This is a genomic window from Ruegeria sp. BF6 (assembly GCF_056538665.1).
In genome coordinates this window covers 1-57,671 of record NZ_JBQFTN010000018.1, presented here as the reverse complement: position 1 = coordinate 57,671, position 57,671 = coordinate 1, and the positions used below count along the sequence as shown (strand labels likewise).

50 protein-coding genes and 2 pseudogenes are annotated in these 57,671 nt (G+C 54.4%); 28 read left to right on the top strand and 24 right to left on the bottom strand.

Annotated elements, in window-relative coordinates; translation table 11 throughout:
• Positions 1 to 147: 147 nt before the first annotated feature.
• On the top strand, positions 148 to 777 hold the full coding sequence (locus ACR0IM_RS21755) for a response regulator transcription factor (RefSeq protein ID WP_480643171.1): 630 nt from the start codon (positions 148 to 150) through the stop codon (positions 775 to 777).
• Between the two features lie 15 nt (positions 778 to 792).
• Here ACR0IM_RS21755 and ACR0IM_RS21750 read toward each other — a convergent pair whose 3' ends face one another.
• Positions 793 to 3,327 (bottom strand): VWA domain-containing protein, encoded by a 2,535-nt coding sequence (locus ACR0IM_RS21750; protein ID WP_480683214.1) that lies wholly within the window; start codon positions 3,325 to 3,327, stop codon positions 793 to 795.
• 225 nt (positions 3,328 to 3,552) lie between these two features.
• On the opposite strand from ACR0IM_RS21750, the gene ACR0IM_RS21745 reads away from it, so the two are divergent.
• Positions 3,553 to 3,681 (top strand): hypothetical protein, encoded by a 129-nt coding sequence (locus tag ACR0IM_RS21745; RefSeq protein WP_480595788.1) that lies wholly within the window; start codon positions 3,553 to 3,555, stop codon positions 3,679 to 3,681.
• Positions 3,678 to 4,937 (top strand): aminotransferase class V-fold PLP-dependent enzyme, encoded by a 1,260-nt coding sequence (locus ACR0IM_RS21740; RefSeq protein ID WP_480683213.1) that lies wholly within the window; start codon positions 3,678 to 3,680, stop codon positions 4,935 to 4,937. The genes ACR0IM_RS21745 and ACR0IM_RS21740 overlap by 4 nt, the downstream gene beginning before the upstream one ends.
• 433 nt (positions 4,938 to 5,370) lie before the next feature.
• On the opposite strand, the gene ACR0IM_RS21735 is transcribed toward ACR0IM_RS21740, so the two are convergent.
• Positions 5,371 to 5,988, bottom strand: a complete 618-nt coding sequence (locus tag ACR0IM_RS21735) for a TetR/AcrR family transcriptional regulator (RefSeq protein ID WP_480683212.1) — start codon at positions 5,986 to 5,988, stop codon at positions 5,371 to 5,373.
• Positions 5,989 to 6,090: 102 nt separating this feature from the next.
• Here ACR0IM_RS21735 and ACR0IM_RS21730 point away from each other — a divergent pair, with 102 nt between their 5' ends.
• Genes ACR0IM_RS21730 through ACR0IM_RS21715 form a run of 4 tightly spaced genes read left to right on the top strand, consistent with a single transcriptional unit; the run spans position 6,091 to position 11,642 of the window.
• Entirely contained in the window at positions 6,091 to 7,239 is a 1,149-nt protein-coding gene (locus ACR0IM_RS21730; RefSeq protein WP_480683211.1) for an efflux RND transporter periplasmic adaptor subunit, read from the top strand.
• Between the two features lie 3 nt (positions 7,240 to 7,242).
• Positions 7,243 to 10,371, top strand: coding sequence for an efflux RND transporter permease subunit (locus ACR0IM_RS21725; protein WP_480683210.1), 3,129 nt, complete (start codon positions 7,243 to 7,245; stop codon positions 10,369 to 10,371).
• Positions 10,368 to 10,787, top strand: a complete 420-nt coding sequence (locus ACR0IM_RS21720; protein WP_480595778.1) for a DUF2141 domain-containing protein — start codon at positions 10,368 to 10,370, stop codon at positions 10,785 to 10,787. The genes ACR0IM_RS21725 and ACR0IM_RS21720 overlap by 4 nt, the downstream gene beginning before the upstream one ends.
• Before the next feature lie 6 nt (positions 10,788 to 10,793).
• The gene (locus ACR0IM_RS21715) at positions 10,794 to 11,642 is read left to right on the top strand and encodes an ABC transporter six-transmembrane domain-containing protein (protein ID WP_480683209.1); all 849 of its coding nucleotides are present in this window, start codon (positions 10,794 to 10,796) and stop codon (positions 11,640 to 11,642) included.
• A gap of 527 nt (positions 11,643 to 12,169) precedes the next feature.
• Here the strand turns inward: ACR0IM_RS21715 and ACR0IM_RS21710 are convergent.
• The 6 genes from ACR0IM_RS21710 to ACR0IM_RS21685 all read right to left on the bottom strand — a co-directional run bounded on the left by ACR0IM_RS21710 (position 12,170) and on the right by ACR0IM_RS21685 (position 18,482).
• Positions 12,170 to 13,606, bottom strand: a complete 1,437-nt coding sequence (locus ACR0IM_RS21710) for an MmgE/PrpD family protein (RefSeq protein ID WP_480683208.1) — start codon at positions 13,604 to 13,606, stop codon at positions 12,170 to 12,172.
• Positions 13,607 to 13,611: 5 nt separating this feature from the next.
• Positions 13,612 to 14,676, bottom strand: coding sequence for an AbrB family transcriptional regulator (locus ACR0IM_RS21705; protein WP_480683207.1), 1,065 nt, complete (start codon positions 14,674 to 14,676; stop codon positions 13,612 to 13,614).
• Entirely contained in the window at positions 14,673 to 16,181 is a 1,509-nt protein-coding gene (locus ACR0IM_RS21700; protein WP_480683206.1) for a tripartite tricarboxylate transporter permease, read from the bottom strand. Before ACR0IM_RS21700 ends, ACR0IM_RS21705 begins: the two co-directional genes overlap by 4 nt.
• Before the next feature lie 12 nt (positions 16,182 to 16,193).
• Positions 16,194 to 16,655 carry a tripartite tricarboxylate transporter TctB family protein gene (locus ACR0IM_RS21695; protein ID WP_480643160.1) on the bottom strand — a complete coding sequence of 154 codons (462 nt, stop codon included), beginning with the start codon at positions 16,653 to 16,655 and terminating at the stop codon, positions 16,194 to 16,196.
• Between the two features lie 63 nt (positions 16,656 to 16,718).
• Entirely contained in the window at positions 16,719 to 17,675 is a 957-nt protein-coding gene (locus ACR0IM_RS21690; RefSeq protein WP_480643158.1) for a Bug family tripartite tricarboxylate transporter substrate binding protein, read from the bottom strand.
• Between the two features lie 123 nt (positions 17,676 to 17,798).
• Complete coding sequence (locus ACR0IM_RS21685) at positions 17,799 to 18,482, bottom strand: FCD domain-containing protein (RefSeq protein WP_480643157.1); 684 nt, start codon at positions 18,480 to 18,482, stop codon at positions 17,799 to 17,801.
• 434 nt (positions 18,483 to 18,916) lie between these two features.
• On the opposite strand from ACR0IM_RS21685, the pseudogene ACR0IM_RS21680 reads away from it, so the two are divergent.
• Positions 18,917 to 19,657: pseudogene (locus ACR0IM_RS21680) on the top strand (IS5 family transposase); the annotation flags it as partial.
• 24 nt (positions 19,658 to 19,681) lie between these two features.
• Here the strand turns inward: ACR0IM_RS21680 and ACR0IM_RS21675 are convergent.
• Positions 19,682 to 20,578, bottom strand: a complete 897-nt coding sequence (locus tag ACR0IM_RS21675) for a LysR family transcriptional regulator (protein WP_480595756.1) — start codon at positions 20,576 to 20,578, stop codon at positions 19,682 to 19,684.
• Positions 20,579 to 20,671: 93 nt separating this feature from the next.
• Here ACR0IM_RS21675 and ACR0IM_RS21670 point away from each other — a divergent pair, with 93 nt between their 5' ends.
• Positions 20,672 to 21,409, top strand: a complete 738-nt coding sequence (locus tag ACR0IM_RS21670) for an SDR family oxidoreductase (RefSeq protein ID WP_480683205.1) — start codon at positions 20,672 to 20,674, stop codon at positions 21,407 to 21,409.
• 23 nt (positions 21,410 to 21,432) lie between these two features.
• On the top strand, positions 21,433 to 21,645 hold the full coding sequence (locus tag ACR0IM_RS21665) for a tautomerase family protein (protein WP_480683204.1): 213 nt from the start codon (positions 21,433 to 21,435) through the stop codon (positions 21,643 to 21,645).
• A gap of 67 nt (positions 21,646 to 21,712) precedes the next feature.
• Here the strand turns inward: ACR0IM_RS21665 and ACR0IM_RS21660 are convergent, their stop codons facing one another.
• Complete coding sequence (locus ACR0IM_RS21660; RefSeq protein WP_480683203.1) at positions 21,713 to 22,615, bottom strand: AraC family transcriptional regulator; 903 nt, start codon at positions 22,613 to 22,615, stop codon at positions 21,713 to 21,715.
• Between the two features lie 95 nt (positions 22,616 to 22,710).
• Between ACR0IM_RS21660 and ACR0IM_RS21655 the strand changes: the two genes are divergently transcribed.
• Complete coding sequence (locus ACR0IM_RS21655) at positions 22,711 to 23,460, top strand: SDR family oxidoreductase (protein ID WP_480643152.1); 750 nt, start codon at positions 22,711 to 22,713, stop codon at positions 23,458 to 23,460.
• 109 nt (positions 23,461 to 23,569) lie between these two features.
• Here the strand turns inward: ACR0IM_RS21655 and ACR0IM_RS21650 are convergent, their stop codons facing one another.
• Entirely contained in the window at positions 23,570 to 23,959 is a 390-nt protein-coding gene (locus tag ACR0IM_RS21650; protein WP_480683202.1) for a DUF983 domain-containing protein, read from the bottom strand.
• A 159-nt stretch (positions 23,960 to 24,118) separates the two neighbouring features.
• Between ACR0IM_RS21650 and ACR0IM_RS21645 the strand changes: the two genes are divergently transcribed.
• Positions 24,119 to 25,489: an aminotransferase-like domain-containing protein gene (locus ACR0IM_RS21645; protein ID WP_480683201.1), complete on the top strand. Its 1,371-nt coding sequence runs from the start codon at positions 24,119 to 24,121 to the stop codon at positions 25,487 to 25,489.
• 54 nt (positions 25,490 to 25,543) lie between these two features.
• Here the strand turns inward: ACR0IM_RS21645 and ACR0IM_RS21640 are convergent, their stop codons facing one another.
• On the bottom strand, positions 25,544 to 26,161 hold the full coding sequence (locus ACR0IM_RS21640; protein ID WP_480643150.1) for a TetR/AcrR family transcriptional regulator: 618 nt from the start codon (positions 26,159 to 26,161) through the stop codon (positions 25,544 to 25,546).
• A 106-nt stretch (positions 26,162 to 26,267) separates the two neighbouring features.
• Here ACR0IM_RS21640 and ACR0IM_RS21635 point away from each other — a divergent pair, with 106 nt between their 5' ends.
• From ACR0IM_RS21635 to ACR0IM_RS21620, 4 genes are all read left to right on the top strand, one after another.
• Positions 26,268 to 26,729, top strand: coding sequence for a DMT family transporter (locus tag ACR0IM_RS21635; RefSeq protein WP_480643149.1), 462 nt, complete (start codon positions 26,268 to 26,270; stop codon positions 26,727 to 26,729).
• Positions 26,730 to 26,792: 63 nt separating this feature from the next.
• Positions 26,793 to 27,248, top strand: coding sequence for a nuclear transport factor 2 family protein (locus ACR0IM_RS21630; RefSeq protein ID WP_480643148.1), 456 nt, complete (start codon positions 26,793 to 26,795; stop codon positions 27,246 to 27,248).
• On the top strand, positions 27,241 to 28,077 hold the full coding sequence (locus ACR0IM_RS21625) for an ergot alkaloid biosynthesis protein (RefSeq protein ID WP_480683200.1): 837 nt from the start codon (positions 27,241 to 27,243) through the stop codon (positions 28,075 to 28,077). Before ACR0IM_RS21630 ends, ACR0IM_RS21625 begins: the two co-directional genes overlap by 8 nt.
• 333 nt (positions 28,078 to 28,410) lie before the next feature.
• On the top strand, positions 28,411 to 29,607 hold the full coding sequence (locus tag ACR0IM_RS21620; RefSeq protein ID WP_480683199.1) for an ABC transporter permease subunit: 1,197 nt from the start codon (positions 28,411 to 28,413) through the stop codon (positions 29,605 to 29,607).
• Between the two features lie 142 nt (positions 29,608 to 29,749).
• Here ACR0IM_RS21620 and ACR0IM_RS21615 read toward each other — a convergent pair whose 3' ends face one another.
• Both ACR0IM_RS21615 and ACR0IM_RS21610 read right to left on the bottom strand, forming a co-directional pair.
• Positions 29,750 to 30,025: a hypothetical protein gene (locus ACR0IM_RS21615; protein ID WP_480643145.1), complete on the bottom strand. Its 276-nt coding sequence runs from the start codon at positions 30,023 to 30,025 to the stop codon at positions 29,750 to 29,752.
• A gap of 346 nt (positions 30,026 to 30,371) precedes the next feature.
• Positions 30,372 to 31,259, bottom strand: a complete 888-nt coding sequence (locus ACR0IM_RS21610) for a LysR family transcriptional regulator (protein ID WP_480683198.1) — start codon at positions 31,257 to 31,259, stop codon at positions 30,372 to 30,374.
• Between the two features lie 98 nt (positions 31,260 to 31,357).
• Here ACR0IM_RS21610 and ACR0IM_RS21605 point away from each other — a divergent pair, with 98 nt between their 5' ends.
• Together ACR0IM_RS21605 and ACR0IM_RS21600 are read left to right on the top strand one after the other, a co-directional pair.
• The gene (locus ACR0IM_RS21605; protein ID WP_480595723.1) at positions 31,358 to 31,717 is read left to right on the top strand and encodes a VOC family protein; all 360 of its coding nucleotides are present in this window, start codon (positions 31,358 to 31,360) and stop codon (positions 31,715 to 31,717) included.
• A gap of 184 nt (positions 31,718 to 31,901) precedes the next feature.
• Positions 31,902 to 32,426, top strand: a complete 525-nt coding sequence (locus ACR0IM_RS21600; RefSeq protein WP_480683197.1) for a S8 family serine peptidase — start codon at positions 31,902 to 31,904, stop codon at positions 32,424 to 32,426.
• Positions 32,427 to 32,906: 480 nt separating this feature from the next.
• Here the strand turns inward: ACR0IM_RS21600 and ACR0IM_RS21595 are convergent, their stop codons facing one another.
• From ACR0IM_RS21595 to ACR0IM_RS21580, 4 genes are read right to left on the bottom strand one after another with little or no spacing between them, the layout of a single operon-like run.
• Positions 32,907 to 33,593 carry a peptidoglycan recognition protein family protein gene (locus ACR0IM_RS21595; protein WP_480683196.1) on the bottom strand — a complete coding sequence of 229 codons (687 nt, stop codon included), beginning with the start codon at positions 33,591 to 33,593 and terminating at the stop codon, positions 32,907 to 32,909.
• A 38-nt stretch (positions 33,594 to 33,631) separates the two neighbouring features.
• Positions 33,632 to 34,723, bottom strand: a complete 1,092-nt coding sequence (locus ACR0IM_RS21590; protein WP_480643139.1) for a S1 family peptidase — start codon at positions 34,721 to 34,723, stop codon at positions 33,632 to 33,634.
• On the bottom strand, positions 34,671 to 35,774 hold the full coding sequence (locus ACR0IM_RS21585; protein ID WP_480683195.1) for a hypothetical protein: 1,104 nt from the start codon (positions 35,772 to 35,774) through the stop codon (positions 34,671 to 34,673). Before ACR0IM_RS21585 ends, ACR0IM_RS21590 begins: the two co-directional genes overlap by 53 nt.
• Positions 35,771 to 36,538, bottom strand: a complete 768-nt coding sequence (locus ACR0IM_RS21580) for a hypothetical protein (protein ID WP_480595712.1) — start codon at positions 36,536 to 36,538, stop codon at positions 35,771 to 35,773. The genes ACR0IM_RS21585 and ACR0IM_RS21580 overlap by 4 nt, the downstream gene beginning before the upstream one ends.
• 200 nt (positions 36,539 to 36,738) lie before the next feature.
• Between ACR0IM_RS21580 and ACR0IM_RS21575 the strand changes: the two are divergent.
• The 4 genes and pseudogenes from ACR0IM_RS21575 to ACR0IM_RS21560 all read left to right on the top strand — a co-directional run.
• Positions 36,739 to 37,033 (top strand): annotated as a pseudogene (locus ACR0IM_RS21575) (transposase); the annotation flags it as partial.
• Between the two features lie 831 nt (positions 37,034 to 37,864).
• Positions 37,865 to 38,884: a putative 2-aminoethylphosphonate ABC transporter substrate-binding protein gene (locus tag ACR0IM_RS21570; protein WP_480595710.1), complete on the top strand. Its 1,020-nt coding sequence runs from the start codon at positions 37,865 to 37,867 to the stop codon at positions 38,882 to 38,884.
• A 117-nt stretch (positions 38,885 to 39,001) separates the two neighbouring features.
• The gene (locus ACR0IM_RS21565; RefSeq protein WP_480643134.1) at positions 39,002 to 40,132 is read left to right on the top strand and encodes a putative 2-aminoethylphosphonate ABC transporter ATP-binding protein; all 1,131 of its coding nucleotides are present in this window, start codon (positions 39,002 to 39,004) and stop codon (positions 40,130 to 40,132) included.
• Entirely contained in the window at positions 40,129 to 42,150 is a 2,022-nt protein-coding gene (locus tag ACR0IM_RS21560) for a putative 2-aminoethylphosphonate ABC transporter permease subunit (protein WP_480683194.1), read from the top strand. The genes ACR0IM_RS21565 and ACR0IM_RS21560 overlap by 4 nt, the downstream gene beginning before the upstream one ends.
• Positions 42,151 to 42,179: 29 nt before the next feature.
• Here the strand turns inward: ACR0IM_RS21560 and ACR0IM_RS21555 are convergent, their stop codons facing one another.
• A complete protein-coding gene (locus ACR0IM_RS21555; protein WP_480643131.1) occupies positions 42,180 to 43,064 on the bottom strand; it encodes a LysR substrate-binding domain-containing protein in 885 nt (294 codons plus the stop codon).
• Between the two features lie 119 nt (positions 43,065 to 43,183).
• On the opposite strand from ACR0IM_RS21555, the gene ACR0IM_RS21550 reads away from it, so the two are divergent.
• From ACR0IM_RS21550 to ACR0IM_RS21530, 5 genes are all read left to right on the top strand, one after another.
• Complete coding sequence (locus tag ACR0IM_RS21550; RefSeq protein WP_480643130.1) at positions 43,184 to 44,371, top strand: 2-aminoethylphosphonate--pyruvate transaminase; 1,188 nt, start codon at positions 43,184 to 43,186, stop codon at positions 44,369 to 44,371.
• A 20-nt stretch (positions 44,372 to 44,391) separates the two neighbouring features.
• The gene (gene phnA, locus ACR0IM_RS21545; protein WP_480643129.1) at positions 44,392 to 45,636 is read left to right on the top strand and encodes a phosphonoacetate hydrolase; all 1,245 of its coding nucleotides are present in this window, start codon (positions 44,392 to 44,394) and stop codon (positions 45,634 to 45,636) included.
• Between the two features lie 3 nt (positions 45,637 to 45,639).
• Complete coding sequence (gene phnY / locus ACR0IM_RS21540; protein WP_480643127.1) at positions 45,640 to 47,103, top strand: phosphonoacetaldehyde dehydrogenase; 1,464 nt, start codon at positions 45,640 to 45,642, stop codon at positions 47,101 to 47,103.
• Between the two features lie 105 nt (positions 47,104 to 47,208).
• On the top strand, positions 47,209 to 48,561 hold the full coding sequence (pbfA, locus tag ACR0IM_RS21535) for a (R)-1-hydroxy-2-aminoethylphosphonate ammonia-lyase (RefSeq protein ID WP_480683193.1): 1,353 nt from the start codon (positions 47,209 to 47,211) through the stop codon (positions 48,559 to 48,561).
• Positions 48,562 to 48,759: 198 nt separating this feature from the next.
• Positions 48,760 to 50,424, top strand: coding sequence for a Na/Pi cotransporter family protein (locus ACR0IM_RS21530; protein WP_480597120.1), 1,665 nt, complete (start codon positions 48,760 to 48,762; stop codon positions 50,422 to 50,424).
• Positions 50,425 to 50,945: 521 nt separating this feature from the next.
• Here the strand turns inward: ACR0IM_RS21530 and ACR0IM_RS21525 are convergent.
• The 5 genes from ACR0IM_RS21525 to ACR0IM_RS21505 all read right to left on the bottom strand — a co-directional run bounded on the left by ACR0IM_RS21525 (position 50,946) and on the right by ACR0IM_RS21505 (position 57,167).
• Positions 50,946 to 52,832 carry a DEAD/DEAH box helicase gene (locus ACR0IM_RS21525; RefSeq protein WP_480683192.1) on the bottom strand — a complete coding sequence of 629 codons (1,887 nt, stop codon included), beginning with the start codon at positions 52,830 to 52,832 and terminating at the stop codon, positions 50,946 to 50,948.
• A 233-nt stretch (positions 52,833 to 53,065) separates the two neighbouring features.
• Entirely contained in the window at positions 53,066 to 54,016 is a 951-nt protein-coding gene (locus ACR0IM_RS21520; RefSeq protein ID WP_480683191.1) for a GlxA family transcriptional regulator, read from the bottom strand.
• A 73-nt stretch (positions 54,017 to 54,089) separates the two neighbouring features.
• The gene (gene proX, locus ACR0IM_RS21515; RefSeq protein WP_480683190.1) at positions 54,090 to 55,082 is read right to left on the bottom strand and encodes a glycine betaine/L-proline ABC transporter substrate-binding protein ProX; all 993 of its coding nucleotides are present in this window, start codon (positions 55,080 to 55,082) and stop codon (positions 54,090 to 54,092) included.
• 21 nt (positions 55,083 to 55,103) lie between these two features.
• Positions 55,104 to 56,075 (bottom strand): ABC transporter permease, encoded by a 972-nt coding sequence (locus ACR0IM_RS21510; RefSeq protein WP_480597129.1) that lies wholly within the window; start codon positions 56,073 to 56,075, stop codon positions 55,104 to 55,106.
• Positions 56,076 to 56,084: 9 nt separating this feature from the next.
• The gene (locus ACR0IM_RS21505; RefSeq protein WP_480597131.1) at positions 56,085 to 57,167 is read right to left on the bottom strand and encodes a quaternary amine ABC transporter ATP-binding protein; all 1,083 of its coding nucleotides are present in this window, start codon (positions 57,165 to 57,167) and stop codon (positions 56,085 to 56,087) included.
• A gap of 159 nt (positions 57,168 to 57,326) precedes the next feature.
• Between ACR0IM_RS21505 and ACR0IM_RS21500 the strand changes: the two genes are divergently transcribed.
• Positions 57,327 to 57,671 (top strand): GntR family transcriptional regulator (locus ACR0IM_RS21500; protein WP_480597133.1); only part of this gene is annotated, 345 nt, incomplete at its 3' end.

Here is a 57,671-nt window from a genome sequence, read left to right as displayed (position 1 = left end):
CTTGCCCTGTAACGCAACGTAACTTACTACTGCTTTAGGATGGCTAAAAGTATGGGGTAAAACCTATCCATCTAGGTAAAAATACAAAAGTATACCGTTTTATTACCTACCCAAATGGGTGGTTTTCGGCAAAACAGGGTGAATCAGATGGCTGCTACCGCTAACGCTCCGATCGATGTCATGCTGGCGGACAGCAATCCATTGGTCCTGTCTGCCATGTCCGAAATCTTTGAACGGGACCCGCGATTCTCGCTGGTCGCGACCTCGGCCACAGCCGAAGGGTTTTTGGGAACTGTGATGCGGGTGCCTGTTCAGGTCGGCGTTTTGGACTGGAACCTTCCGGTTCTGGGGGCTGCGAAACTGATCGAAGTATTGCGCGAACAGGCTCATGCCCCACGGTTTGTCGTCTATGGGGAAACGACTGGCGAAACCCCGCGATTGGCGATGCAGGCCGGTGCAGCAGGCTTTGCCGCGCGATCCGGCGAGGTAGAGGGCCTGCTGGATACTTGCGCTGAAGTGGCAGCGGGAAAAATGGTGTTCCCGTTCATTGACGTCCGCAAAATGCAGCAGGACCCGATCCAAAGTCTGTCCCGTAAAGAACGCTCCATTCTCGAGGCGCTGGCAAAGGGCATGTCGAACCGGGACCTGTCGAAAGAACTGCAAATCTCGACCAACACGGTCAAGTTTCACCTGTCCAATATCTACGAGAAACTGTCGGTGAAGAACCGGACCCAGGCGATTGCTTATTATTACTCGTCGCAATTGAGCGGTGGCTAGGCAACGTGCCTGACGTCATTCTGCCTTGATCACCTTTCGGGACAGCACCGCCTTGTTTGAAAGGTCCAGCAACCGAATTTCATAAACACCGGGCTCCTTCGGCAAGGTGATCTCGATTGGGGGATCGCCGTTGATCTTTTGAGCCGAGATCCAAGTGAAAATAGCCTGTTCGCTGCGCGCCAGCGTTATGCGCTGGTCGGCGCTTTGACTGTCAGTATGCCAACCGACCGAAATGCTGCTGCCCGCGGGGGCAATGTCGGGCGCCTCAAGCGATGCGCCGGTATCAAGCGCCGCGTCCGCAACCAAAACCTCAACCGCCTGCCGGGCCAGCACCCGATTGCCTTCGCGCAGTTGATAGCGAACCTCGTACAGACCGGTTTCGGCCGGTGCTTTCAGATCTAGTTCGGACTGCGCGCGTACCTGCGCATACACGCCATACTCACCATCCGGCGTGCCCATCGGCACCAGATTGATGTAGTCATTCGTGCTGACCGTCTCGGTCCAGGATACCCGCAATTTATCGCCCGCGCGCACCTCGTTCACCGTCTGGATGGTCACCGCGGGCTCGGTCACCTCAACCTTGACCGTTGCGATGGTTTTGGAGCCTTCACGCAATACATAGCGGATTTCATACAACCCCGGTTCCGCCGGGGCCTGAATGTCGCCGCTGTTGTTGTCACGGATTACGATGTAGTTGCCGTAATTACCCTCTTCAGTGCCTGCCGGAACGATGTTGATATAGTCTTGGGTATTTGCGGTGCCCGTCCAGGCGACTTTGAATTTCGATCCCGCGATAACCGTCTCCGGCGCGTCGATTGTAACTTGCGGAGAAATGACCTCGATCGTAGCGGTCGCAAGCGTTTTCGAGCCCTCGCGCAAGATATAGCGAAGCTCATACAGGCCCGGTTCGGCCGGAGCGGTCAGCACAGCGGTATCGCCGTCCCGCACAACGGCGTAATTACCGAAGACCCCGTCATCCGACCCTGCAGGGACAATGGCAGCGTAATCCTGAGCGTTGACCCGGCCGGTCCAGGACACCTCGAACTTTGATCCAGTCACAACCTGACCAGGACCCGAAACCGAGACCTCTGGGGCGGTAATTTCCATCGCTTCGCGTGCAAGCGTTTTGCTGCTTTCGCGCAAAACGTAACGCACTTCGTAAATGCCGGGTTCCGCTGGCGCCTTCAACTTGCCTTTCGAGGCATCCCCAACGGTGATGTAATTGCCGAACTTGCCTTCGTCCGTCCCGTGCGGAACGATGTTGATATAGTCCTGCGCGCTGACCGTGCCATCCCAGGCAACCTCGAACACGGACCCGGTCAAAGCGGTCTCGGGGATCTGCAAAACAACTTTGGGATCGGTTACTTCGATCTGCTGCGACGCCACCGTGCGCTTGTCGACGTTCAGGATATAGCGCAGCTCGTAGAGGCCCGGATCGGCCGGGGCATTCAGGGACTTTTCGGTCGCGCCGCCGACCGACTGATAATTGCCGAACGTACCGGGGTCGGACCCCACTGGCACTATCGCCACATAGTCCCGCCGGTTGATTGCCGGTGACCACGCAACCTTGAATTTCGCACCTGTCAGCACCGTCCCAGCCGCAGTCAACTCAACCTCGGGCTTGGTCACCTCAAGCGTGGCCTGTCCTAATACCTCTTTGGTTTGGTTGTGCAAATACCGGACCTCGTACAAACCCTCACCCCCGGGGACAGTGATTTTAACTTCTTTGGCGTCACCAATTCGCACGTAGCTGCCAAAAACACCGGGGTCGGAGCCAACGGGGACAACGTTGATATAATCGCTCTCTTCAACCGTCGGCGTCCAACTGACCTGCAGATCCGACCCGCCCACAGCGGTCTCTGATGTTTTTACAACGACATCCTGCAGCGCAGGCTCGGGTTCGGGCTCGGGGTCTGCCTGTGCCACGGCGGTCCCAACGGCGCTAAGAGCAGCGCTCAGCTCTTGGGAGTTTTTGGCGGTGATATACTGACCGCCGGTGTTTTCTGCGATACAGGCCAACGAGCTTGCGTCCTCATCCGCGCCCAGACCAAACCCCACGACATGCGCAGTGAACCCTACGCCCCCTTGTTCCAGCGCCTGCGCCAGCGCGCAAGGATCGCGCTCACAGCTTTCCAATCCGTCGGAAATCAACACCACGGTTGCCGGCTTATCGGTGTAGGACAGCGCCTTAGCTGCGATCTCGACCGCGTCGGTCAGAGGGGTTTTGCCAATCGGTGAAATTGCATTGATCTGGTCCAGAATAACACTGCGCGCCTGCTGGCCGGGCTCGACAAGAACCTCGATATCGCCGCAATCACCCCGGCGGCGGTGACCATAAGCCATCAGCCCGACATTGCGGTTTTCGACCCATTCCCCCAGCAGGTTTTCCATGACGTCCCGCGCAATTTCGATTTTCGCCGTGCCGTCGATCTGGCCCCACATGGAATTCGAGCCATCAAACACGACCATCACATTTTCGTCCGCCTCTGCTACGGAACCGGTCAGCAACACGGTTGTTAATACGGTTGCCTGACAGAAATCTTTAAACATAGAACACTCCTGAGGCGTATGAGCCACCCGGGCAGGGCCGTTCTTCTAAGCTCATTGCGCGAAACCTCTGCCACTTGATCTAAAGACTCATGAAACGCGCAGTTGCGGCTAAAGAAGTGCCGACTGCTTCGGTTCACCCTCAATTCTTCCACTGATTATATCAAAACAAGAACGCCAATGGTGCATTGGTTGCCCTAGCGGCACCCTTTTGCCGACGGGCGACCAATGAGCGAGATGACGGTGGCAGACTATCCGATGTCGGCAATGCACAAGATTGCAACCCGCCTGCCAGTGACGATGATCGTCGAAGACCCTGCGCCGCGAGCCATGCAACCTCACAGGACCGACCCATGATCCAGAACAATCCCGCCCTGATCGACGCCATCCGCGACCGGTTTGCCCATGTTGAAAGCTGCCCGTTTCAGGGCGAGCGCATCTTCTTCGAAAACGCCGGCGGCGCGCTGACGCTGAAATCAGTGGCCGAGACCTCGGCATTCTACGCTGCGATCCCAGACAACCCGGGCCGCATCAATCCGGCGGGGCAGGGCACCCAGCAAGTGATCAACAAGGCCAAAGACGATCTGGCAGTGTTTATGAATGCCTCAACCGGTCAGTTCTTTGCAGGTGAAAGCGGCACTGAATTGCTGTTTCGCCTGATCCGCACCGCCTGTCTGGCCGCACCAAAAGGGACCAAGGTGATCGGGTCGTCTATCGAGCACCCTGCCACCCGCAGCGCCGCGCGCCGCTGGGCTGGGATTGCCGGATTGGACTATGTGAACGTACCCCATGACGCCGAAACCGGCCTGGTCACGGCCGAGGACTACACTGCCCTGCTGGCCCCGGATGTGGCGGTGGCAACGATCCTGCACGCCTCGCCTGTGACCGGGATGGGTATGGATGTTGCGGCAATTTCGCACGCAATCCGGGCGGTGGCGCCGGATTGCATGATCATCGTCGACGGCATCCAGCACGCGGCGCACGGGCAGGTGGATTTGGACACTTATGACGTCGACGGCTACGTGATCTCACCCTATAAGGTGTTTTCGCGCCACGGTTATGGTATCGCGTGGATCTCGGACCGGCTCAGCTCTGCGCCACATGACATGCTGATCGATGCCCACGCTACCGGATGGGAGTTTGGCACCCGCGACACCGGGTCCTATGCAACTGTTTCGGACGTGGTATCCTATTTTGACTGGTTGGGGGGTGAGGTCTCGGACGAGACCGACACCCGTAAACGGGTCGAAGCCGCAAGCCGTGCCATCCACGCCTATGAGACCTATCTAACCAACACTGCCATCAACGGCACCGGCAACCTGCCGGGCCTACGCGACATGGACCACGTCACCATTCTGGGTGGGGCCGACAATCCCGCGCGCGAGGGGCTTGTGTCTATCGTGGTTGAGGGTACGCCTTCCGAAGACGTGGTTGAATCTCTGAACCAACAAGGTATTCGCACCCACACGCGTAAGGCCGACCATTACTCTGGTAACGTTCTTGCGCCACTCGGCCTGGCAGATTGTATCCGTATCTCGTTCTGCCACTACAACACCGAACAGGAGATTTCCCGTCTTCTGGCTGCGATCAAGATGATCGGCCAAGACGGTTGAAAAAGCTGTGCGAAAGGCATTGCTGGATGTGAGAGCCATGTTGGCAAACAAAACTCCAAACCTGTGGTTTAGTTACGGCTTGTATTTAACATAATCATGATTACCCGTATTGGAGGTTTTGTTGGGTTATTTGTACAAAACCATTAAAGATGAGACTCCTATTTTGCGACTTGATCTTATGTGCTTTTGCGATGGGAAGATAAGTCGCTAAAATGATGTCCAAGAAAGAAAAAGAAACAGAAAGAAACGCTAATTCTTCATCACCGATCCAAACTTCGGAACCGGGATTCACTTTTTCTGATATACTCAGCATGAGAAAATCTGGTGAGCCATATTAAACAAATGCCTCACTAGGCGGTCGTGTTTCTCCGTGCTCAATGCTTCTCGTGTGCGTAGGCCGGAACAACCAAATTCATTGAAATGCAAAGATGCATCATCTGCGCGCCAGCAATGCATTTTGAATAAAATCTTCCACGCCTTCTATTATCTCAGACATGGGTGCCCCCGACAGAGCGCTTCGGTAAGCACTACCTTCCAAGAGCTCGATCACCAACTGCGAAGCCTGAAGAGGATCTGAAACGGCTCGCAAGTCAGCTTCGCCAATCCCACGGCGAATAACTGCCTCGAGCGCCTTGGTCAGCGTTGCCCGGTTTTCCAAAAACAATTTTGCAATGTCTGGCTGGCGAATGGCTTCAATCGCAATTTCGAGCGTCAGTATGACATTCTCTGGTGCGGCCAGATATTTTGCGTAAGCCCTGACAAATTTCTTCAATACCTTCGGTGCAGGTAATCCCAAGGCCAGAACGTCGAGGAATTGTTCCAAATCACTTCGTTCCAACATTGCGATTTCTACAAGCACATCGTGTTTGCTGCGAAAGTGATTGTACAAGTTTCCGAGGCTCACCCCTGCGCGTTCCGCGATATCTCGTACACCAGTCTGATGATATCCGTGTTCGAGAAAGCACATTACTGCGGCTTCCAGTATTTGATTGCGTCGTTGGGCCGTAGCCCTTTCACGTGAAGTGCGCGGATGTTTGTCAGTTTCTGCCATCTTCAATTTTCTGTATTGAACGAACGTACGTTCATATTATATGGCATTCAGGTAAATATCGCAAGTTGATGCGGATTCGATTGTTCAGGAAATCTCGGAGTCATGAATAACTATTCAAACGAAAATCGAAGAAAACCAGCTTACCGTTGGCTTTGGATTGGAGTTTCGCTGGCGCTTCTTGTTGCGGTTGTTGTCCTGCTTTTCGGCACTGAGGACACAATCGACGTTCACGTGTCCAAGTCTCCTCCGCCTCCACCAGTGGTCTCTGTCATCACGGCGAAACAACAAGAAGTAGAGGCCCAAATTTCAGCCTTTGCTGAAGTTCGGCCAAGATGGGATGCCGAGTTGCGGTCAGCCGTGTCCGGACGCATTGTCAAAGTTCACGACGCAGCGTTGGCTGGTTCAGAGGTCAAGCGCGGGGAACTGTTGTTTTCAATCGAAGACGCACCCTATCAGAGCGCTGTTGCAGCCTCCAAAATGGAACTTGAAGAAGCAGAACTAGCCCTGCTTCGCGCGCAGAATAATGTTACTGTTGCGCGGCGCCAGTTTGAACGAGATGGCGCGAGTCCTCCCAATGACTTGGCGCTCAACTTGCCTCAGCTACGTATTGCAGAGAGATCTGTTGCGACAGCCAAGGCTCGATTGAATGCTGCACAATCTGAATTGGCAGAAACTAATGTCATTGCTCCGTTTTCAGGTTTTGTCACCCTTCGCTTGGCCAGCCTTGGACAGACGGTCTCTCCAGGTGAGGCACTCCTTCACCTTTCTGACAACCGGCATTTCGAGTTGGTTGCTGAGTATAGCCAGTCTGACTGGGTTCTTCTGGATCATCCGATTTCTGGCACAACGGCTGATTTGTTTGATCGTTCCGGGGGGCACCTAGGCCAAGCTTTGGTACGCCACGGCGGCGGGTTCTTAGACAAAAACACGCGACAAGTACGCGTGTTTTTAGATGTCACCGCACCTGATGAACGGATCCTTGCTGGTGACTTTCTGAAGGTTCGACTGCCGGGGCGCACGATTGAGAATGCGCTAACCTTACCTGAAAGCACCGTGACCAGAACAGGGCACATCTGGCTGGTGGGTGAGGATGATCACCTACAACGGATTAGCCCCAATATTATATTCCGCGACGAAGGCCTCGTCACAATCTCCGCTCCGGAAGAACCGGGACTTTGGCGGATTGCCAAGACACCGTTGGCTTCGTTCTTGCCGGGTCAGCGGGTAACACCGCTGCCGGATGAGGGCTGACAAATGTATGCCCTAACCTCTTGGTTCATTCGCAACCCCGTCGCCGCCAATCTAATGATGGCGCTAATTCTGTTCCTCGGTGTTCAGACCCTGCTGGGCATACGCATCGAAGGGTTCCCTCGTATTCCGCCCGAAAGCGTTACAATCTCGATTGAATTCCCGGACGCTACGGCCGAACAAGTGGATGAGCTTGTAACGCAGAAAGTAGAACAAGCCCTTGAAGGATTGGACGGAGTGCGCAGTGTCACTTCGCAATCCGAAAACGACCTCAGCTTCGTATCAGTGCGCCGAGCCGGTGGTGAGGATCTGCAAGACATTCTTGATCGGGTGCGTATTCGTATTGATGGGCTGACTGATCTCCCCGACACTGCGCGCCGACCCGTAATCGAAGCTTCGGAATTTGATTTCCCAGCGCTCTACCTCAACCTGTACGGTGAAACCGACGCAGCCACGCTGCAGAGCCTGGCGCAACGTCTGAAGGAAGAGTTGCTGGCGCAACCGGAATTGTCGCGGTTGCAGATCTGGGGACTGATCCCGCGAGAGTTACGCATCGAAATCGATCCGGCGGAACTGCGCCACTACGGACTGACGGTTTCAGATGTGACACGCGCCATTAGGGAAAACTCACTGACCTTCCAGGCCGGTCGTTTGCGAACTGAAGGCGGGACAATACTCCTGCGGGCTGATGACAGGGCAAGGTACGCGCCGGAATATGGTGATCTTCCCACAATTCAACGCGACGATGGCTCTTTTGTGCCGCTACGCGATATCTCAAATATCGAGGACGCTTTTGAAGACGGCGAGTATCTGTTTCGCCTGAACGGCAAGCCGACCGTCGGAATGGAGGTTTTGGTTGGGCAGAAAGAAAACCTTCTGAAGATCAGTGAAGTTGTGCGTAGCACCGTGGATGAGTTCAGCCGTCAGCTACCTTCGCAAGTCCACATAGAAGTCTGGGGCGACAGCGCAGGTTATATCTCGGACAGGCTTGCCTTGTTGCGATCAAACGGTGTGCAGGGCTTGATCCTTGTGACCCTAATGCTGTCAGTGTTCCTGAACGTGCGCCTTGCTTTCTGGGTGGCGATGGGCATTCCGATCTCGGTCATGGGGGCGATCGCGGTCTCAGGATCAAAATGGGTGGATTATTCGCTTAACGATGTCACTACATTCGGTCTGATCATTGCATTGGGTATCCTCGTTGACGACGCTGTCGTAGTGGGTGAGAGCGTGTTCGAAGAGCGCCGCAAAGGGAAAGATCCGATCACGGATACTGAGCGCGGTGTGCACCGCGTAGCGGTTGCCACCGTATTCGGTGTTTTGACCACAATCGCCGCTTTTTTCCCGATGCTGTTGATCGACAATCCACTGGGCAAAGTGCTGGCTGGCTTTTCGGGCATCGTGATTCTGGCACTCGTTTTTTCGCTCATTGAAAGCAAGTTTATTCTGCCTGCGCATTTGGCTTACATTCCGATGGGGCAGAAACGGCGCTACCTGATAACTCGCCTTTGGGGCCGCGTGCAGGACGGCGCGCAAGGCGGTTTGAACTGGGTTCGAGATCACCTTTATCAACCCGTGCTTTTGGTCGCATTGCGCCATCGCTACGCCGTGCTGATCCTGTTCATTTCCGCCGCAATGCTGGGTCTTGGCTTGATGTACAAGGGCAAGATCAGAACTGTGTTTTTCCCTGAAGTCCCCGGTCAGATCATTACCGTAAACCTCGAGATGGATGCCCGCGCACCATTCGCGTTGACCCGCGCCAATGTGGATCGAATGGAAAGAATCCTGAACGATCTAAATACCGAACTTGCCGACAGCGCAGATATGACAACGCCACCTGTTCAAACCGTATTCACCATAATCAACAGTGCAGGCAGTGCGCAGTTATATGCCGAGATGATCCCAGTTATCGATCGCCCGAATGTTCCGATCCTGAGCGTGGTGCGAGAATGGCGCGACCGTGTGGGCGCGGTAGAAGGCGCGACCGAACTAGAATTTACCGGTTCGGAGAGCCTTGCCGGAGGGTTCAGCATCCGGTTGGCCTCGAAAGACGAAGACCTTTTGCGGCAAGCGAGCGACGAGATGAAAGACTTTCTGTCAAACATCGAAGGCGTTGCAAACGTCCGCGACGGTCTTGTTGGAGGGCAACCGGAACTCAGGCTGCGCTTGCGTTCTGATGCTCGGCATCTTGGCTTCAACGCCGAAAGCCTCGCCCGTCAGATTGGATTTGGATTCGGTGGGGCAGAGGTAACTAAGGTCAGGCGCGATGGGTCTGAAGTTCGGGTCGTTGTGCAGAACGCGCAGGAAAACCGCGATACATTGACGGACTTGATGCAAACTCGATTGCGCAGCACATCAGGTGCCTGGGTGCCGTTGGAGACAGTCGCCGAAATCGAAGGCACTTACACATCGGGCATCATCAACCGCCGCGATGGCAAGCGCATGAACCTTGTCGCCGCCTCCATCGACCGCGATCTCGTCGCGCCGGAGGAAATCGGGCAGGCGGTCTTTTATCAGCTGGTTCCGGAACTCCGCGCAAAATACCCTAGCGTAGCGGTCCTGCCGGCAGGAGAACTGGAGGAAATGTCGGACATCAGCGACGGGTTGAGGCGCGCGCTGCTGCTTGCAGCGGTTCTGATCTATGTGTTGATGGCTGTGCCGCTCAAAAGCTACTGGCAACCCTTTGTCATTCTGGCGATCGTCCCGTTTGGTTTTATTGCTGCCGCCATCGGACATCTGATTATGGGTGTTTCGTTGTCGCTGTTTTCATTCTTTGGGATGTTGGCCCTGACCGGTGTGATCGTGAATGACAGCCTCGTCATGATCACTCGCTACAATCAGGCAAGGGATGAGGGCCAACCTATAGATCCGGCATTGCAAACTGCGGGAGTGGGCCGTTTCAAGGCCATCTTTCTGACAACCGCGACAACCGTAATAGGCCTGCTGCCTCTGCTCACTGAAACCTCGGAACAGGCGCAGTATCTGATCCCCGCTGCGATCTCGCTGGCTTTCGGCGAACTCTTTGGCACAGCTTTGATGCTGCTGCTGGTGCCGGTGTTGATCGCGATTACTGAAGATGCCTTGGCAGTCTTCAAGCCCATTCCACGGCATCCGAAACTGGAAAGGACGAACTCATGAGTGGAAAAATCATTCACACTTTGGTTGCAACTATTGCAATGGCGCTGCCGGCCGCGGCCGAGAGCCTGAATGTAACTGTTGAAGGCGTCCGAAACGCCAATGGGAACATCGTAATTCTAGTGTTTGACAAGGCTCGTACGTTTGAGACGTTGGATGTCTGGGGCGCTGTTGACTATGCACAGATTCCTTCGCGCAAAGGCAGCGTAAGCCACAGTTTTGCTGATCTGAATGCGGGTCCTTATGCTGTTTTGTTGTTTCATGACGAAAACAGGGACGAAGACCTGAACATGACTGAAACGCAGTTTCTCGAAGGTGTCGGATCGACCGGGGCGCCGAACCCCGACGACGAACCTGATTTCAAAGCCGCATCTGTCTGGCCGGGCGACGTTCGCGTTCGTATTCATTACGACCAATAGCATCAGATGCTGAAAGACCAAAAACTGACGATTGGCACGTTACTAAGGGTTTTTCGTTGGCGTGTCGCGGTTACATGGTGTCTGATTCTTTCCGAGACCGTGTTTACTGTTTTGATCCCGCTATACATTGGTTTCGCAATCGATGGGCTGCTGGAAGGCAGAACTGAACCCTTAATACATCTTGGGGTGTTACTAGTTTTTCTAACTATGATCGGTGTAATCCGTCGTATCTATGACACGCGGGTTTATGGAACAATCCGCGTTGAATTAGGCAAGGCGCTGGCATCCCGGTTTTCGACCCTTCCTGTTTCGTCGCTCAATGCCCGAATTGGAATGGGACGCGAGCTGGCGGATTTTCTCGAGGATGTCCTGCCCTCTGCGATCGCAGGCACCGTTCAATTTGCTGTTTCTGCAGTCCTGCTCTTCTATTTTTCGCCGGTACTGGCCTTGTCCGCATGTGGCGTGCTCGTTGGCATGATAAGCGTATACGCAATATTCCATACTACGTTCTGGGAGTGGAACCGGGCCCTTAACCATCAAATGGAACGGCAAGTCAGCATCTTGGAAGAACGCAGTCACCGTTCGATGCTGGTTCACCTCAAACGACTACGCAAGTTCGAAGTAAAGCTTTCGGATACGGAGGCCGTTTTGTATGGAACGATCTTCATCCAGTTGATTGCTCTGGTCCTGTTCAATCTTTGGTTCGCAACCCAATATCTGGAGTCCTCACCGGGTAAGATCTTTTCGATTGTCAGCTACACTTGGGAATTCGCGGAAGCGGCGCTTGCACTTCCGATAGCACTCCAATCGTGGTCGCGACTTTCCGAAATCACGACCAGATTGGAGTCTAATTGAACTACGATCTAGTTCTCTAGTGCACCCCACAAATGAAATCTGTGAAGTTATTTCCAAGCGCCTTCTAGTGACTATCAATAAAAAACGCTGGTCAAATTCCTCATTTCGCGTTCCTACCTACTTTCGACGCTGAAGGAGGGACCGGCAAATCAAATTCAGGTCCTCAGTCTGAAAAGGTGTATTCCCCAATAGAACATAGGTCCAAGTTGTAGTCTTCAGATGCAGACTGATCTGAAAAGATACCCCGAATGTCATAAACACATGTGGTTAGGCCGTCTTCAATGAAGACATCCACTTCGTAGCCGGGTGCGAGGTATCCTCCTCTTAGTAGATTTCCTTCCCAGCTATTCGAAGAGGCGGGCGATACATTGAATTCCACAAGATCCTCGCTGCTGTCATTAAAGAGCTTAAATCGAAGATCTTCAGCATATGCTGAACTTGAGAACAAGATGATGAATGCGGTCGCTGTGGATAAGATACTTTTCATTTTCTTTGCCGTCCAAAACAGAAGAGTTGTTTGTGCTTGATCAAGTGTTAGGTGTCATCGCCGCTGCGAGGGCCTCTCCGGGCCGATCAAGTTCAAGAACGCCCCAGGCCGCGCGCAGCAGACGATCTTGTTCATCTTTGGTGAGGACACCCGCGCAGCACGACCGCGCCTTTGCTTCGACTTCAGTGTCGGTCAACGGGTTCTCCGGTCCGCCGCGATAGCGTTCGTCGGCCCAACCTGCTATTTCACGACCGTCCTTCAAGCGGATCGTGATACGAGACCGCATCTTGTCGAACCCTTGCGCCTCGATCTCGGAATCTAGTTCGGTCCGCACCCGGCGTTGCATTATTTGCATCGGTTCTGATCCGACAAATGCGTCCGAGAACTCGACTTTGCCGGCTTTGCGGGCCAGCGCGATCATCGACAGTGCCGCAGGCAGAGAAAATTTCGCCTGCAGGTGATTTGACGCAATGGGATAGCGGATGGGCTTGAGAATATTGGTGCCTGCGCAGACCGTCACCGTGTCGATATCCCCGGATTTGATGTCTGCGTCGGTGACAAGTCGCAACATCAAATCAATCGTTGGGTGAGTAAGCACGCCACACGGATAGGGTTTGATCGAAACGCCGGGCTCGACGATGGTCCAGGTTCTGCCAAATCCTTGCGAGATTTTCTCCGGGCTGGCACCGCCACCCTGAACAGCCATGAACCCCCATGGGCCATCCAGCGCTTGTGGATCGGCTGTGTAGCCACGCGCAGCCAAGAGCGCTGCGGTGATCCCGTTCTCGGCGGCGCGACCCACATGCAAGGGTTTGGTCATGGTTCCGAAGTTGCAACGAATGCCAGCAGCGAAGCTGGCAGCTATTCCGAAACCGTGGCGGAGAGCATCTCCTTCCAGACCCAAGAGCTTCGCAGCTGCCGCGTATGCTCCGAAATGCCCGACTGTGCCGCTGGAATGCATACCCTGCATATAGTGTTGGGGCAGCATCCATTCCGAGATTTTACACTCCACCTCAAAGCCGGTCAGAAACGCCAACATGAAGTCCTTGCCCGACACGTTGCCCTGTTTTTGCGACATAACAATAGCGGCTGTCAGCGGCGGAATGGTTGGATGCGTCAGCAGCCCATAAATATGGGCTGGATCAATGCTAACCTGAGTGTCGTCCCAGTCATGGGCGTGGCCCGCCGTTCCCAACACACGCGCCGCCATCGGTGCAGGGACCTTGGCGTTGCGTCCGAGCAGCAGTGCATCTTCACGCCCACCATAATCCAGTGCCTCGTCTACAAGTATGTCGATCGTGTGTTCTTCAGACCCGGCAACATAAAGGCCAATGCCGTCGACAATACAGCGTGTTCCGATACGCAATGCCTCGTCGGGGATGTCTTCAAAACGGACTGTTTCCACGAATTCTGCGGCTTCGGCCGTGATGTTGGTATCCTGGGGCATTTCGGCGAATGCATTCTGAACAGCTGACATGGTTGTTATCCTTTCGGGGTATGGGGAGAATCTGATTTCGAGAGTAAAATGCGCCAGACAACTCCGGCGCTGGCGTTGACCAAGACAGCACGAACCGCCTGAAACGCCGCGACGAGGGCAACATTCTGACCTAGAACCTTCGAGGTCAGAACCATTTCTGCCATCCCGCCAATCGAGAAACAGAGGACGAGAGTTGGCAGGCTAAGGGGTGTAATCAAACTCGCAAATACGGCGGCAATTGCCATTCCCACCATGATCACAAGAAGAACGGGCACACCCGCGGCAAGCGCCCTCGGGATGGAAGAGAGTCGATCCCGCCGAAATCTCGCGCCCAGCGAAATGCCGACAAGAACCTGCACGACGGCCATAAGGGGTGCAGGCATCCGCCCGCTTGACAAGCCGAAGGACGACAGCAACCCGACCGCAATCAGTGCGCCAAGCAACCACGCCGCGGGCAGCCCCAGTTGGGTGGCGGTCCATCCACCCGCCACCCCGACAAGCAGGACAAGAGCCAGAGGAGGCAAGCTCAGTGCCGCTGCGTCTGTTGATATCTCTTCTGACGTCGGGAAAACCGCGTACAACGCCAAAGGTAAAAGACCTACGACCATTGCAACACGTACCGCATGCATTGAGGCAACAATGGTCCGGTCGGCACGATGGGTTGCGCCTACATTGGCCATTTCGATCACGCCACCGGGCAGGAGCGAGAAAAACGCGGTGCCGCGATCCATCCGCCCGAAGTGTGCCAGAACAGGAGTCATAACTACGGCGGCCGCGACGCCTAAAAACGACGCGAGAAGCATCAAAGGTGCCCAGACCAGCAATGCAGCAGCAACATCCGGTGTAATGGACAGTCCGACCCCTGCTCCCAAAGCCGCCAGCGAGACACTGTAAAGCGGCTTGGGTACGGTGATCTCGACATTGCACATGGCAAAGCTACCGGTCGCCACCGCCGCACCCATCAGCCAGCCAAGTGGAAGGCCAAAGGCCTCCCAAAGGCTGCCCCCGAGCGCGGCGGGCAACAGGACTAGTACAAAGGCCCGAGTTATGCCGAGATCGCCTAGGATCACTCGTTCAAGTCTTTGTAAACAGGGGCATCCGCACGACGACGGCCCTTTAGCCAGTTGCTAAGTGGTGAAGACGCGATGCTGAGGATAGCCAGAACAAAGAAGAACAGCGCAATCGGACGCGTCAGGAACTGGCTCATGTCCTGGTCAAACAGGATCATGGACTGGGCAAGAGAGTTCTCGACCAAATGACCCAACACGAGACCCATGATGATCGGAGCGGGCGAGAATCCGGCACGGCTCAAAAAATACCCGACGAGACCGGCAACCAGCATGATATAGACATCACTCATTGACTGTCCGACACCATACGCACCGACAACACACAAGCAGAACACGGTTGGCCAGAGGAACTGACGCGGGATCAGCGAAATGCGCGAGAAATACTTGGCGCCAATCAGTCCGAAACCGAGGAAGACAAAGTTCGCGATCAGCATTGCGAAGAAAATTGCATACAGCAGGTTCGGTTGGTTTTCGAACAGGTATGGACCCGGACGCAGGCCATGGATCTGCAAGCCGCCCAGAATGACGGCAGCCGTGGCTGATCCGGGAATCCCAAGCGCTAGAGTTGGAACCATTGCCCCACCGGTTGCAGCATTGTTCGCGGCTTCGGGCCCGGCAACACCTTCGATCTCGCCCTTGCCGAAATTGTCCTTGTTCTTCGACCAGCGCTTAGCTTCGTTGTAGCCCATCATCGCAGCAACCGTCGAACCTTCGGCCGGCAGGATGCCCACGAAAGTGCCCAGACCGGAGCTGCGCAGGATGGTCTTCCAAACGCGCTTGAAGTCGTCGATTGTCGGAAGTTTCAGCGCTGACATGTTAAACCGTTCCAACGGCGTGTCTTTTTGCCCGGCCTGATCCAACAGTTCCGCCATGGCAAAAAGGCCGATCAATACGGGAATAAAGCTGATGCCTTCGTAAAGCTGGGGCACGCCGAAGGTGAACCGCTCGACGCCAGTCGTCAGGTCGACGCCAACAGTGGCCAGCAAGACGCCGAAGGCGCCGCCGATCAAGTTCTTGACCGCGGATTTGCCGCTGATTGACGCCAGCATCGACAAACCAAATACCGTAAGGGCAAAGTACTCAGGCGGACCGAACCGATATGCAATCGTTGCCAGTGCGGGGGCAGCCAGGATCAAAACGATCAGAGAGAAAATGCCACCCGCGACGCTTGCAACCGCAGCCATGCCGAGGGCTTTGCCTGCCTCGCCCTTCTTGGCCAACGGATACCCGTCAAATGCGGTCGCTGCCGCAGGTGGCGCACCCGGAGCATTGATGAGGATCGCTGTGATACTGCCGCCAAACGTGCCGGCGCAATACAGCGCTGCAAGCATCGCGATTGCAGGGATCGGCTCCAGATAGATGGTGAATGGCAGCAACAACGCAACGGCCATAGAGCTCGACAAGCCCGGAAGAGCACCGACCAGAACGCCTACGATTGTCCCCACCATAATCAGCAGCAAGGTCGTGGGCTGAATAATTTCAAGAAGTCCGCCAAGAACGTCCATGTTTTCCTCCCTTCAAAGCCCAAGTGCCGCAAGTGGACCCATGGGCAACCGCAGGCCGAGCAGCATTTTGAAAAGGACGTAGATTGCGACCGGCACACCAAAGGCAAAAGCGACGATGGCACCGTAGTTCTGTGCACCCCACATCACCGGCAAAATCAGACAAATGCAGAAGAACACCAGCGGCACGCCAAGAACTGGAAACAGAATGGCGGCGAGCCCAAGCACCGCTGCGGTTGCAGGCATTTGCCAAGGGGGCATTCCACCCAAGGCGTCTCCACCACGTGTAGTGTTTTGCAGGATCATGATGACGGTAAGCACAGCGATCACGCCAAGGATCAGGCGGGGCATGTGCGTGGCTGGCATGCCCTGCGCCATGCCAAGTGGGTCCGAGTCAAAGGTGGTCGTGACCCACCAAAGGATTGCCGACAGGACAAGGATCAGCCCGCCTGCGACGAGGTCGCGAGAGAGTTTCATGAGGTTCCCTTCCGATGGAACGAGTGACCGCCCACCATTGCGGCGGACGGTCAGAAGGCGGCCTTACTTACGCAAGCCCAGCTCTTCGAGGGTCGCGTAGATGTTGTCGTACATTTCGCGGATCTGAGCGTCCCAGACCTCGGAGCCTGCAACCGAACTTGCATCAAGGCCAATGCCTTCCAGGTATGCCTGATACGTGCCGTGCTCCATGCCTTTGATCAGCTTCTCTTCAAGCATCGCCGCCCGATCCACGGGGGTGTCTGCCATTACAATCACGCCACGTACGGTCGAAAAATTCACGCCGTCGATGCCCAGCTCTGCCATAGTTGGCGTATCAGGAAGCACACCCAATCGTTCTTTCGCCATGATGGCCAGCGGCACGAAGTCACCGGATTCGATCCCATCCACGGCCTCACCATAGTTCAAGCCAGCGGCCTGAATGTTCTTTCCCATCAGGTTCGTAATCATGGCACCGCCACCATCAAAGGGGACGTAGGCCACTTTGGCTCCGGACTTGTTGGCAAATGTCATTGCCGCGATGTGGTCTATTCCGCCTGCCTGCGTGCCGCCCCATTTGATCGGAGAAGTTTTGGACGCTTCGATCAACTGCTCAAGGTTTTCTATTCCAGAGGTTTTGTTCACGACGACAATAATCGGGTCATCTGTCGACCGGGCAATCCCTTTGACATCATCAATTCCAATTGGCGCGCGACCTCGGGCCATCGTGATCAGATGCGTGGGGGTAATTGCCATCAGGGTGTGACCGTCGGCCGGTTTACCCGAGGCATAGCTCATGGCCACGGCGCCTCCACCCCCCTTCTTGATCTGAACAAAGGCATCCACACCAAGTTCCTTACGCGCACGGATCAGCATTGTGCGTGCGGTTGTGTCGGTGCCGCCGCCAGCAGACGCGTGGGTTACAACCTCGATAGGCTGCGACGGGTATTCTTCTGCAGCCGACGATGTGGCCAGCGCCGCCACGATCATCGCACCAGCAGCGATACGCGAAAGTGTTTTCATGGTTTCCTCCCATAGATTTTCGCCCAGCCGGTTACGGCCGTTGACTTCGATGGGTATCATTACAAACTGTAAACTGTCAACAGTTGTCAATTTAAGAAGTCCGCTCCCCGTTTTCAGACGGCTTTAAAGAGATGCAATCAGACGGGTGAGGCCGTTGGAAACGTGTTCGCGTAGCGCATTATTTGCTGCAGCGGCATCTCGTTTCTTAAGCGCGTCGACAATTTCTTTATGCTCGGAATTTGAAACCTGAAGGTTCCCTTCCTGGACAAGCCCGCGTCTTCGCAGCAAGTGAAGTTGATTAACAATTTTTCGATAAGTGTCCTCGAGCGCGCTGTTTCGGGCCGCCAGGACCAGCGCGTCGTGAAACTGCAAGTTCAGTTTGTAGTAACCCGCTGTGTCGCTCTTATCCGCAGCCATCTGCATCCTGTCCACAAGAGCACTTAAATCGGCAATTTGGGCATCATCTGCACGCTTTACGATCAACTCCCCCGCAAGCCCGGCAATGGCTCCTCGAAGCTCATACAAATCTCGCGCTTCATCCAGAGATACCTCACGCACATACATGCCCCGGTTAACCTTGCTGGTCAAAAGCCCGGCCTGTTCGAGACTTCTGCAAGCTTCGCGAATAGGTCCACGACTAATTCCCAGTCGCTCGGCCAATGTACTTTCGTTGATCCTGTCGCCCGCAACCAGCTCTCCTGATACGATCATTTCTTCTATCGCATCGACAGCAATTGACGTAATAGTGTTCGCCTTACGTTGATTGATCGCTTGGGTTGCGGACTGGGTGGATGTGGATGCTCTCATGGGTCTGATCCTGATCATTGAAGCGTTAACTGTCAACAATCGGAACGCTAATTTCCTTCAAGAGAAAATATAATCTGCTAGTTCATCTGCTCATCGTTTTTGTCCGCAAGCGGCCCTTTCCGAGCCTTCACAGCCAAATCAATCCCTGCTGCTCAGACTCACCAAACCGGTCATTCGCAAGCCCTGTGAGAATATCTCACTGATACTGGTTAGCGGTGCAAGAAAACCAAACTTGTGTATCTGTCGCGAAATTATTTGTGGAATTGATCGCCAAAGCGGCCGGTAGCCCTTCTTTAAAACCAAGAGACAATAAGCATGAACGCTAAAAAGACTTCTGTCTGAATAGCTATAGTTTAGTTGGGTTCTGGACCCACTAAATTGGTTGCCGTGATCTCGACTGCGTGGATCACGCCCTTGGATTTCAGGGGTGTGCACTGAGCCATCTATTCTGTCTGACTGACGAACAAATGGGGCGTCTTCAGCCTTACTTTCCGAAGAGCCATGCAAGCCAAGGGTTAACGACCAGCGTGCTTTGAGCGGGATTATCTTTATAAACCGCAATGGGTTGCGGTGTCCGATGCATCTCGCGAATATGGGTCGCCAAAGAAGCTGTACATCCGATGGAAACGGTGGAGCAACATGGGTGTGTTCGCTCGTATCATGGAAGGACTGGCTGCTGAAGATACGGATCACTAGACGATCATGATTGACGCAACATACCTCAATGCACACCGCACTGCCTCAAGCCTGCGCTTTAAAAGGTGGGGTGTGGCAGTCTGATCGGTAGGACCAAGGGTGGAATGAACACAAAGCTTCACGCCATTACCGACGGTGTTGGTCGCCCAATTCGGTTCTTCATCTCTGCCGGCCAAGTTGGCGATTGTGCTGGGGCCAGGGCTTTGGTGAACGACTTGCCATCGGCTGAATGGTAATTGGGTGATCGTGGTTATAATGCGGGCAGGTTCCGTGAAGCCCTTATAGACAAGGGAAAAAAGCCCTGCACTTCAGGCCGAAAATCACGCGACAAGCCTGTCCGGTACGACAAGCGCCGCTACGAACGCCGCAACAAGATCGGGATTTTGTTCGGACGCCTGAAGGGCGGGCATCGTGTTGCCACTCGCTGTGATCTATGCCCGAAAGTCGTCCTCTCGGCCATCGCGCCCGCAGCCATTGTCAAATCAAGGAGTCTGAAACCTAGGTCAAAGTGCGGCTTCGTCGAAAATGCCAATGATCCAATCCAGAAATGCTCGGACACGCGGTGAGAGTTGCCGGTTTTGCGGATAATAGGCGGCCAACGGAGTCGGCGCCGGTGGTGCATTCGGCAAGACTTCGACGAGTCGCCCATCTTCCAAGTCTTCCAAAAATCGATACTTAGGTGCTTGCGCAATCCCAAACCCCTCTCGGGTCAAATGGTGTACAGTGTCGGCGTCATTTGCGGTCACCAATACCGGCAACGAAATTTCTTCAAACCGCTCTTCGACTTTGAACTCCAGTGGCATTGCGGATCCAGTGCGCGAAGACAGGAAGCCAACCATCTGGTGACCTACCAGATCGCCCACCGACTCGGGAACGCCGAATTTCTCTAGATAGCCAGGACTGGCACAGGTGATTTCCGGGAGATCTGCGAGGTGCCGCATGATCATGCCGCTGTCATCGGGGTTTCCTGCACGGATAACGCAGTCGACTCCTTCGCGGACCAGATCAACCAGTCGCTCGGTCTGTCCGAGTTGAAGCGTGATCTTCGGGTGCCTGGTCAGGAAGTCGGCGAGGTGCGGTAACAAGAAAACCCTTGTCAGAGTACCAGGAGCGTCTACGCGCAACAGGCCGGAAGGTTCGTGCCCGCGCAAAGCGCCCTCGGCATCTTCAAGGTCTGCCAAAATAGATGCACATCTTTCGTAGTACGCCTGCCCATCCGGCGTTGGCGCCACATGGCGGGTTGTGCGATCCAGCAATCGGCTCCCCAAGTCGCGTTCCAACCGCTGGATAGCTTCACTTGCGGTGGACCGGGGAACACTGAGATCGGCTGCTGCCCTTGTGAAGCTCCTGCGTTCCAGCACTCGAACAAACAGGCGCATGGTATCAAGTCTGTCAATCATTGTTCGCCTTTATCGAACTGTCATTCCTAATCAAGACTGATTATCTGGTCAATCTTCACGTCTATCTTCGCTGGGAACAGAAAGGAGATTGACATGACACATAGACAGAAAACCGCAATTGTGACCGGTTCCAGCAGGGGGATTGGCGCATCGATCGCACTCCGCTTGGCTCAAGATGGCCATTCAATCGTCGTCAATTTCGCAAGCGATGAAACCGGTGCGACCCAGGTCGTAGACACAATCAAACACACGGGCGGCCAAGCAATCGCAGTCCGAGGTGACATTTCCGAAACTTCCTGCATGCCGCGGTTGTTCGATGTTGCAGAACAAGAATTCGGCTCTGTCGATGTTCTGGTTAACAACGCGGGCATTATGCGCCTCGATGCGATTGGATCCACATCTGATGCCGACTTGGAAGCGCATTGCGCCATCAATATTGGGGGTGTGTTTCGTGGTATGCGAGAGGCAGCCAACCGCATGAACGAAGGTGGCGCGATTGTCAGCCTTTCCTCCAGCGTAGTTGGTCTCTATCAACCGGAATACGGTATCTACGCAGCGACAAAAGCCGCGGTGGAAGCAATGACTCATGTGCTGGCCAAAGAACTGGGCCCGCGCGGCATCACCGTGAATGCCGTCGCGCCGGGGCCGGTTGAGACTGACCTATTCATCACAGGAAAACCCGAAGCGATGATCGAAAACATCAAGAAATCGAATCCGTTTGGTCGACTTGGAACGCCCGATGATATCGCTGCCGTTGTTTCACTTCTGGCCGGGCCTGATGGCCGTTGGATCAGTGGTCAAACACTTCGCGCTAATGGCGGCGTCATCTGAAACCTCCCTGAAAGGATAATCCAATGCCATTTGCCAACTACAAACTCCCGCAGGCGTCGCTGACAGAAGATCAAAAAGAGGACCTTATCCATAAAACAACAGACCTGATGGTCAGCTTCTTTGGAGAGATTGTGCGCCCGACCACGATGGTCCTGATCGAAGAGGTGAAAGACGGTGGATACGGCCGCGCAGACGAAGTGTTTGTGATACCGGATGCGTATCGCGCCAAGGATTGAGTCAAACCAATAGGCAGGTCGCGACACGAGGCGCTGCCTGCATCACTCCCAGGAGCGGTAAGAAAAGCTACTCTGCAGAGGTTTTTGAATAGCGAGCGGGAGGACACCCAACGCGACGGGAAAATGCAGTACTGAACGCACTGGAAGACCCATATCCCGTTTCGGCGGAGATTTCTGCAATGCTGAGTTCGCCCGTGCGGAGCATATGCTTTGCCAGCGTCATTCGCCAATTCTGCAAGTAAGTCATCGGGGGATGCCCCATTAGTTTTTCAAACCGGGTGAAATATGCGGAGCGAGACAACCCTGCTTCCTTCGCAAGCGCTTGAACGGTCCAACCGTGAGCCGGTGCCGAATGCATTGCGCGCAAGCTGGGACCAATTCGCAAATCCGCTAGACCGCATAAAAGGTTTGCCGTCGGCCCCGGTTCAGCGCCAGAACGAAAGGCTTCAATCAGTAAGACTTGCAACAAGTTCTCGACGATCACATCTCGCGCCGGCCTGTTCGCGCGTGCTTCATCTCGGACAAGTTCTGTGAGAGTCGCCAGTCGTCCCTCACCTCGCGCAAAAATCAGGTCTGGCAATAGTGCGACCAGAAGCTCTGCATCCGGGCTGGCAAAGGTACAGTGTCCTATGAGTAGCTGAACCACTGGTTCGGCGTCGGGCGGTCCAAGCTTGAAGATTCCGTCTTCACCCTCCACCGGACGGCTCAGTAGGTCAGTCGCCGGAAGTGGGTCCAAACTGGAGAAGGTGAATGACTTGACCGCGGGGACCAGGGCAAAATCTCCGGCATTCAATACTAAAGGCTCTTTTCCCTCGACTTCCAGGCAAGCTCGACCTGTAAGAAGTGAGCAGTAAAAAGCTTCATTCACATCGTCCCGGGGCACCCGGAACGGTCCAGACGCATGCACAAGTTTTGAGTACGACGCCTTTGGCTGAAGGAGGGAGATGATTTCGGAGAACGGATCTACCATTTTGGACTAAAAGTAACCTTTTTTGGATTTTGGATTATATAAAGTACTGATCTGGCTGTCTACCTTAGTACCATTGGCGAAAAGGAGATGCTGCCATGAATACTGTAATGATCACAGGATGTTCTTCGGGTTTTGGACTTGAAACCGCGCGCTACTTCCTCGAACAGGGATGGTCCGTTATTGCTACAATGCGCAAACCTGACGAAACACTTTTGCCGACCTCGGATCGTTTGAGAATCCTGCGACTGGATATTTCGGACAGCGAAAGTATTGAAAAGGCCGTGAAAGCTGCCGGCCCCATCGACGCCCTGGTGAACAATGCAGGTGTTGGCTGGCTATCCCCCTTCGAAGGAACATCCCAAGAAAACCTGCGCCGGATATTTGAGACCAATACGTTCGGCACTATAGAAATGATTCGTGCCGTACTGCCACAATTGCGCGCCAAAGGCTCTGGCGCGATCGTCAACGTTTCGTCCAGCGTCACTCTCAAACCGTTGCCGCTGGCTCCGGTCTATACAGCCAGTAAAGCCGCGGTAAACGCCTTCACCGAATGTCTGGCGCTTGAATTGGCCGCTTTGGGTATTCGCGCCCATATCGTTCTGCCCGGTCAGGCGCCAACAACGAATTTCGGCAAGAACGCGATGGCGCTGATGGCTGAATCAAATGACACGCCCGAAGACTACAAACCATTCGTCGAGCATATTATGGGTGCATTCATGAACGCTGAGGGGAAGGAATTCACTCTTGCAGAAGATGTCGTTCAGGCAATCTGGAGAGCGGTGACGGACAGCACCTGCCCACTAAGAGTCCACGCAGGAAAGGACTCGGTCGCGCTGGCAGCCTAAAGTACCATTTCAAACAACTTGAATTAACTCGACAAAGGGAATGGCCGCTCCCACCTGGAGCGGCCATTTCAATGCATTGGGTTGCTGCACCAGATGGTGCCCAACTTTCTTAAAACCCATGCATGCGCTTGGCCCATTGATAGCCAACAATCAAACCCTTCATTACCGGCAGAAGAGCCAGGGCGCTGGCGACTGCGATCACCGACATGCTGAGTGCCAGCACCCACGGTTCCGGCCGCCATGTCACCCAAGCTATGTGCAGTGCGAACCCCATGATATGACCGATGATCAGGATCGTAAGATATGCCGGCCCATCATCTGCCCGCTGATAACTCAAATCCAAGCCGCAACTCGAACATTCATCATTCACTTTGATGTAGCTGTGCAGCAGCTTGCCTTCCCCGCATTTGGGGCACTTCAACTTCATCCCATTGATGATCGCGGGCTTGATCGGACGATCTTCGCTGTCACCGTGGCCGTCGCATGTAAGTTCGGACATCTTTGATCTCCTTCTTTGGCGTTCCAGATAACCCATGCCCAATCAAAATGCAATCAATAAGCAATCAATAATGCTCCTCTATCGATATTGCGTTGAAATATATCTAATTTTCGTGCGAAGGTGTCTGCATCAATCTGCTGCAATGACTGGAATGCATCTTTGAAGACCTGGACGCCGAATCTCAGCGACAACGGGAAACCGCTCTATATTCAGATCGCTGAGGCGATTAGGCACGATGTCGAGACAGGCGTTCTTGAAGCAGGCGACAGGCTTCCGCCCCAGCGCAGTGTCGCAAAAACTGTCGGTTTGGATTTCACAACCGTTTCACGCGGTTATTCAGAGGCGGCAAAGCGAGGGTATATCGACACGTTTGTCGGTCGCGGTTCGTTTGTCCGGCAACCAGAAAAGACAACAGAACAAGCGGATCCCCGACGTGCGCTTGAAGAAGACCCAAATATGAACATGCCACCAGAGCCAGATGATCCAGCTCTGGTGGCTCGAATGGAACAGGGTCTTGCGCATGTTGCGGCGAACCTTGTCCCCCTACTCCGCTACCAATCCGTCATTGGCAGCCGACAGGACCGGGAAACTGCTGCCCGATGGATGAGTATCAATGGTATAGACGTGGCGGCGGATCAATTGGCTATCACGCCTGGAGCACATTCCAGCCTTCTTTCGATCCTGACATTGCTCACCAAACCCGGACAGACAGTGCTTTGCGAATGCGTGACCTACCCGGGCATTCGTGCAATCGCGGGCCAGCTCGGCATCCGGCTTGTAGGAGTGAGATCAGATGACAGCGGAATACTCCCGGAAGAGCTGGATGCCTCCATTCAGGAACACGCACCCTCGGCGCTGTACCTGAACCCGACCCTGCAAAACCCCCTCACACTTACGATACCAAAAGGTCGACGTGAGCAAATCGCGTCCATTTTGCAGAAACACAGTTTGCCATTGGTCGAAGATGACGCCAATCGATTTGTGTCCTCAGATGCACCTCCACCAATTTCGCAACATATACCAGAATTAGGATGGTACATCGCCGGTCTTTCCAAATGCCTGGGCGCAGGTTTGAGGCTGGCACTCACCGTGGCCCCGTCGGGTGTAACGAAAGGCCACTTCTCACGGGTGCTGCAAGCATCAAATGTGATGGCTTCGCCTATCACGACGGCACTGATGTGCCGATGGATAGAGGATGGAACCGCGACAGCCGTTCAAAAATTCATTCGAGTTGAAGCGAAGCGCCGACAAAATCTTGCTGCTGAGATCATGCGCAATCAGAGCTTCAACAGCAGCAATGAGGCATTCAATATCTGGCTGAAACTGCCCCAAGGTTCCACTCGTGCAGATGTGATGAGCGTCATGGCCAATCGACAAGTGGGGATTATGCCAAGCAACGCCTTTACCGTGACAGGCTCACCTGAAGAAGCGGTCAGGGTTTGCCTTGGCGGGCCAATCTCATTCAGCCAATTGGCTGAGGATCTGGAGGCGCTCAATTATGCGATCGCCCACCAAAACTTGGTTCCATAATACACAAATGATTTTGCTTGGAGTGCTGAGTAGCGCTCAATCCAATTCGGGTGTTCACTTCGAAACGCCAAGAACGATACCTGCGAACCTTTTTAAATCAGACGGAGCGGTTGAACGGTGCTGGACAATGACGTGCCAGTAGAGCGGCGCGATAAGCATATCGAGAACCATCTGCCGATCCGTGTCTTGGGAAAGCTCACCGCGCTCAAATGCCCTGTCCAGCATGATCATGGCTTGGGCCCTTCGATCACGCGTCACACTCTCAAGCAACTCGGCAAGCTCATCAGAACGTGCGTGCTCTGCATGCAGGTCTGGCAGAATGCGGCGCACAAGTGGATGCCGCAGGGTTGCAGCCATCCGGCGTAACAGCATGGCGACGTCACCCTCAAAGGACCCGGTGTCCGGAATTGGGGTGATGCGCGTCGCCGTTGATTTCACCGCTTCGGTCACAAGATCAAACTTGGATTTGCTCCGTCGATAGAGCGCCGCCTTCCCGACACCTGCGCGGGCCGCGATGCGCTCCATACGAAGAGCGGAATACCCCGTTTCCGCCCACTCCTCGAACAAGGCGCGTTGGATGGCTTCCGTTACCGTGTCTTGCAAAACGGCGGCCCCGGCGGGCTTCCGACGTGGGCGATCAACATTTTTTACGTCGGAACACTTGCGTTCCATCGTGATTCTCCCTTATATAGGACGAAACGGTATCGTTCCGTCGCAGATTGAAGCAATCCGAGCGATACTGCAACCCGTTTGTGGCATTTGCAGAAAGGACGCGAAGATGGATCCGAAAATCGCTCTTCTGTGGTTTGCGCCTCTGCTTTGCGGCGCCTTGATACCCATTCATGCCGGAATGAATGCTGAGCTTAGCCGTGCTGCCGGCCACCCCCTTTGGGCAACTCTGTTGTCGTTTGGAATATCATTCGTTTGTCTGGTTGTCGGTATTGCCTGTCTTCGCCCGACATTGCCAAGCTTATCTTCTCTTTATGCGGCTCCTCCCTGGGCGTGGGTCGGAGGCGTGATCGGTGTCGTTTACGTGATGGCGACCATGGTTCTGATCCCACGCTTTGGGGCTGCCGCTTTTATTGCAGCTGTTGTCGCCGGACAAATGACGATGGCGCTTATCCTCGATCAGAACGGTCTATTGGGGAACGACTCTAGACCCGCAGATTTCTTCCGCATCACAGGTGCAATGCTGTCAATTGCAGGTGTTCTCATCATGCAGCTTGGAAAAGAGTCATGACCCCAGTCACCACTCACATCGAAACCCTTCCAATACGGGATCAACACAAGGTTAGGAGAGAACATGTCTGAGACAAACACGATACCAAGCTTTGGAGCGATGCTGCGCAATGCCCTCGGGGATGCAATCGTCGCAGACGCTGACGAGAACTTCCTGGACATGTGTGACGAAGAGATTGTGTTCGAGTTCCCGTTTTCACCAGAAGGATCTGTGCGAAAGCTACAAGGGCGAGACATAATGGCGGCCTATCTACCGAAGGCTGGCAGCCTCATCAGCTTTGAGTCCATGAGCCCTGCAATCACTCACGTTTGCAAAGACGGTGAAACCTACGTTTTGGAGTTCTCTTGCAAAGGTAAAGGCGAGGCCGGGCGCTATGACCAGAATTACCTCTCGGTCATTGAGGTCAGGAACGGACGCATCGTGCGATACCGCGACTACTGGAACCCTCTGGTTCTGCTGAATGCCGTTGGAGGGATCGAAACTCTGAAATCGAAGCTGGAGGACTTTATCGATGACTAAGCCCATTCTTGTCACCGGCGGCACAGGAAAGACTGGCAGCCGCGTTGTCAAGCAGCTGCGCGCAATGGAGCTCTCCCCTCGCGCCGGAACGCGCAATCCTCAAAACAAAGATGAGGTACGCTTCGATTGGAAAGACCCTTCGACGTTCGACGATGCTTTCGAAGGTGTCGGTACCGTTTATCTCGTAGCACCCACGGACACTGTGGATTCATTGGGAGCAATGCAGGCGGGGCTGGAGGCAGCACTAGCTTCAGGCGTCACGCGCTTTGTGTTGCTGAGTGCTTCGTCGCTGGATGAAGGCGGACCCATGATGGGAGCAGTGCACGCCTGGCTGCGCTCCAACGCACCAGAATGGGCAGTTTTGAGGCCAACATGGTTCATGCAGAACTTCTCGGAACTTCAACACCGCGATCACATTCGCGAAGAGTCTACCATTTACACAGCGACAGGTGACGGTCGAGTTGGCTTTATCGATGCGGGCGATATTGCAGCCTGCGCAACGGCTTTGCTGGTCACTCCGGCTATAAAATACAAAGACTATATACTTACCGGTCCCGAAGCGATTTCCTATGATGTGGTTGCTAAGACGCTAAGTAGTCAATTGCGACGGCGGATTATCCACCATCGCCTAACCGTCGACGAACTGGCGGAACGTCATCAGAAGCACGGGCTACCCGAAGAGTATGCAAAAACGCTGGCCACTATGGACGGTGCAATCGCGGGCGGATCGGAGGATCGCGTCACCAATAACGTGCTCAAATTGACCGGCTCGGCGCCAACTTCCATCGATCAATTCGTTCAGCGAAACCTGGACGCATGGTCAACTTGACAGAGGTGTAAAAAACCGTCTGTGCTCTACGCATCTTGGTCAGGCTTTCGATTAGATGGTTCAAGGAATCCACATAGGTAAGCTCGCTTCCGGCTGAGTTGTTTTCCAACCGGCAATGACGAAATGGCTTTCAGCGGATCACAGCGCACGCTGCAAAGCGCGTTCAAAAGAAATCTTTGGGGTGCTCTTTCGCAGGCAAGTGAGCGAGCTCCCAATCCATGTTGAAGGTCTGCTTTGTCGCGCATTCCGGACATTCAGAACCAGATGTCAAATTGCAGGTGAGCTGACAAAACGAACCTTGCGGACATCGCCTTTTGCGGAGAATGTTCCGTCATGATTTACAAACCCAACAGGACAAGCATCACTGCTGCGCAAAAATCACCATCTAAAAAATTTCTTTCAATCACCTTCGTTCGCTATTGGCTACGACAAAACTTGTTTGACGGTGTAACCAACAGTTTGCTGTCGCTAAGTCTAATCGCTCTCATAGTGACCCTATTGTGGAATTTTTTTGTTTGGGCGGGACTCAATGGTGTCTGGAACGCAGAGTCTCTTGCCGAATGTAAAGAGATTGTCGAGGTTGCCCATGGTCCGGAGGCGCATGGTGCATGTTGGGGGGTTCTCAAGGGAAGAGTTGGCGCAATTCTGTTCGGCTTCTATCCATCCGAGCTTTACTGGCGGCCAATCACAGCACTGGTCCTGCTGTTCGCAGCGCTCGCTCCGTTTGTTTTCAAGTCATTGCCACGTCAGATGCTATATTTTTCCGCCCTGTATCCTGTCATAGCTTACTACCTCATTTGTGGCGGCCTCGGGATTGAAGTTGTTGATTCTCGCCAGTTTGGTGGCCTGTTGCTCACATTCATTCTCGCGGTTTCTGGGATCACTCTAGCAATCCCGACCGGTATCGCACTGGCATTGGGACGACGGTTTCTCATTCGACCCTGTAGAGCCGCTTTCGCGTCTATCATCGCGTTTGCTCGAGGCGTTCCGCTCATTGTATTGCTGTTTGGGGTTTTTCTATTGACCAACCTCCTCCTGCCCCCTGGAGCTTACGTTGACCAGATACTTCGAGGAGTAGCCGTGATTGCATTTCACACTGGCGCTCGGATAGCGGGGGCAATCCACGAGCGGCTGATAGCAATCCCTGAAGGGCAATGGGAGGTGGCGAGTGCTTTGGGATTTAGCCAAAGGAAGACTATCTGGTTAGTCGTTCTTCCCGAAGTACTCAGGGCGCTGTCGCCATGGATGGTTCTAGCCGCTGTTGGGGTGTTTCGGGACACGACACTTGTTGCGGCGATGGGTTTCTTTGACCCACTCGGAATATTGGAGGCAATCAGGACCGAAGTAGTTTGGAATGGCGTTGTTTGGGAGTTGTTTTTGTTTGTTGGATTGCTTTACTGGTCCATTTGTTTTTGCATGACCTGTTATTCTAAATATCTTGAACAAAAACTCGAATCCGAACGCAACCATCCAGTCACCTTGAGGCGACAGTTAGTTGCGCGTTCTATCGTCACCGACTCGACGGCTTAGATGTATCTTCAGGCTGAGGGCATTTTGGGTTGCCAAACTTGCAATCACCTCAGGCACGGCGCATAGGGCTCAGAGCGAACTCTCGGCGCTGCGGCCCCCTATTTGCAATGGTTTATGAAAGCTCTTCAGGCGAAACAGTTATTCAGGTTTCTTTCCCCATTACATGTGGAAAATACTGTCGATCCCATTCATCTGGGCGAAACAACGCCTTTCCCCAAGAAAGAACAAGGTCTGTATTGCGATAAGGGATTTCTGAAACAGCGCAGTCCCCATCATAACCTTCTGGCGCTATGTGAAAGTGCTCGTCATCTCGGTCAAGCGATTGGAGAAGTTCAAGAAACTTGTCTCGGCCCGCTTCGTTGACCCACAATTCGAACTGTCCATTTTCGGTCAAGGACAATGTAGATTGCGATTTCATATCTTGTTCCCGATTCAGATAACGCGGCGTCTCTCGACATAGGCTTTTGCCGACTACTGAAACGTAAAACGACCGGGTGTCTTGCGCCGCTAAGGGGTCAGTTTGGGCTCGCAGCCGACTTTCTCTGCGACGTCCACTAAGCGGTCTTAAGAGCCCTGAGCCACAAATGCCGTTCCACCAACATGATGCAGTGGCATTCGACAGGTCGCAGCCCAAAACGGACATTCACAACTCGACTTTGCAGTTTTCGAGTTGCGGGTAAGCCGTTCGCAGAAGTCGAACCGGCTTGTGTTCGTTCAGCGTTTTCGGAGAAGAAAGTGCAGTTGAGTAACGTGTTGTACTCAACTCATCTCTTCAGGCTTACAATCACTGTATCTAGAAACAGCCGTGCAAGTTTCGACAAAGACGCATTTCCTGCATGAACAGCGAAGAGTTTGATTTCTGGAAAAGACCACTCCGGAAGCACTTCGATAAATTGCCCCGTCAGCAACTCCTCTTGGCACAGCGGCTCCGGCAATTCGCCGATGCCGTGGCCCGCCAGAACCGCCGCCCTGATAGCGGCGTAGTCATTTATGGAAAGGTCGGGTTCAAAGCGGATGTTTTCAACCTGCCCCCGCCTGGAAAGCATCCAGTTCACATCGCGGGATGAGTGGAACCCGAAACCTATGATTTTGTGATCTTGCAGATCCGTTGCCTGGCGAAGTGACGGATTAGCGGCAACGTAACCTGGCGAGGCGAGCAACCGGTGTCGGTATCTAAGCAATGTCTTGACTACCAGGTCAGGCTCTTCTGGTGGAGCAACGCGAAAAGAAAGGTCCACTCCATCATCGACAAAATCGAGCAATCGTTCCGATACTAGAATGCGCAGCCGCGCGTTTGGATAGTGCAGTTGGAAGATTTCGACGGCCTCCAGAAACAGCACCTCCACTAAATTCGGCGGCACCGTGATTGTGACCGTTCCAGCCGTGTCGCTATGCCTGTCGGTCATTACCCGATTGGCATAGCTGATCGTTTCGAGCCCCTTGCGGCAGAGTTCAAGATAAGTCTGGCCCGCCTCGGTTAGGCGGATTTGACGCTTGTTCCGGTCGATCAGGCGGGTGTTCAAATCAGCCTCCAGCTCGGATACTTTGCGGCTCACCGATGACAACGGCATTCCCAATACCCTAGCGGCTTCAGTGAAGCTGAGAGACTTTGCAACTTGAGCAAAGATAGCAATCGCGTCGTAGCTGGCCATCATATTTCCATATTTGGAAGGGCAATCCCGATATTTCTGATCTCTTCACAATAGGAAAATGTTATTGTCCTGCCAACAAGGTAAAAGAGGTTGGCCTGATGGCGCATGGACACAACACAATCAACTACATCGAATTTCCACTCACGGACCCGTCAGCCACAAAGCAATTTTATGCTTCAGTCTTTGGTTGGGACTTTCAGGAATGGGGTCCAAACTATCTGAGCTTTAGCGGTGCAGGCATTGACGGGGGCTTTAACGGCGAGGACAAGACGCCAGTGCAAAAACCAGGCGTCTTGGTGATACTCTTTTCCAATGATCTCAAAGCATCTTTGGCCAAAGTCAAAGAGGCTGGCGCCACCATCATTCGAGACATCTATTCATTCCCCGGTGGGAGGCGGTTCCATTTTATCGATCCCAACGGCAACGAACTGGCGATCTGGGCAGCGGTAGCGGAATGAGCATTCTCATCACCGGTGGTACGGGCAGCACCAGAATGGAGACACTTCGCATTCTCGGGCAAAGGAGTGCGTCAGGAGTGCGGGCTTTGGTCGGAGACACCGAGAAAGCAAATCTGGTCGCCAGTCACGGTATGGAACCTGCCATCGGCACCTTCGAAGACCGCCCCGCGCTGGACGCTGCCTTATGGAGCAAAAGGCCAGCAAAGTGTCTATGCCACTTGGTTACGATCTCGCCGGAAATACCAATCGTTTGATTGCCAAGGACGATGATCCTGCACTTGCTGCCACGGCGGCGATGCGGCAACAGGCGGACATTATCAAAGGTATCGCGACGCTGCGCGCTTTCTTGGAATCTCAGTCCCCCAACTTAGCCATGGTTGTCGCGACAGGAAATGAAGGCAGTCGCCCGGGTTTTGTGTTGGACGCAGGATTGCCTGCCGCTGAGTTATTCTCGTTTGGTGCCGCGGGGTTAGTGGGTAATAATTGGGATGTCGCCCCGTTCTCGAATGGCCGGGCTCAGGTGGCAGCGTCAGGCGTAGTTGTTCTTTCTGCTGAAGTTGGTGGCGGTTGGACGGCTATGAGTGGCACCAGTGTGGCAACGCCACACGTCGCCGGTTCAGCCGCTTTGTGGACCCAGAAGCTGCGCGAAGATGGTTCAATCCTCGTTCCTGGTACCGTTAGCAGTCAAATCGTCGTTGGTTGCCTCTGACGCAGACTCTATTGGTGTTGGGTTAGTTCAAGCCCCTCAGAACTGACATAATTGGGATGGCTGAATCGGAACTCTTCTCTTGATGATGCCTCATCTAGCTCTCAAACGACCCGGTCAATACTCAGCAGATACGCAATGCGCGCTTACTGAGCTTCACTGCGTCTCGTGCTTGTCGCAGCATCCGGTGATTTGGGTTCAGTATCGCCGTTCTCCGCGGTGGCCATGATCGGCTGCTCACAGTCCAATCCAGACCTTGGCGACGAAGCTTTGCGCCCCCTGAAATTCGGACAAGTTGACCAAAAAATGAGTTCAACTGAGATGCTCAATGCAATTGCCACAGCCGCACAAGATAGATGCACCAGCGTTTGTTCGTGTTCGACAGATTGCTCATCCCGAGCTATGCGGTTGGAAGTTCATGCCTGACGCGGAACCAGTTCAGAACGCGTAAACAAGTTGGCAGTGCCGACAGTATCGTCACGGTTACCGACTGTCTTGCGAAGTTGGTCTTTTCTCGGGTTTCGGGAGTTTTAATCCGCGTTCAGGTTTTCCATTATAACCCGACACACGTGATTTTAATTCTGGTAAGTAGGTTGCAAGATTGCGGCCAGGACACGCAGTAGCTGCAAACGAACCGTGATGATCAATGGCGTCGGGTTCCAAATCGTATTCATCGAGAAGTAGTTGAATTAGTTCGACAAGGGCGTCTAACTGAGATGTCGATGGCACTTCGTTCTCGAAGTTTCCTTCCACCGCAATTCCGATATGGCCCGTTGGATCGTAGTTGGTGTTTGTATCCCCGGCAAAGGCAACCGGCCGACCCTCAGCGACGACGCCATTCGCATCGATGTAAAAGTGGTAAGGCACATCGGCCCAAGGTTTTTTTTGCCTTCCGTCTGCCAACAAACCTTCGCTTTGCGAGAACGCCTGCAAGGATCTCAGTTTCTGATCGAGCGGGACACTTGGCCGCCGCTTTGTCGCACTATGATGAATGGTAATTCGCATTGGATTGTGGCGCTTCATCTGACCAGCGGGGTCCTTCGCACGCCAGTCAGACCTGGACACGATCTCCAGAGCCTTGGCAACTCGCGCAGACAGGAATGCAACACAAGAGAGCAAAAACGATACACAGAAATTACGACGCGGAGAATGCAATGTTGTTTCCTCCATTCCCTTAGTTCATCAGGCGAACACTTTCGGTCCCAGCATTACGGACCGCTATAGGCTCCAGCCTGCTTAAAATACGCATCACTCACCAGACGTTGAGCTTGCTTTCTAATCTCTTGAGCTTCACTACGGCTGCCTGCGCCGATTACGACCGAATACAGACCGTTGGTCAGGTTCGAGTACAAATCCGTATCAATGATGATAGCCTCACCGGGGAAAAACTGCTCTGCCCGGTTTTTGAGCTTTCGCGCATCGCTCAGACCGCTGTGAGGGAACGAGCCGAGAAAAACAAACCACTCCGAGCGTGCGCCTGCAGGTGCGGGCGCAGGTTCAGGCTCTGGCGTCGGTGGGGGATCGTCGGTGGGGGTGATTGTTTTGATATCCCAGGGATGGGCCCAGGCCTGAAATGCGCGGGCGATGAACCCGATTGACGTTGCCCTAGTAACACCACCGGCGTCCTCAATTATGATCCCTGCCACACCCTCAGCCGTCGTGAGCGGTGCACCAGATGTACCTACCTGAACATTCAGTCCATCGATCAGGATTTGATCGTCCAGATCGACACTGTTTACAATCCCTGACTGGAACGGAACGTACCATTCTCCTGCCCTGCCAATGAACCAAACCTTTGTTCCTCGCTGAATCGGCGCGGCCGGGCTGATCAGTAAGTCTGGCGAGATGGTCACACCTACTGGTAGTTCCGTCCGCAGCACCGCAATGTCGCGCTTTGCGTCAGCCGTCCCGATCAGCGTTGCGGGGAATTGCTCACCCCGACGGTGAAACCAAGTGACCTCGACCGATTTCGCGACTTCGCCTGGTCCCCTACCTCGAACAACGTGGTTAGCCGTGACGATGTACGCGCCTGTTGAATTGTGACCTACGACAAAGCCAAACCCGTCTTGTTGCAGACCGGACTCCCATGTGGTTTTGACTTTCACCACGAGACTTCTGAAGTCACGGGCGAAAGATTCACCAGAGAATTGCTGCGCTTTCGCTTCGTTGTCCCCAAAGACAAAAACAAACGCGCAAAAAGCACTGACCAACAATGACAGAACAGGTCTTAGCATCGTCTTCCCCTCCTCATCCGAATACGGTTCTGCGAATACTCCAGGCAAAGCCCCAAACGATCCCAAGGGCACTCCACAAAAACGTCATTCTGTTATTGTAAAAGATATACTCCAATACGGTCGGCCGGAGGTCGATGGGCTCTCCAGCCTGAACCATCTTGATGACTTTTGCCTTGCCCTCGAAGGTGATCATCAATCGCTCGTCCAACGAGATGCTGACCAGTCGTGCTTCGGTGGCCTCGCGTATTTCAATGTGATCACCGCGGTGGAGGACGACTTCTTTTCGCGCTTGTGGAAACGACAGATGACCAGAGACTATCGTGGACTCAAACTCGAAATTTCCGGGGCTAGACGAAATTTTCCGCGCAAAAGACAGTTCCGAAATTTGAACGTTATCAATTCCGCTTCTACTTCCACCCTCAATGCGAATGTGAACAGGCACAGCCAAACTTGGTTCAGCGGCAAACGTAACAATCTCAGGGATGTCAGGAATGCTGGAAATTGGCCCGTCCAACTGAGGGTCTGCCGCAACATAGCTTGAACCAACGTCCACACTTGTCGCGCTGTTCATAGTCAGTTGCCCGCTCACAGCAGCAGCCTCTGCGAATAGATCAGTTGAGACAGTGTCAGTGTCTATTGTAACGCGACCGCCCTCACCAACCATGAGTGCCTCAAACGTTAGCTGCCCACCTTTCAGTCCAATGCTCTCTGGTTGCTCTTCCAAATCCCCTGCAGAAATTGCGGTCGGAAGCTCGACGCTTTCGAACCCAACCAAGCGCAGACGGTCGATTTCACCGATCGAGGCGTTCCATGACCAGTCACTTGAGACCTCGAATTTGGTACTTTCACTTTCCACAAACAGTTTGAGGCTACTAACAGGCATTCGAATAACTTGCCCAAGACCGACGATAGTAACGCAAAGAATGCCAATCACGACGGCTAATAAACGCTCGCGCCCGGGTCCTTCTGTGTCAGAAGCCAACAATCGATCATATTCGCGTATTCGTCTCAACTCGGCCGCTATATTCGCATCTGGGTTTGACAAAACAGCGGCTGTAGCTGCGCTTAACTCGGCTTCCCGTTGTTGGACGATCCGGCGTCGTTCCGAGGCTTTCATTGGTTGACCCGCAGAACGTTGAACTGAATTCTTGCCCATTTGTCGCTGTTTTCTCTCTTTGCCGCGACATCTATACGAATTTCGGACGGTGGCCCGTTGGGCAGGCTAACAAAGACAGTTTTGCCAGAACTGACGGGACTATCGATGACGCTTAGCCACTCTGTCTCAACGCCACCTTCGTTCCTACGCCAGTAGATTTCCTCTGCATTCATTGACACACGAAACATGAGCGTGATCACGTCGGACGTCGTGTTATGCGAATCGCTGGCAACGATTTGAACAGGAACGAAGGTTTTTTCCCCTCCTGTTTCGATCCATCCGTAAAGACCTAGGTTTCGCGGTTTCAAACCCGCTGCTTTTACAACGTCCCCGATTGGCCAGTGCAATCGCGAGCTGCCATCAAGGACCCCATCCATCTGGTAATAGGTCTTGAGTGGAAGAGCGACGGCGCGAACCCTTATCTGCCTATTCATGTGTGGCGGTAAGCTCGCCGTTTCCGGTCCAACGATCTGTACTGTATCGGTTGAAAAATCAAAGGACCGATTTAACATCACTCCTACGAGTTCGAGGCCGATAGCACGTACGGTAGATTCATATAGTCCTTCACAGCGCGTATTGGCTTCTCGAACTTTATAACCGAGCGCGTTGGATACAGGTCTAAGATCGCTGCAAGGGCCTGCAGCGTTCTGAGCACCCGACAATGACGCAACAAATAGAATTGGTGCAAGACTAGAACAAAACGATATAAACTTGGTATATGTCAAAACATGAATCTCCGTATACCAATAGCTAAGTATACTCGAAATCGCCCCAAATCGCTATAAGTGTAAATTGTTGACCCAAAGGTGCTGCCAGACAAATTCCAAACAGTCTCAGCGGGACCAGTCGAGCAGCCCTTTAGGCTCAGCACCCTTTGATTTCTAGCGTACTGCGTGATTCACCGTGCCCAAAACAAGCGGTGAATATGTCTGACCTTTTCTGGTTGAGTGACGAGCAAATGGTTCGTCTGGCCCCCTTCTTTCCAAAGTCCCGTGGCAAACCTCGGGCGGATGACCGGCGTGTCCTGAGTGGGATTATCTTCATCAATCGCCGTGGTTTACAATGGCGCGATGCGCCCATGGAATACGATCCGCGCAAGGCGCTCTGCAATCGTTGGAAACGGTAGAGAGGCAAAGGCATTTTCGCCGAGATGCTGGACCGCTGGTCGTGGTGAAGAGAAGACGGTCATGATCGAAGCAGCATATCTCAAAGCCCAAAGGTTTTCCTGTCCGCATTCGCGCTGGCGGCACTCGTCATTTACTGGTTATGAGTCCCGACCCTAAGACGTTATCGCAATGACAGCTAATACTGGCACTTAAAAGAACGAGAACCGTCAGAACCAATTTCTGATTTTTCTATGAGCCTGACAACGCGCTGAGAATTATCGGCGCCAATCACACCGTAATCGAGTAGGACATAGATCGTATAGTTTCAGCCCATCGTTGAAAATGGTGCTTCTTGTTGCTTGGCCTATGGTTTTGTACGTTACGTAAGGACAATCGCGCCATTGGGTACGGTGTCCGCGCTCAGGGAAAGCTTCGTTGTTTTGCGAACAATTTTCTTTTGATTTTCTGGTGGTTCAAAATGGCACCCCACAGCGGCACGATACCCCGAAACTGGCGCGCGCTATGCAACAAGTGGGGTACATTCCACGTGTGTTCGGCCATGCTCACGGCAGGTTGGATCGAGCATGTTACACACGAAAACACGCCAATGTTCCTTCACTTGACCCGTAAGATGCTAAATCAACGCATATGAAATGCCGATCCGACCTTTGCGCAGACAATTGTGCGTGCCGGAGGAGATAAGAACGGGTGATGCCAAATCAAGCAAGACCCATATTTCAAACGTCTAGAACCCTGCTGCGAACCCAATACTGATCGCAACACTTAGCGTTGAGCGGAAGCTTTATCCATAGGGCTGGCTTATGACGTTGAAGGTATAATCGATTTTTCTTGAAGATAATATCTGTCAAACTGTCGACACTAATCTGAATGACAACGCCGCATGAGAATGGCGAACCCATCAAAAATTTCCGACAGAGGACAACAATGAAACACACAACATCACTTCTTACCGCTCTGGCCATCGGCACACTGACCGCGACAGTAGCGGCATCAGAAACGGAATTGACAGTTTACACTGCCGTTGAGGCAGAAGATCTGGCCCGGTATGCTGAGACATTCAACGAAAGCAATCCTGATATCAAGATCAACTGGGTTCGTGACTCGACCGGCATCATCACCGCAAAGCTGCTGGCTGAGCGGGATAACCCGCAAGCTGACGTTGTCTGGGGGCTAGCGGCCACGTCACTGCTGTTGCTGAAATCTGAAGGCATGCTGGAGCCCTACGCTCCGGTCGGGGTCGATAGCCTGGATCCAAAATTTGTTGACAATGACAACCCGCCGGCTTGGGTAGGCATGGATGCCTGGGTTGCATCCGTCTGCTACAACACGGTCGAGGCTGAAAAGGCCGGGCTGACACCTCCGACATCTTGGAAGGATCTCACCGATCCAATGTACAAGGATCAAGTCATCATGCCGAATCCAAATTCATCAGGCACTGGTTTCCTTGATGTTTCAAGCTGGCTGCAGATGTTTGGTGAAGACGGCGGCTGGGAATACATGGATGCGCTGCACGAAAACATCGCGCGATATACCCATTCGGGTTCGAAGCCCTGCAAACTGGCGGCTGCTGGCGAAATCCCGATCGGTATCTCGTTTGCCTTCCGCGGTGCTAAATCAAAGGCGGACGGCGCCCCGCTTGAAATCATCGTTCCGTCTGAAGGCGTCGGCTGGGACATGGAGGCAACCGCAATTGTTGCCGGTACGGCAAATCTGGAAGCCGCTCAGAAACTGGTTGATTTCTCGGTCACCAAAGAAGCCAACGAGATGTACAACAGCGGTTATGCGGTTGTGGCCTATCCCGGCGTCGCAAAACCGGTCGAACACTTCCCAGAGGGCCTTCTGGATGCAATGATTGACAATGATTTTGAGTTTGCCGCCAACAATCGCGCGGCAATCCTGAAGGAATGGCAGTCTCGCTATGACGGAAAGTCGGAAGCGAAGTAATCCTATTGGCAGGAGGGGCGTTTGCACTCCTCCTGCGCACCACAGTCTTGTTCCCCCAAATACAACCTACTCACCCGGTTCAGACCGGCCAGGTAAGGCCGTGCCCGAGGTGCAGATATGAGGGCCTCTCCCGTGCTTCAGAAAACGCCACCCGGTGAACTGTATCTCAGTATCCAAAATTTGTGGAAAGCCTTCGGTAGCTTTCTCGCACTCAAGGACATATCGCTGGAAATCAACGAAGGTGAGTTTGTCTGCTTTCTGGGTCCGTCGGGTTGCGGAAAAACTACTCTGCTGCGGGCCATTGCAGGCTTGGACCTGCAAACCAAAGGCACGGTCATGCAGGATGGCAAGGACGTGTCCAACCTGCCCCCGTCCGAACGTGATTTCGGGATTGTGTTTCAGTCCTATGCGCTGTTTCCCAACCTCACAATTGAAAAGAACATCGCCTTTGGTCTGGAAAACTCGGGTCGCAGCAAGTCTGAAATTGCGATCCGTGTAAACGAATTGTTGCATCTGGTCGGACTTCCCGATCAGGGAAAGAAATACCCGGCGCAGCTGTCGGGCGGGCAACAGCAAAGGATTGCACTTGCGCGCGCGATCGCGTCCAAGCCCGGCTTGTTGCTGCTGGACGAACCCCTGTCGGCGCTGGATGCCAAGGTGCGCGTCCATTTGCGGCACGAAATCAAGGAATTGCAGCGCAAGCTGGGCGTGACCACCGTGATGGTGACCCATGATCAGGAAGAGGCGCTGGCCATGGCTGATCGCATCGTGGTCATGAATCACGGGGTTATTGAGCAGGTAGGTCCTCCCACAGAAATCTACAGGGAACCGTCCAACCTGTTTGTGGCTGATTTTATTGGTGAAATGAACCAGGTTCAGTCTCAAGTAACAAAGGGCGGGCGGCTGAGCGTGGGCGAAAAAACTTTTGCCTGCCTAGGCCATCAATTCAACGACGGAACGCCGGTTGTGGCGGCAATCAGGCCAGAAGATGTGATACCCCATGAAGCTGGGTATCTGGATACGGGTGGCAACCGAAACTGCATCGAAGTCACACTTGATGAGATGGAGTTTCTGGGCTCATTCTGGCGCTGCCGTCTAAGCAACGAGCGGTTCGGATCATCGGAACTGATTGCCGATTTCTCGATCAATGCTGTGCGTCGTCTTGAATTGGAAGAGGGACGCAGCATGGTGATTGAGCTTCCTGAAAACCGCCTGATGGCCTTTGATGTTCCGGAGACCGAGGCATGAGCACGATCTCTACCAACAGCGATACCATGCCACCTGGCGCCAACATCAAGCCCAAGCTCAGCCGCGATGACATCCTCATGCGCGGCAGCATGATGGTCATCGTTCTTTATCTGATCGTGACCCTGGCGTTGCCGCTTTACACAATGCTGTCCAAGTCATTTTCCACCTATCGGGTGGAATTGTCGCAATACGAATTCCAGGTCAGCGATGAGGCGGGCGTTTATGACGGGACGATCTTGTCTGGAGATGCTCTGAACCGTCAGACCGAGACGTTTGCAGACACCGATCTTGTGACTGGTTCGGACGGGCGTTTGCCGGTGACGGGTCTGTTTCCGGATTTCAGCTTCCGCAGCCCGGTCATGTACCAGATCCGTAATGCAAGCGACACCGGACGCTTTTTGGTCGGATCAAAGTTACATGACGGCACTGACTGGGTCGAGCTTGATTCCAACACCTTCCGCCGGGTTCAGTTGCGGCCAGTTCAATCGCGGGGTCTGGATAACTTTGTAAACTACTTCTCGACACCTGCGCTTTTCAATTCAATCAAAAACTCGCTTTGGATTTCCATTGTAAGCACTATTGTGACGGTGACGCTGGCCTTTTGGTTCGCCTATGCGCTCAATCGCAGTTGTATGCGGTTCAAGGGCGTCTTTCGCCTGATCGCGATGGCGCCGATTTTGGTCCCTTCACTGTTACCAGGTATTGCGTTGGTATACCTGTTCGGCAATCAGGGCATGATCAAGGAATTGCTGTTTGGCGCAAGTATATACGGCCCAATCGGCATCGTGATCGGATCAGTCTTTTTCACCTTCCCACACGCCTTCCTGATTATTTCAACAGCGCTGGCAATCTCGGATGCGCGGCTTTATGAGGCTGCGGTAAGTCTGCGGTCAACACCATGGCGCACGTTCTGGACGGTCACGGTTCCGGGTGCCCGCTATGGCCTGATTTCAGCCGCCTTCGTGGTGTTCAATCTGGTAATTACCGATTTTGGCCTGCCCAAAGTCATCGGCGGGCAGTTCAACGTGCTTGCGGTGGATATCTACAAACAGGTGATCGGCCAGCAAAACTTTGAGATGGGCGCTGTTGTATCCGTGGTTCTGGTGATCCCGGCAATCCTCGCCTTTGCCATCGACCGCATGGTCCAGTCCAAACAAGTGGCACTGTTGTCGGCGCGGTCAGTGCCGTATCAAGCAACCCCTAACCCGAAAGCTGACCGCCTATTCCTCGTCTATTGCAGCCTTATTGGGGTATTCATCGTCGGCCTTCTGGCCGTGTGCCAGTTCGCGGCGCTGATCAAATTCTGGCCCTACGATTTAAGCCTTAGCCTGCGAAACTATCAGTTCGACAAGATGGATGGCGGCGGATGGGGATCATATTTCAATTCGATCCGGTTAGCCCTGCTGACCGCAATGATCGGAACCACTGTTGTGTTCTTCGGCGCTTACCTGGTGGAAAAATCGAAAGGGTTCCGCACTGGCAGGTCGGTCTTTCAGATGTTCGCGATGCTGCCAATGGCAATTCCGGGAATGGTGCTGGGGCTGTCCTACATCTTCTTCTTCAACAACCCCTCGAACCCGCTGAACGGCATCTACGGCACTATGGCGATATTGGTGATCTGTACGGTGACGCACTTTTACACAGTTTCGCACCTGACGGCGGTGACCGCACTCAAACAAATGGACCGCGAATTTGAGTCCGTCTCGGCCTCGCTAAAACAGCCGACGATGAAACTTTTTGCGCGGGTTACGGTGCCTGTATGTCTGCCTGCGGTTCTGGACATATCCATTTATCTGTTCGTGAACGCAATGACGACCGTATCGGCGGTGGTGTTCCTCTACTCGCCCAAGACCACGCTTGCGTCCATCGCGGTGTTGAACATGGATGATGCCGGGGACATCGCACCGGCTGCGGCGATGGGGATGATGATCTTTTATACAAATGCTCTCGCCCGGATCATTCACCTGACAGCGTCCAAGGGAATTCTGAAACGCACCCAGGCCTGGCGCAGTCGCTAGCTGCCATTCTTGGCACCCTGCCCCGCCAATCAGGCGTTGGCGGGGTTTTCTTCCAAGGTACGCTGCGCAAACTCTGTGAAGGCGCGGATGATCTTCACTTCTCGCCTCTGCGACAGCGATATGATGCTCTCACCCATCTGCAGGTTGATGCCTTTAAGCTTGATCTGTCGGAGGCGGTCATCATGACCGTACTCCGCCTGCGAGACGAAGCCTATACCTGCGCCCGAGGCCACAAGTTCCCGTATCGCCTCACGTCCTTCCGCCACAATCGCCGGTTTCAACGTAATCCCGTGTTTTTTAGCCTCGTCTTCCAGTTTCTGGCGCGTTTTCGAACCTGTTTCACGGAAAATAAGCGGCAGATTTGACAGCTCTTCCAGGGACAGAGTGGGTTTCGACGCCAAAAGAACACCCTGTGCGGCAAAGGCCACGATCTCGGTGGAACCAAGGCTCAAGACATCCAAATCCTTGCCTGGAGACAGGCTGCCCACTACGCCAATTTCCGCGTTGTAAGCCCTGAGTTCTTCCAGAATCTCCTCACTATTCCCCGAGCGCACGCTGATCGTGACATTCGGATTTTTCTTCTGAAAGGGACCCAGAAACGCGGTCAGGTGGTGCGCTGAGTCGGCGATGATTCGTAACTCTCCATCGATCAAAGCCTTGGTCTCAGAAAGGTAATCTTCGATCTGACTTTCGATCTCGAAGTATTGCTTCGTAAATCGATAAAGCTGCTCACCGTCGGGGGTTAGGGTTACACGTTTGCGTTCGCGCTGGAACAACAACAGATCGTGGTCCAGCTCCAACTTGCGCACCTGCTCCGAAATTGCCGGCTGCGTCAGAAAAAGAGCCTCTGCCGCACGCGAAAACCCACCATGCTTGGCTACAAAATGAAAGGCTTTGAGCTGGCTGTGTCGCATAGCGGTCCTCCAATGCCAGCTCATAGGCTGTGCTTATAATAAGATTGATATTTGCAATTTCACATATAGAAACGTTTGCTGCAATTGTGTTCTTAAAAATACCTTTCTGGAGCCTGGTTATGACGCCTTCCAACCCCAAAATCGAACAACCGCGCCTCGGTGAACCTTACCTTCTGACGCCCGGTCCATTGACGACGTCCTATGCCGTGAAGGCAGCTATGTTAAAGGATTGGGGCAGTTGGGATGATGACTTTCGCGCCATGACGCGCGAGGTCCGGTCCAGTCTGCTGGCGTTGCTTGGCAAGGGCGCTGATGACTTCGACTGCGTCCCAATGCAGGGCAGTGGTTCGTTTTCAGTCGAAGCGATGCTTGCATCATTCATTCCGCGCGATGGTAAGGCGCTGGTACTAGCAAATGGTGCCTACGGTCAACGCTCCGCGAAGACCCTGGAGTATCTGAACCGCGCACATGTGGTTTTGGACAAGGGCGATTATCTGCCGCCCCGCGGCGACGAAGTTGCCCGCATTCTTGCCAAGGATTCCGATATCACGCACGTGGTTGCGATACACTGTGAAACCAGTTCGGGCATTCTGAATCCCGTCGAAGAGATTTCCGAGGCCACCTATGCCGCCGGGCGCAAGCTTCTGGTTGATTCGATGTCTGCTTTCGGTGCGATCGAGTTGAAACCAAGCGAGATCAGGTATGAGGCAATGGTGTCCTCGGCCAACAAATGTATCGAAGGCGTGCCCGGATTTGGTTTCATAGTTGCCCGAAAATCCGAGCTTGAGGCCGCTGAGGGCAACAGCCATTCGTTGAGCCTGGACGTGCATGCGCAATGGGCACATATGAACAAGACCGGTCAGTGGCGGTTCACCCCTCCCACCCATGTAGTTGCGGCGTTCATCGAGGCACTTAGGGCGCATACCGCCGAAGGGGGCGTTCCTGGCCGCGGCGAGCGATATACCCGCAACCGTGATGTCATGGTCGCGGGAATGCGCGAGTTGGGCTTTGAGACCTTACTCGACAGTCGCTGGCTCAGCCCAATCATCGTCACTTTTTTCTGTCCGGCGGACGAAAACTTCGTGTTCGATCAATTTTATAACCTTATGAAATCAAAGGGTTTCATCATTTATCCGGGAAAACTGACGGTCGTTGACAGCTTCCGAGTCGGATGTATTGGCCAAATGAATGAAGAGGTCATGCGCAAAGTTGTGACAGCTGCAAAAGAATCATTGGAGGAGATGGGTGTGAAAAACGCCGCACCGCCCCTCCGGGCATTGGAAGAACGCGCCAAACTGGCCGCATAACTATCAAGGAACGTATCGAGATGACTATCCAAACCCCTGTCGTAGCCAACGAGCGCGTCTATCCGACGCCGAAAGTGCCCGCAATCGCGATCTGCCTGGATGGGTGCGAACCAGAATATCTGGAAGTCGCAATAGCCAAGGGGCTGATGCCCAATCTCAAGAGGATGAGAGAAGAAGGCACGGACCGGCTGGCTCATTCCGTGATCCCGTCCTTTACCAATCCGAATAATCTGTCAATCGCGACCGGGCGCCCTCCCATCGTGCATGGTATTTGCGGCAACTACTTGATTGACCCAGACAGCGGAGAAGAGGTGATGATGAATGACGTGCGTTTTCTGCGCGCGCCGACCATTTTCTCGCAATTCTACGATGCAGGGTTCCGCATTGCCATGGTCACCGCCAAGGACAAACTCCGCGCCTTGCTTGGTGCGGGGTTGAAATTCGACGAAGGTCGGGCCGTCGCCTTTTCTTCGGAACGCTCGGGCGAGACGACGATGGCCGAGCACGGTATTGACAATGCAAGCAAATGGCTGGGCATGTGCGTGCCCGAGGTCTATTCGGCCGAACTGTCTGAGTTTGTCTTTGCTGCGGGCGTCAAGCTGTTGAAAGAGTTCAAGCCCGACGTGATGTATTTGTCGACTACCGACTATATTCAGCACAAATTCGCGCCCGAACAGCAAGGCGCGCTGGATTTCTACGCGATGTTCGATCGCTATCTGGGCGAACTGGACGCGCTGGGTGCAGCTATCGTGGTGACCGCCGATCACGGCATGAAGCCAAAACACTTGCCTGACGGATCACCCGCCGTTGTCTATGCACAGGATCTGATGGACGAATGGCTGGGCAAGGACGCCGCGCGGGTCATCCTGCCCATTACCGATCCTTACGTCGTGCATCACGGCGCTTTGGGATCTTTCGCGACTGCCTATCTTCCCGAAGGCGCAGATCAGGATGACATCATTGCCAAACTCAGGGCGACCGAGGGTATAACCCACGTGCTGACCAAGGCCGAAGCCATCGAGCAGTTCGAGCTGCCGGGCGACCGGATTGGCGACATCGTGATGGTTTCGGGCGAGAACATCTGCATTGGCACGTCCGAGCACCGTCATGATCTGGCGGCCCTGAAGGAACCACTTCGCAGCCATGGCGGTTTGACCGAACAAGAGGTTCCGTTCATCGTGAACCGCGTCATCGACCTTCCGAACCAACCGGTTTTGCGCAACTTCGACGCCTTTTTCTACGCAACCACAGCGGCGGCACAGTAAGTCATGAAAGATCAGACCATGTCGAACATCGAAACACGAAACGAAGGGATGCGGATCGGCGGTGAGATTGTCTTTACCGACGAAACGGTTCCGGTACTCTACCCCTACACCAACGAGGTGGTGGGTCATGTCCCGGCCGGCACCGCCGAGCACGCGCGCAAAGCCTTCGAGATTGCGGCAAACTACAAGCCGAAACTCACCCGGTATGAACGCAGCCAGATTCTGCAGCGCGCGGGGGAACTGATCGGCGAAAAGCGTGAATATCTGGCCAAATGGCTGACGCTTGAACTGGGCATCTGCCACCAGCATGCGATCTACGAAACCAAGCGGGCGCAGGATGTGTATCAATTCGCGGCAGCGGAGGCGCTGAAAGATGATGGTGAGATTTTTTCGTGCGACCTGACCCATAATGGCAAGGCCCGCAAAATCTTCACCACGCGTGAGCCGGTGAAGGCGATCAGTGCGATCACGCCATTCAACCATCCCCTGAATATGGTCAGCCACAAGATCGCGCCGTCGATTGCTACCAACAATTGCATGGTCTGCAAGCCGACGGAACTGACCCCGCTGACCTGTCTGACGCTGGCGGATATTCTGTATGAGGCGGGTTTACCGCCCGAGATGTTCCAGGTTGTCACCGGCTGGCCCGCTGACATCGGGGATGAGATGATCACTAACGAAAATATCGACATCATCACTTTCACCGGCGGCGTGCCTGTGGGCAAGATGATTGCCGAAAAAGGCGTCTACAAACGCCAGGCGCTGGAACTTGGTGGAAATGATCCTCTGATCGTCCTCAACGACCTCAGCGACGCTGATCTGGACAAAGCCGCCACGATTGCAGTTGCAGGTGCCACCGGCAATTCCGGCCAGCGTTGCACCGCGGTAAAGCGCATTTTGGTGCAGGAAAGCGTGGCGGACAAGTTCGTGCCGCTGGTGCTGGAGAAGGCCAAGAAGATCAAGTTCGGCGACCCGCAGGACCCTGAAACCGAACTGGGCTGTGTGATCCACGACAAGGCGGCAGAGCTGTTCGAGAAACGCGTCTACATGGCCGAGGAAGAAGGCGCGGAAATCCTCTATCACCCCGGTCGTCAGGGCGCGCTGCTGCCGCCCATCGTGGTCGACAAGGTTCCCCATGACAGCGAATTGGTGATGGAAGAGACCTTTGGCCCCATCGTCCCCATCGTGCGCGTGCCGGACGATGACGCAGAGGTGATGGCAATCTCGAACTCGACCGAGTTTGGCCTGTCCTCGGGTGTATGTACCAATGATCTGAACCGGGCGATTGCCTACATCAACGGGCTGGACGTCGGCACCTGCAATATCTGGGAACAACCGGGGTACCGGATCGAAATGTCCCCCTTTGGCGGCATCAAGGACAGCGGCAACGGAGTGAAAGAGGGCGTCATCGAAGCGATGAAATTCTTCACAAACGTCAAAACATACTCCCTGCCATGGCCAGGCTGACACTCCTACCCTTTCCGTTCTCGGAAGGGGTCTCAAAATTTCTCCCTGGAACTTGCGGACCTTTCTGGGTCCGCATCTTTTCCAAAGCGACAGCGAGGAGCGGAAATGCCACAGATTGTCCACACCGAAGGGGAATCAAATACTTCGAAAGCCCGCAAAGCATGGCTGAAGATGTCCATTGGGCCCAAATCATCACCTTTGCTAAAGCGTGACGCGGATGTTTTTCTGCATCAATCCTTGTCCAGCCCCTGCGTCAGCACGATTGCCCAGGCAAAAGGCATCTGGATCGAGGACCTCGATGGCCACCGATACATGGATTTCCATGGCAATTCGGTGCATCACATCGGTTATGGTCATCCTCGGTTAGTGCAGGCGATCAAGGATCAGCTGGACGACCTGCCCTTTGCCCCACGCCGCTTCACCAATGACCCGGCGGTGGAACTGGCCGAAAAGCTGGTTGCCATCACCCCCGGTGATCTGGGCAAGGTGTTGTTCACCACCGGCGGCTCGGACGCCAATGAAGTGGCCCTGAAAATCGCCCGCGCCGCAACAGGCCGGTTCAAAACGCTGAGCTTCTGGGACGCATTCCATGGCGCAGGTTTTGGCGCGGCAAGCATTGGTGGAGAGGCCACGTTCCGCAGCCACATCGCAGGTCCACTATTGCCGGGAACCGAGCACGTGGCCCCATTCCACCCTACCCGTTGCCCCTATGGGCACACAACGCTTGAGGCCAGCGCCGAGGCCTGTGCCAACATGATCGACTATGTATTGGAACGCGAAGGCGACATCTGCGCCGTGGTGGCCGAAGCGATGCGTGCCGTCCCTATAGTGCCGCCTCCGGATTTCTGGAAACGAGTGCGCGAAATCTGCGACCGCCATGGCGCGTTGCTGATCCTGGACGAGATTCCGACCGGGCTGGGCAAGACCGGGCAGTTGTTCTCGTTCGAGCATGACGAGATCGTTCCCGACATTGTCACCATCGGAAAATCATTGGGCGGAGGTATCCTGCCCATCGCCGCCTGCATTGCACGCAAGAACCTGGATGTGTGCGGGGATTTTGCCATCGGGCATTACACTCACGAAAAGAACCCCGTTACCGCCCGCGCCGCCTTGACCACGCTGCAGATCATCGAGGATGAGGGATTGGTCGAACGCGCAGCAAAGTTGGGCAAACACGCAATGACCCGCCTTATTGACGCACTGCAGAATGTTCCCATCGTCGGAGATATCCGGGGCCGTGGCCTTATGTTCGGGATCGAGATCGTCGAAGACCGCACCACGAAGGCGCCGGGAAACGCCCGCGCGGAACGGATCTATTATGCCTGCCTTGAGGCGGGGCTAAGCTACAAGATCAGCCAGGGATGCGTACTGACCCTGTCGCCGCCGCTGATAATTTCCCAAGCGGAGTTGGACCGGGCGATCGACATCGTTGTTGCTGCAATCGAAGACGAGATTTGACCCGCTGAGCCACATCCGCCGCACATTGTAGGATTAAACGAAAAAGCGGCAGCCATACGGATCAGTGCCTAAATGAAAGCAGCACTAAAGAATCGACTGGAACGCCCGCGCGCGATGCCGTGTCGGAAGAAACACTATTTACAGGGTCTCGAATGAAAACTGCGATGACCTGAGCCGAGTTTGCAGGCGGAGTGAAGTATGGCAATTGTCACCTTTCTGATCAGTCTGGCCGGGGCAACCATGCTACTGCTTTTTGCGGTGCGCATGGTGCGTACCGGGATCGAACGCAGCTATGGCGCGTCCTTCCAGCGGGTGATGACGCAGCAACGCAGTTACTTGCAAGCTTCGCTGGTGGGCGTGGTGATGGCAATGGTGCTGCAAAGCTCGGCTGCGGTAGCCCTGTTAAGCTCGGGATTTGCTGCAAGCGGAATGCTTAGCTTTCCGGTTGGGCTGGCCATTGTGCTGGGTGGCGATCTGGGCTCGGCTCTAGTCATTCAGATCCTTTCGTTCAAACTGGACTGGCTTGTTCCGTTGCTGCTCGCCGTCGGCGGCTATCTGTTCGTCAAGACCGAAGCCAAGAAAGCCCGACAGCTGGGGCGTATCCTGATGGGTGTGGCCTTTATCCTGATCTCACTTAGGTTCCTGCGAGAGGCGATGGATCCTATCCGCGATAGCGCGTTTCTGCCTGCCGTGGCCGATTATCTGGCCCGGGACTATGTCACCGCCTTCCTCGTCGGCGGAGCATTGGCATTTGTGATGCACTCGTCAGTAGCGGCCATTCTTATGTGCGTGACGCTTGTACAGATTGGCGCGATCCCGTTTGCCGCGGGCATGTCGCTAGTTTTTGGCGCGAATTTCGGTTCAGCTTTCATTCCGATCTGGTTGACACGTGGGATGCCTGCGACGGCCAGGCGGATACCCTATGCCAATCTCGCGCTGCGGGGCAGCTGGGCTTTGATTACCCTGTTTGCTGCAAACCTGACCCTACGCACCGGGTTTTTGGGCAACCCGCAAGGGGGCCAGATGCTCGTCAACACCCATCTTGCCTTCAATCTGTCGCTTCTGGTTCTGGCTCTTCCGTTTTGTGCCCGTTTGCAGAAACTGTTAGAAACGCTCTTGCCAAATCAGAAGAAAGAACCGCGTGCTCAACCCACAAGACCGGTTAGTGCGTTGGACATGGAAAGTACCGCGATTCCCAGCCAGGCCATACCAAGCCTCAAACGAGAACTGCTGCGGATGAGCGATCTTGTCGAGACCATGTTCCGCCCCGTCCTTGAACTGTACCGCAGCGGAGACAAAGAACAGATCCGGTCTGTTCGGGCCATTGACGAAGACGTAAACCAGTGCCTGTCAGGTATTCGGACATTCGTTGCCGCAATGCCGGCGGAACTTTATGAAAAACAGGATGCAAAAACCGCGCGCGATCTTATGGAACTTGCGATCCGGCTTGAAACGGCGGGTGACGTTGTGGCAAAGCGCCTAACCGTGTTGGCAAGTGAACTACGTGCCAAGGGCTCGAGTTTCTCGCAGGAAGGCTGGTCGGAACTGGTTCAGATGCACGAGGGTATTCTGGCTAATATGAAGCTGGCATCGAACGTACTTATCTCAGACGATCTGGAAAGCGCGCGGCTTCTCAGCTTAGAGAAAACCGAAATAAAGCGGGTGGAGCGCGAGAGCCGGAAACGACATCTACGCCGGTTGCAACACGGGACAACGGAAAGCTTTGAGACCAGCGATATTCATCTGGAAACGTTACGAGCGTTTCGTGAATTCAACAGTCACATCGCGTCTGTTGCGTACCCAGTTCTGTACCGGAATGGCCAATTGCTTGAGACACGATTGATAAAGGAAATAGCTGATTAGCGCGGTAGCGTGTTTGCCATAATCGGTCCTCCGTTTCCTAAACATAGTGGTGGACCAGTTCAGTTGGATAGGCTCAGGTGACACCTAGCGTAATGTTGAATAATCGCGACAGTTGACCGTCCCCGACAAGCCAAGTTTTTTCCGACCTGTTGGTTGTTCAAACTCGAAAACTGGTCAACACTTACTAACTTGCATCTTGCCGTGCGAACCAAAAAGAAATGCCACCAACGCCCGGAAAGAGCTCTTCGCCAACATTCTCAAATAAATGGGAACGATGGCGAATGAGATACCTGTTGCACGGCAGTCGCTACTTGCAACGATGAGAGGGCGGCCTCACGGAAGCTTGAGTTCATTCTTACGGAGGAAGCGTCGCATCTGCCTGTGAAGAAAACACTAACCATCCTCGGCATAGTGGCATTGACCAGATCAGCTGCCGGATTGGAAAAAATCTCTCTTTTCAAGCAGCTATCCGAAAACAGTGTAGCAAAGCATGCTCCATTGAACTTTGGCAAACGTTTCGCCTATTTCGGGCGCCTTGGCATAGCATTACCACCCTTAGCGGCGGCCGCGCGAGCACGGTTTTTCTTGCTGCTTGGCTTACCTTTGGGTGGCGGCGGGCCTTTCGGGCGGCGGCTCGGTTTTTTGCCAGGGCCGCTGAGGCTGTCGCGTTTGGGCTTGGGTTCAGCTTTCACCTTGTCAGAAGTCTTGGGTTCCGTCTTTTTTTGCGCCCTCGCAGGCTTCTGTTTGGTAAGGCGAGGCGGTTTTTGCCCGGTTTTCTCCGGACCTCTTTTGCCTTTTGCGCCCCGTTTGGGGCCTGTCTTGGCAGGGTTTGAAAAATCGGGTGCGGCATCCAGCTTCACGATGTCTTTTGTGCCCTCGATCTTCATCTCGGGCCCGATCGCGTCCAACAACCCGGGAACGCTGCTTTCGCGAATTTCGACATAGGTCACATCGTCAGCAATACGGATCGCGCCGACATCAGATTTGGTAATGTTCCCCGCCTTGCAAATCATGGGGAGCAGATAACGCGGAGACGCATTGTCATTGCGCCCTTCCGACAGTGAGAACCAGACGCTCGGGCCAAAGGGCGCGTTTGGCTTTGGACTGGCGTCCTTGACGTCGCTCAACTCTTCTGGTGCGGAATGCTGCCGCTGGTATTGACGGACATAGGCCGCGGCGAGTTGTTCCGGCGAGAACCTTGCCACCAGCTCATCAATGGATGGGCGTTCGGTCTCAGTTATTTCCGTCAGCCAATCGTCCGAACCGAACATCCGCTGCAAGTCCTGCGCGTTGACCTCGTCGGCAGAAGGGGCAGCCCCCCATTCGGCCGTCAGTTTGGCGAATTTCAGCAGACGCTGAGCCTTTTTGAACGAAGCAGGGGGAACGATCAAAGCGCTGACCCCTTTGCGCCCGGCGCGCCCTGTTCGGCCCGAGCGGTGAAGAAGGGTTTCATGACTATTTGGCAGCTCGGCATGGACCACCAGATCCAGGTTTGGCAGGTCAATCCCGCGGGCGGCGACGTCGGTTGCCACACAGACGCGGGCACGCCCGTCACGCATGGCTTGCAGGGCGTTGGATCGTTCGCTTTGCGTCAACTCCCCGGACAGCGCCACGACAGAGAAACCGCGGTTCGACAGTCGGGCCGTCAGCCGGCTGACCATGGCGCGCGTGTTGCAAAACACGATGGCGTTTGGCGCCTCATAAAACCGCAACACGTTGATGATCGCGTTTTCACCATCACGAGGGGCCACGCTCATCGCGCGGTATTCGATATCAGCGTGCTGCGTCCGTTCACTGACAGTGCTGACCCGCTCGGCATCGCGTTGATACCCGGCGGCAAGGCTGACAATGGCGCGGGGAACCGTGGCTGAGAACAACAGCGTTTGGCGGTCGGTCGGCGTTTGCTCGAGAATGAACTCCAGATCCTCGCGGAACCCGAGATCGAGCATTTCGTCGGCCTCGTCCAGAACCACCGCACGCACGGCGGTCAGATCGATTGAGTCGCGCATGATATGATCGCGCAACCGCCCCGGCGTTGCGACAACGATATGCGCCCCCCGGGCCAGCGCCCGGCGTTCATCCCGCATGTCCATGCCGCCAACGCATGAGGCAATGAAAGCTTCCGCATCGAAGTAAAGCCATCCCAATTCGCGTTTGACCTGCATGGCAAGCTCTCGCGTCGGCGCGATGACCAGTGCCAAAGGCGCATCCGCGGTATCGAAGGCTTGCGCGTCGCCCAGAATGGTCGGCGCAATGGCCAGACCGAACCCGATGGTTTTCCCCGATCCGGTCTGCGCCGATACCAACATGTCCCGGCCCTGCAGCTCTGGCGCAGTCACGGCCTCTTGGACAGGGGTCAGTGTGTCATATCCTTTGCGCTTCAGCGCATCTGCGAGAGTCTGTTTCATGGCTCGGCTTTCTTGGGTGATGCTGTCACCCTCAGAGCGTCCAACACACGGATCATAATCGAAGCGCAGCTCTTACCGAGAGAACAACCGGATGTATAGGGTGGAAAATGCGTGTCCGCGGCGCTTTCGGGTTAGAAACCCACGCGATGCGACCTGTGGCAATAAGAAGCCGGAGTAGTCGATTTGTACCCGGCAACTCTGCTAGCTGGCTGTTTTATCGATAAGATCGCAATTCATCCGATCTTGTTCTTCTGTAAATGTGGGGTAATCCCAAAATGGGCACGGTACACCCGCGCGAAATGGCCAGGGTTTTCGAAGCCGCAGGCAAATGCAACTTCCGTAACCGAGGCTTCTGTTTGCAATAGCAGCTTACGCGCTCGGTCTAGTCGCATCTCCATAAAGTACTTTTTGGGGGACGCATTGAGGTACTTTCCAAACAAACGTTCCAGCTGACGCGTCGATATCCCAATTTCCGCCGCTATCTTAGACGGCGAAACCGGTGCCTCGATCGACTTTTCCATAATCTGGATCGCTTTGGCCAAATGGGCGTTTCGCATTCCATTTCGAGACTGGATCGAAACACGCTGTTCTGCCGTGGCATTGCGAACGGCGTTATAAACCATCTGGTCAGACACTGCGACGGACAGATCATGGCCGTGATCCTTCTCAATCAGATATAGCATCAGGTCCGCGGTGGCCGTACCGCCGGATGCAGTTATGAATTTGCTATCGACGGTAAACACACTGCGCACAAGATTGACCTCAGGAAAGGCCTCCATGAAGCTGTCGTGGTACTCCCAGTGAATAGCCGCATCAGTGCCGTCCAGAAAGCCTGCCTCTGCCAGTAGCCAGGCTCCGGAACACAACGCTCCGATCCGAGTGCCCCCGGCACGCTCGCGTCTAAGTGCGGCCAGCAGTGAACGCGACGCATGTGCCTGCATGTTTATGCCTGACAAAACGAACAAACGATCACATTTTGGAATACTTGTTAATCCGCCATCCACAACCGTTTTAGTGCCGTTCGAGCAGGTGACGAATTCCCCGTCTTCGGACAAGATCGACCATTTATACAGCTCTTCACCCTGCACAAGGTTTGCTATGCGAAGAGGTTCAATCGCACAGGAAAACGCCAGGTGCGAAAACTCTTCGATGAGCAGAAAAACAAAGTGCTGTGGATTGGACATGGTGGTCATCGGTTCAAAAGCAAACTGCGCGGAACGAACCGCGCAGTTTCAATAGCAGGGATATTCCCTGAGGTTAGTGCGCAGCGCCGCGGGCAGCCTTCAGCCAGCCGTCGTACGCAGCTTTGTTTGCCGCGATCCACTCATCAACATGGCGGTCGATGTCATCCGAGCTGTCTTCGCCGTCCGCGATCATCTTGTTCTGCGCCGAAATATCGTTGATGTCAATTTTGGCAACCTCGAACAGCTTCGCGGCTGCAGGGTTGGCCTCCAGGAAGTCATCGGTCGCCACGACACGGATGCTGTCGACGGCAAAACCTAGGTCCTTGCCATCAAAGGTGGTCTCGGCTGTCGCGCCATCTGGCAGTGAAGAATAAGGCACAGCCAGAAACTCGACGTTTTCGCCCGGGATCAGAACGCCCGACACCCAATATGGGGTCCAGGTATAATACAGCACGTTTTCGCCGCCTTCGTTGCGTGCAATCGTGTCGGCGATAATCGCGTTATACTCACCCTGGTTATGGTTAACCGTGTCTCGCAGCCCGAACTCGTCGAGTTGATGCTCAATCACGCGTTCACAACCCCAACCGGGAACACAGCCTGCCAGATCGGCCTTGCCGTCACCGTCGGCATCGAACAGCGCAGCTTTTTCGGGGTCGGCCAGATCGCCAAGGTTTTGCACACCAGCGTCGTAGGCGGATTTGTTGACCAGATAGCCCTGCAATGCGCCATCGATCAGGGTGCCAACCTTTTCAAGAACCTCATCGCCACCGGATTCCTTGAAAAACGTGTCATGCAGACCGTTCCAATGGACCGCGGTGAAATCCGCGTCGCCAGTTCCCAGGGCCAGGTGCAGCGTTTGCGCCTGAACCTCTTCCGGTTCCGCAACATCGTAGCCCAGATCAGTCAGAGCCTTGAACAGGATTCGGTGCTGGAATAGCTCTTCGGTGATCGGCTGAATGATCGGACGCACGGTGACGCCTTCGCCGGGCAGGTGACCGTCGGCAAAGGCAGCCGTGCTCAGGATGTTTGCGGCGGCAAAAGCAGCCAACGTGGACTTGATGACCATTTTTAGGATCCTCACTGTTGATTAGTGCGTTTTTTGTGGTTCAGGTGTTTCTTCGGGTTGTGGTTTTTTGATCAGGCGCATGACTGCGCCGACGGGGCCGCCTTCATACCAATGGCGATGGCCGCGCTCGCGACCCGACTGGCCCATGCCTTGCGTGATCCGGTCCAGAACAATGGCCAGAATCACGATCCCAAGACCACCAACCAGAGCCTTGCCGGCATCCAGCCTGCCCATGGCCCGCAGCACTTCGTTGCCAAGTCCTTTGACCGAAATCATCGAAGCGATCACAACCATTGACAGCGACAGCATGATGGTCTGGTTCACCCCTGCCAAAATGGTCGGGGTGGCCAAGGGCAACTCGACCTTGAACAGAACTTGTCGCGGATTGGCGCCAAAAGCCCGGGCGGCTTCAACCACCGACGGGTTCACGCCCCGGATGCCCAACGAGGTCAGACGGATCAGGGGCGGCAAGGCAAAGATGATTGTCACCACCACGCCCGAGACATTGCCGATGCCGATCAACATGACCACCGGTACCAGATACACAAAGGCCGGGATGGTTTGCATGGTGTCCAGAATGGGGCGAATGGCCGCTTCGAAACGGTCGTTCTTTCCGGCAAGAATGCCCAACGGAAGACCGATGAAGAAACACAGGATTACCGCTGACACGACGATTGCCAGCGTGGTCATTGCCAGACCCCACGCATTGGGTGACAAAAAGCCCAGCACGGTCATCGCGGTCGCAACAAGAATGGCCGTGCGCCGCCCTGCCGCCTGCCATGCGATCAGCGTGATGATAATCAGCATGATCAGCGGCGGAACCGCGTTCAAAGCCGTGTCGATGCTGACAATCATTTCGTTGAAAACGTTTTTGATGGGCTGAATGATACCCCTGTTGGCGATGGCCCAACCTTTGACGCCATCCGCGCTTTCGGCGATACCAAGATCCACTGACGAGAAGGGATCGAGTATACTGAATTCTTTCTCTGCCATGATGCCCTCTCAGTGCTTCATTGTTGCCGGGTCGTCGACATCACCCTGAATGCCACGCAGCAGGGCGTTCTTGGTGACGATCCCAACCGCTTTGCCGTCCGCCTTGACCACAACCGGGTGTTGGGTCGAAATGGACAGGTTGACTAGGTCGTCAAGGGAATGGTCCGGATGGGCTTCGGGCCAAGCCTCGGGATCAACTGGTCCGCGCCGTTGTTCGAACGCTTCCACCGGCTCCATGATCTTGCCAGCGGAAATCAGTTCGAGCTTCGAGATGCCGGCCACAAAGTCGGCCACATAATCGTCGACGGGATTGGTGACGATATCCTCGGGCGTACCGACCTGTACAAGCGCACCATCTTTCATGATGGCAATGCGGTCCCCGATGCGGATCGCTTCGTCCAGATCGTGGGTGATGAACAGCGTGGTCTTCTTCATCTCCGCGGACAGGGACATGAACTTGTCCTGCAACTGACGGCGGATCAGAGGGTCGAGGGCCGAGAACGGCTCGTCCATCAGCAGGATCGAGGGGTCGGCTGCAATCGCCCGGGCCAGACCTACGCGCTGCTGCATCCCGCCAGAGAGTTCATCAGGGTATTTTTGATCCCAGCCATTCAAGTCCACCGCGTCAATCGCGCGCATCGCGTTTTCGCGACGCTCTTTCAGGTCGTGGCCACGAACTTCCTGACTGAAGGAAACATTGTCCAGCACGGTGCGATGAGGCATCAGCGCCATGTTCTGGAACACCATGCCGATCTTCTCGGCTCTCACTTCTCGCAGATCCCGCGCGGACAGCTTGTTGACATCCTGTCCTTCAATGAACAATTGGCCCGATGTGGGTTCTATCAGCCGATTCACATGGCGAATCAGGGTCGATTTACCCGAGCCCGACAACCCCATGATGCAGAAGATTTCACCACGTCCGACGGTGAAACTCGCGTCCTGAACTCCGACGATGCAGTCAAAGCGATCGCGAACGTCCAGCTTTCCAAGCCCTTGTTCCTGAACGGATTTCATCGCCTCATCAGCGCGGCAACCAAAAATCTTCCACAAGTTGCGGCAATCGATCACGGCCTCTTCCGATTGTGTGGCCACCAGACTCTCCCCCTCAAGAACATTTCATGCATACAGCACAATTTTTTCTTGTACACAATGTGTATTTTATTGTAGCACAATTTGCGCAATATGGTTGCTCAGCTTTAATAACAGCGCCATCTTGACCTGACTGGTTCAGATGCAACGATGGAGATTGGAATGAAGGATGCGTCCAAGCGCAAAAAGACGGAGCTTTTCGACTACCTGAAAACGGCCATCATGACGCTTGAGCTGCGCCCGGGCGCGGACTTGGACGAGTCGAAACTCTCAGAGGAGTTTGAGCTATCGCGCACACCATTGCGCGAGGTTTTGCGTCAATTGGCGGGTCAGGGCTATGTCGATCTGCGAGAGAACCGGGGTGCGCGGGTCAGCGAGATGTCACATGTGACCTTACGGGATTTCTTTCTGGCGGCCCCGATGATGTATGGGGCTGTTTTGCAGTTGGCGGCGAAGAATGCGACGGGTGTGCAGGTTGGAGCGCTCAAGGCGGCGCAGGAGGCGTTC

Bases quoted from the DNA above. Each gene is read 5' to 3' on its own strand.
- ACR0IM_RS21755 (WP_480643171.1), top strand. From the start codon at position 148: ATGGCTGCTACCGCTAACGCTCCGATCGATGTCATGCTGGCGGACAGC.
- ACR0IM_RS21750 (WP_480683214.1), bottom strand. From the start codon at position 3,327: ATGTTTAAAGATTTCTGTCAGGCAACCGTATTAACAACCGTGTTGCTG.
- ACR0IM_RS21745 (WP_480595788.1), top strand. From the start codon at position 3,553: ATGAGCGAGATGACGGTGGCAGACTATCCGATGTCGGCAATGCACAAG.
- ACR0IM_RS21740 (WP_480683213.1), top strand. From the start codon at position 3,678: ATGATCCAGAACAATCCCGCCCTGATCGACGCCATCCGCGACCGGTTT.
- ACR0IM_RS21735 (WP_480683212.1), bottom strand. From the start codon at position 5,988: ATGGCAGAAACTGACAAACATCCGCGCACTTCACGTGAAAGGGCTACG.
- ACR0IM_RS21730 (WP_480683211.1), top strand. From the start codon at position 6,091: ATGAATAACTATTCAAACGAAAATCGAAGAAAACCAGCTTACCGTTGG.
- ACR0IM_RS21725 (WP_480683210.1), top strand. From the start codon at position 7,243: ATGTATGCCCTAACCTCTTGGTTCATTCGCAACCCCGTCGCCGCCAAT.
- ACR0IM_RS21720 (WP_480595778.1), top strand. From the start codon at position 10,368: ATGAGTGGAAAAATCATTCACACTTTGGTTGCAACTATTGCAATGGCG.
- ACR0IM_RS21715 (WP_480683209.1), top strand. From the start codon at position 10,794: ATGCTGAAAGACCAAAAACTGACGATTGGCACGTTACTAAGGGTTTTT.
- ACR0IM_RS21710 (WP_480683208.1), bottom strand. From the start codon at position 13,606: ATGTCAGCTGTTCAGAATGCATTCGCCGAAATGCCCCAGGATACCAAC.
- ACR0IM_RS21700 (WP_480683206.1), bottom strand. From the start codon at position 16,181: ATGGACGTTCTTGGCGGACTTCTTGAAATTATTCAGCCCACGACCTTG.
- ACR0IM_RS21695 (WP_480643160.1), bottom strand. From the start codon at position 16,655: ATGAAACTCTCTCGCGACCTCGTCGCAGGCGGGCTGATCCTTGTCCTG.
- ACR0IM_RS21690 (WP_480643158.1), bottom strand. From the start codon at position 17,675: ATGAAAACACTTTCGCGTATCGCTGCTGGTGCGATGATCGTGGCGGCG.
- ACR0IM_RS21685 (WP_480643157.1), bottom strand. From the start codon at position 18,482: ATGAGAGCATCCACATCCACCCAGTCCGCAACCCAAGCGATCAATCAA.
- ACR0IM_RS21675 (WP_480595756.1), bottom strand. From the start codon at position 20,578: ATGATTGACAGACTTGATACCATGCGCCTGTTTGTTCGAGTGCTGGAA.
- ACR0IM_RS21670 (WP_480683205.1), top strand. From the start codon at position 20,672: ATGACACATAGACAGAAAACCGCAATTGTGACCGGTTCCAGCAGGGGG.
- ACR0IM_RS21665 (WP_480683204.1), top strand. From the start codon at position 21,433: ATGCCATTTGCCAACTACAAACTCCCGCAGGCGTCGCTGACAGAAGAT.
- ACR0IM_RS21660 (WP_480683203.1), bottom strand. From the start codon at position 22,615: ATGGTAGATCCGTTCTCCGAAATCATCTCCCTCCTTCAGCCAAAGGCG.
- ACR0IM_RS21655 (WP_480643152.1), top strand. From the start codon at position 22,711: ATGAATACTGTAATGATCACAGGATGTTCTTCGGGTTTTGGACTTGAA.
- ACR0IM_RS21650 (WP_480683202.1), bottom strand. From the start codon at position 23,959: ATGTCCGAACTTACATGCGACGGCCACGGTGACAGCGAAGATCGTCCG.
- ACR0IM_RS21640 (WP_480643150.1), bottom strand. From the start codon at position 26,161: ATGGAACGCAAGTGTTCCGACGTAAAAAATGTTGATCGCCCACGTCGG.
- ACR0IM_RS21635 (WP_480643149.1), top strand. From the start codon at position 26,268: ATGGATCCGAAAATCGCTCTTCTGTGGTTTGCGCCTCTGCTTTGCGGC.
- ACR0IM_RS21630 (WP_480643148.1), top strand. From the start codon at position 26,793: ATGTCTGAGACAAACACGATACCAAGCTTTGGAGCGATGCTGCGCAAT.
- ACR0IM_RS21625 (WP_480683200.1), top strand. From the start codon at position 27,241: ATGACTAAGCCCATTCTTGTCACCGGCGGCACAGGAAAGACTGGCAGC.
- ACR0IM_RS21620 (WP_480683199.1), top strand. From the start codon at position 28,411: ATGATTTACAAACCCAACAGGACAAGCATCACTGCTGCGCAAAAATCA.
- ACR0IM_RS21615 (WP_480643145.1), bottom strand. From the start codon at position 30,025: ATGAAATCGCAATCTACATTGTCCTTGACCGAAAATGGACAGTTCGAA.
- ACR0IM_RS21610 (WP_480683198.1), bottom strand. From the start codon at position 31,259: ATGGCCAGCTACGACGCGATTGCTATCTTTGCTCAAGTTGCAAAGTCT.
- ACR0IM_RS21605 (WP_480595723.1), top strand. From the start codon at position 31,358: ATGGCGCATGGACACAACACAATCAACTACATCGAATTTCCACTCACG.
- ACR0IM_RS21600 (WP_480683197.1), top strand. From the start codon at position 31,902: ATGGAGCAAAAGGCCAGCAAAGTGTCTATGCCACTTGGTTACGATCTC.
- ACR0IM_RS21595 (WP_480683196.1), bottom strand. From the start codon at position 33,593: ATGGAGGAAACAACATTGCATTCTCCGCGTCGTAATTTCTGTGTATCG.
- ACR0IM_RS21585 (WP_480683195.1), bottom strand. From the start codon at position 35,774: ATGAAAGCCTCGGAACGACGCCGGATCGTCCAACAACGGGAAGCCGAG.
- ACR0IM_RS21570 (WP_480595710.1), top strand. From the start codon at position 37,865: ATGAAACACACAACATCACTTCTTACCGCTCTGGCCATCGGCACACTG.
- ACR0IM_RS21565 (WP_480643134.1), top strand. From the start codon at position 39,002: ATGAGGGCCTCTCCCGTGCTTCAGAAAACGCCACCCGGTGAACTGTAT.
- ACR0IM_RS21560 (WP_480683194.1), top strand. From the start codon at position 40,129: ATGAGCACGATCTCTACCAACAGCGATACCATGCCACCTGGCGCCAAC.
- ACR0IM_RS21555 (WP_480643131.1), bottom strand. From the start codon at position 43,064: ATGCGACACAGCCAGCTCAAAGCCTTTCATTTTGTAGCCAAGCATGGT.
- ACR0IM_RS21550 (WP_480643130.1), top strand. From the start codon at position 43,184: ATGACGCCTTCCAACCCCAAAATCGAACAACCGCGCCTCGGTGAACCT.
- phnA (WP_480643129.1), top strand. From the start codon at position 44,392: ATGACTATCCAAACCCCTGTCGTAGCCAACGAGCGCGTCTATCCGACG.
- phnY (WP_480643127.1), top strand. From the start codon at position 45,640: ATGAAAGATCAGACCATGTCGAACATCGAAACACGAAACGAAGGGATG.
- pbfA (WP_480683193.1), top strand. From the start codon at position 47,209: ATGCCACAGATTGTCCACACCGAAGGGGAATCAAATACTTCGAAAGCC.
- ACR0IM_RS21530 (WP_480597120.1), top strand. From the start codon at position 48,760: ATGGCAATTGTCACCTTTCTGATCAGTCTGGCCGGGGCAACCATGCTA.
- ACR0IM_RS21525 (WP_480683192.1), bottom strand. From the start codon at position 52,832: ATGAAACAGACTCTCGCAGATGCGCTGAAGCGCAAAGGATATGACACA.
- ACR0IM_RS21520 (WP_480683191.1), bottom strand. From the start codon at position 54,016: ATGTCCAATCCACAGCACTTTGTTTTTCTGCTCATCGAAGAGTTTTCG.
- proX (WP_480683190.1), bottom strand. From the start codon at position 55,082: ATGGTCATCAAGTCCACGTTGGCTGCTTTTGCCGCCGCAAACATCCTG.
- ACR0IM_RS21510 (WP_480597129.1), bottom strand. From the start codon at position 56,075: ATGGCAGAGAAAGAATTCAGTATACTCGATCCCTTCTCGTCAGTGGAT.